Below are 57,671 nucleotides of genomic sequence, written 5' to 3'. Positions count from 1 at the left end.
CGCAGACCAAGCTGATGGGAAGCAGCCACCAATAGCGATTAGGGTTGAGCAGCATGGGGTGCTGTTTCGGTAGGCAATGGCGTGGCAGGTAGCGAGATTTTTGCCTCCGGCCGGAAGATCAGCAGCAGTTGTTGCGCGCGATCCAGTTGTGCATAGGGCTTCACTACTACGCGCAGAAACGAGTCGGCACCGTCGTATTCGATGCGGGTCACTTCTCCTACCGGATAGGCCGGCGGGTAGCGCCCGCCCAAACCGGAGCTGACAATCAAGTCGCCCTGTTTGATATCGGTGGTGGGTACCAAGTTGCGGATGTACAACTCATCCAAGCGCCCACTGCCTTCCGCAATGCCGCGCACCCCGTTGCGGTTGACCTGCACCGGCACGGCGTTGCTGGTATCCGTAATCAATAAAATGCGTGCCGTGTGCTCAGAAAATTCAGTGACAATGCCCACAAGGCCGTGGGCATCCAGCACAGGTTGCCCCTCAAATACGCCATCAGATTTTCCGCGATTCACCACCATTTCCATGCGGCGCGGGTCGGGCGAGATGCCCAGCAGCCCAGATACCAGCACCGAGTCGTCCAAACTTTCTGTGGAGTTCAGCAGCTCTTTCAGGCGCGCGTTATCGGCCTGTAGGGCGGCCATGCGCTGCATATTGCGCTGCAAGATGAGGTTCTCGTGCTCCAGCGCGCGGTTGCGCTCCTCCAGCTGCACGCGACCGGTAAAGGTGTCATCAAACCAGTGCAGGGCGCGCGATGGAAAAGCGGTGAGCGCGTACAGCGGGCGCGCTACATGATCCGCCAGCAGAGACTTTGCGCCAGTCAATAACTCAGGACGCACATAGCCCGCGCCGAGCAGAAGCAGCGCCACACTCGCGGGCAGCAAAAAGCGCGAGAGGGCGGAAGTGCGTTGGGAAAAAATCCGTTTGATGGCCGGCTCCTTATTCGTCGGAGTCAGGCATCAAGCCGGGCAGCGGGCGCGGCGTGAAGGGGAAATGGGTGACATTCGAGCCGGGCTTTACTTCGCTCATGCGCACGGGGCCTTCTTTCTCCACCTCGTCGATGCGCACAATGGCGTGCAGGGGGATGAAGCTGCGTTTCACGCCGTTGAACTCGTTTTTCAGCTTTTCTTCTGCCGGATCGACGATCATCGCCGACTTTTCACCGAAGACATAATCCTCAATCTCGATGAAGCCGTACAGGTCGCTCTGGAAGATCTGGCGCGCGTATAGCTCGAACACTTGGCTCTGATTGACGAAGACGATTTTGTAGAGTGCTTGCTTGGCCATGCTGCTTGCCGAGGGTCTTGCGGAGGGTGCGACAGGATACCAGAGCAGGGGTATCTGTATAATGCCCCACCCCGTCAAACCTAGCGTATTGCCCCGTTTTTACGCGCGAGTTGTTTATGAGCAAACTGTATATCGAAACCCACGGCTGTCAGATGAACGAGTACGACTCCAGTCGCATGGGGCAGTTGTTATCTGACAGTCACGACTTGCAATTGACCGATGATCCAGCCGAAGCCGATGTCATTCTGCTCAACACCTGCTCCATTCGTGAAAAAGCGCAAGAGAAAGTGTTTCACCAACTGGGGCGCTGGAAAAATCTGAAAAAAGATCGGCCGGAATTGATTATCGGTGTCGGCGGTTGCGTGGCGAGCCAAGAAGGAGAGGGCATTGCCAAGCGCGCACCGTTTGTGGATTTGGTTTTTGGTCCGCAAACACTGCATCGCCTGCCAGAGATGATCGATCAGCGCCGCTCTCACGCTGATAGCAAAACTACCGTCGTCGATATCAGTTTTCCTGAAATTGAAAAATTTGACCGCCTGCCATTGCCGGAAGCCGATGGTGTTTCTGCGTTTGTCTCCATCATGGAAGGCTGCAATAAATACTGCACATTTTGTGTCGTGCCTTACACGCGCGGCGAAGAAGTGAGCAGGCCGTTGACCGATGTGTTGGTGGAAATTGCGCACCTCGCTGCGCAAGGCGTGCGCGAAGTGAATTTGTTGGGGCAAAATGTCAACGCGTGGCGCGGCGAAAAACCAGACGGCAGCGCAGCCGATTTTGCCGATATGCTGCTGTGCGTGGCGGCGATAGACGGCATCGACCGCATTCGCTACACCACTTCGCATCCGGTGGAATTTACCGACAGTTTGATCGATGTGTACGCAGAAATTCCAGAATTGGTGAGTCATTTGCACTTGCCGGTACAGCACGGTTCTGATCGCATTTTGGCGGCAATGAAACGCGGCCACACCGCGCTGGAATACAAATCCAAAATTCGCCGCCTGCGTCAGATTCGCCCCGACATCAGCATCTCGTCGGATTTTATTGTCGGCTTCCCCGGCGAAACGGAAGACGATTTTGCCAAAACCATGAAGCTGATTGATGACATCGGCTTCGACACTTCATTCAGTTTTGTCTACAGCGCGCGCCCTGGAACACCGGCCGCCAATTTGCCGGATGACACACCAGAAGCGGTTAAAAAAGAGCGTTTGGCGATTTTGCAGCAGCGCATTTTTAACAACGCGCAAATGATAGGCAGACAGATGGTTGGCACCACGCAGCGCGTCCTCGTCAGCGGCTTTTCCAAGAAAAATCCGGGGCAGTTACAAGGCCGCACAGAAAACAATCGCGTGGTGAACTTCAGCTCAACTGATACTAATTTGATTGGTCAATTTGTGGATGTGCTGATTCAAGAATCGCTGGTCAATTCCATGCGTGGGGAGTTAAAAATTTGACCCTCTCGTCCCTGCGAAATACTCCGCAGGATATTTTTTTGATCACGCCAAACTCATATCCAATCGTTTGCCCAGCGCAGCCGCAGCTTTAGCCAAGGTGTCGATTTTGGTGGTGTGGTGCAGATTCATAATGCGCGTTACTTCTTGCGGTCGCACACCCATGCGGCTGGCTAATTCTGCCGGACGCACGCGCTGTTTAATCTGTGTATTCAGCAACTCAACTTTGATCGCAACGGATAACGGCAACTCAACCAACGCCTCGCCTTTGCGCGGCTGGCTTGGATCGGGAACGGTGCGCTTATCTTCAAAATAGAAATCCATTGCAGTTACCAGTGCATCCACTGCCTGTGTATGGGCTTCTTCTTGTGTTTCACCATAGGTTATAGCTTCTGGCACATCACGAAATGTGACGGTATATCCACCTTCTGGCTCTTTTGTAAAACGGGCTGGATAGAGTTTCATCGCTCTTTTCCTTATCGAAAATTGTAATGATGTGATGCTATGTATTGCTCAAGCCCAGTTGCTTCACTATCGCCCGCTTTGTGCCTTCTGGAATTTCTCCCTTGTGGCGTGGCAGTGTCGATTGTTTGCCTTGATAGTAGAGTTTGTCGTGCTTGCTACCTGCCTTTATCTCCACATCCTGTGACTCAAGCCATTTCCTGAATTGGCTTGCTTTCATCGAATATTGCACTCCTGTGGCGGATTCGATGGGCTTATTGTAATCAATTTTGATTATATATAAGCAATTTTATTTATTTGTACTGGGCGGGCTACAAATGCAGCCCGCACTCGGTTTTGGCCTTGCCCGCCCAACGACCTTTTCTGTCTTCGCCTGGCAGGGTGCAATGTGAGCAGCCGATAGACGAATAGCCCTGCGCCACCAGTGGGTGTACGGGCAGTTGGTGCTCGGCGATGTAGGTGTCCAGTGCTTCGCGCGTCAAATCAATCAGCGGATTGAATTTGATGATGTTGTGGCTCTCTTCGAAGATGCGCAAATCGGCACGAAAATCGTTCTGCCAGCCCATCAGGCTGGAAATCCACACATCGTAATTGCCCTTGATGTTGTCCAGCGGCATGACCTTGTTGATCGAGCAGCAAAAATCGGGGTCAGTTTCGTACAGTTTTTCTTGCTGGCTGTAATTGTGCTGGTATTCATCCGGCAACAGGCTCACCACATTTAGGTGCAGTTTTTCTGCCATCAGATTGCGGTAGGCCAGTGTCTCGGGGAAGTGGTAGCCGGTGTCGATAAAGTGAATCACCTGCTGCGGGCGCACCTGCGAAATCATGTGCAGAAAGTAGGCCGAGGTGGCTGCAAACGAGGAGGTCACCAGGATTTTTTCCGGCGCAAAGTCGGTATACAGCCGCGCAAGGCGTTCAGCCACACTCAGCGGTGCGTAGGCGGTGTTCAGGGCGTCCAATTCCGATGTGGTGAAGCCAGCGCTATTGCCACTGCTGGCGATCAGGGGAGATGTGTTCATTTAACAAGTACCGTGGGCGCCTGAGGAGGAGTTGCAGGGCGCGATGCATTGGGCGCCATTGTAGGCGATTTTGATGCATTCCCATAAATAGGGATAATGCGAAGCCCCGTAGACACTGCCGTTCTGCGCCAAAAACGAGCTCGTTTTGCCCATGCCCTTTACTCTGATTCGAGGCTTACACAACCTGCGCCCGCAGCATCGCGGCTGCGTGGCGACGATAGGCTCGTTTGACGGTGTACATCGCGGGCATCGCGCCATCATCGACCAGTTGTTGGTGCAGGCAAAAGCCTTGTCTCTGCCATCGGTGGTGATGATTTTTGAGCCGCAGCCCTACGAATTTTTTTCCGGTGAAAAAGCGCCGGCGCGTTTAACGCCGATGCGTGAAAAAGTGCGCGCGCTGGCAGCTTGTGGTGTCGATCGCGTGATCTGCTTGCAGTTCAATCAAGCCTTGCGTCAGCTCACGGCGCAGGCCTTTATTGAACAGGTTTTGGTGGAAGGCTTAGGAATAAAAAGTTTGGTCGTGGGTGATGATTTTCGTTTCGGTTGTGATCGCACGGGTGATTTTGCTTTATTGCAGCAAGCAGGAAAACAGCACGGGTTTTCAGTGTATGACACTTGCACCGTGGAAGAGGGCGGTGAGCGCATCAGCAGTACGCGCATTCGTCACGCTTTAGAAACAGAACATTTTGCGGAAGCAGAATGTTTGCTCGGGCATGCGTACACCGTGCGCGGTCGCGTGGAGTACGGCAGGCAGTTGGGGCGCACCATCGGCGTGCCAACCGCCAATGTGCGTTTGCGTCGCTATCGCTCGCCGCTGAATGGCGTGTTTGCGGTGCGCATGCGTTTGGCAGACAGTGAAACATGGATGCCGGGCGTAGCAAATGTCGGCGTGCGCCCCACGGTGGGCCACGAAATACGCCCCATTTTGGAAGTGTATGTGTTGGATTTTTCTGGCGATTTGTACCGCCGCGAAGTAGAAGTGATTTTTTGTAAAAAGTTGCGCGAAGAAAGGAAATTCCCTTCGTTTGATGCGCTGAAAGAACAGATTTACAGCGACATTGCACAAGCCAAACAGTTTTTTGAAATGAATAGTTGAAGTTTTTGGAATAGACGAATGACTGAGCAGAAAAAAGATTACAAGCACACGCTGAATCTCCCGCAAACAGGGTTTGCGATGAAGGCGAATTTGGCGCAGCGCGAGCCGCAAATGCTCAAGCAGTGGCAGCAGGATAAGTTGTACGAAAAAATTCGTGCAGCCCGTGCAGGGCGTGAGCAATTTATTCTGCACGATGGCCCGCCGTATGCGAATGGCGATATTCACATTGGCCACTCGGTCAATAAAATCCTGAAAGACATCATCGTGAAATCCAAAACTTTGTCAGGTTTGGATGCGCCCTATGTGCCGGGTTGGGATTGCCACGGCTTGCCGATTGAACACAATGTCGAGAAGAAGTTTGGTAAAGCGGGCGATAAACTCGATCACAAAGCCTTTCGTGCAAAATGCCGTGAGTACGCGCAAACACAAGTGAACGGACAAAAACAAGATTTTGTGCGTCTCGGTGTATTGGGCGAGTGGGATAATCCGTATTTAACGATGGCGCCGCAATTTGAAGCGGATATCATCCGCGCGCTCGGCCGCATTGCCGCCAATGGCCACTTGGTGCGCGGCTTCAAGCCGGTGTATTGGAGTGTGGTCGGCGCATCGGCGTTGGCGGAAGCGGAAGTGGAGTATCAAGAAAAAACTTCAACCGCATTGGATGTGCGTTTTTCCGTTGTCGATCAAGCAAAAATGCCTAGCTGCATTGCAGGATGCAATAGGCGCAGGAAAAGTGTCTGTTGTGATTTGGACAACGACACCGTGGACGCTGCCTGCTAACCAAGCGGTGAGCCTCGGTGCCGACATTGATTACGCCTTGGTGCAAGTGGATGTAGGTGCCGGTCTTGAGCGCTTGTTAATCGCACAGTCGCGCATTGAAGACGCGATGCAACGCTACGGCACCAAAGATTTTTGTGTTGTTGGCACGGCAAAAGGCGCAGCACTGGAAGGTTTGCAGTTGCAGCATCCGTTTTATGCCAAACAAGTGCCGGTTTTGACCGGCGAGCATGTGTCCTTAGATGCGGGTACTGGTGCAGTGCACACGGCGCCGGATCACGGTATGGATGACTTTGTGGTTGGGCAACAATACGGCATCGGCACGCTCAATATGGTGGATGAGCACGGCGTGTATCGCGCCAATGTCGAGTTATTTGCCGGCGATCATGTTTACAAAGTCGATCAAAAAGTTATCGATGTGCTGCAAGAAAACGGTGCGCTAATTTTGGCGAAGCAATTCACACACAGCTTCCCACATTGCTGGCGCACCAAAACACCGCTGATTTTCCGCGCTACGCCGCAGTGGTTCATCAGCATGACGGAAAAAGGCCTGCAAGATGCCGCGCTAAATGCCGTAAAAGGCGTGCAATGGTTTCCAGCTTGGGGGCAAGCGCGCATTGAAGCGATGCTGCAACAGAGCCCAGATTGGTGTATTTCGCGCCAACGCACTTGGGGTGTGCCGATTGCGCTGTTCGTGCATCGTGAAACACAACAATTGCATCCGCGCACACAAGCATTGATTGAACAAGTCGCGCAGCGCGTAGAAAAAGAAGGTATGGATGCGTGGTTTGATCTCGACCCGAAAGAGTTGTTGGGTGATGAAGCCGAGCAGTATCAAAAAGTCACCGACACTTTGGATGTGTGGTTTGATTCGGGCGTCACACATCTCGCGGTGCTGGAGCGTCGTAGCAATTTGCGTTATCCCGCTGATTTGTATTTGGAAGGTTCCGATCAGCATCGCGGTTGGTTTCAATCATCCTTGAAAGCAGCATTGGCGATGAATGGCACAGCGCCGTATCGCCAAGTATTGACGCACGGCTTCACCGTGGATGCCGATGGCAGAAAAATGTCGAAATCGCTGGGTAATGTGGTATCGCCGCAAAAAGTGGTGAATGATCTCGGTGCGGATATTTTGCGTTTGTGGGTGGCGGCGACAGACTTTTCGGGTGAGATGACCGTTTCTGATGAAATTTTGAAACGCACGGCCGACTCTTATCGCCGCATTCGCAACACTGCGCGCTTTTTGTTATCCAACTTGGCGGGTTTTGATCCTGCGTTGCATGCTGTGTCAGCAGAAAACTTGTTGGCGTTGGATGCGTGGATTGTTAATCGCACGGCTGAATTGCAAAAAGAAATTATCGCCGCGTATGACGGTTATCAATTCCATTTGATCTATCAAAAACTGCACAACTTTTGCGCGGTAGATTTGGGTGGTATCTATTTGGATATCATCAAAGATCGCCAGTACACCATGCAGGAGAACTCGCTCGGTCGCCGCTCTTGTCAAACCGCGCTGTATCACATCATTGAGGCGATGACGCGCTGGCTCACGCCAATTCTGAGTTTTACTGCTGAAGAGCTGTGGAAAGAAATTCCCGGTACGCGCAGCGATACCGTATTTACCGCTGAATGGTATGTGTTGCCGAAAATCACAGAGAGTAGTGCGTTCTCGCATGCAGAATGGCAGCAAATCATGGCGGTGAAAGAGGCGGTGAACAAAGCCTTGGAGGCCTTGCGCGCCAGCGGCGGCATTGGTTCCTCTTTGCAGGCTGAAGTGACGTTGTACTGCTCAGATAGTTGGCAATCGGTATTACAAAAACTGGGCAATGAATTGCGTTTCGTTTTGCTGTCATCGCGCGCAGATATCCAACCTTTATGCGATGCGGGTGATGCGACGGATCTGGACGGCTTGCGAGTGGCGGTAATGGCATCAGCGCATGCCAAGTGTGTACGCTGCTGGCACTACCGTGAGGATGTCGGCGCACATGCAGAAGATCCAGAGTTGTGCGGTCGCTGTGTGGAAAATGTCAACGGCGCTGGTGAGCAGCGTCGCTTCGCTTGAGGTGTATAGTGATTTTTAATCCAAAAAATGCGGCGTGGTTGTTGCTGTCTGTATTCGTGTTTGTGATCGATCAGTGGACAAAACAACTGATTACCGCGCAGTTTGATTATCGCGAAGTGTTACCTGTTTTTGCTGCAGGCAACGGTGGCTTCAATCTCACGCTGGCGCATAATTACGGTGCTTCGTTTAGTTTTCTGGCAGATCAATCCGGTTGGCAGCGCTGGCTGTTTGCTGGTATTGCTTCTGTGGTGGGAGTGGGTTTGGTGGTGTGGTTATTGCGGCTACCTAAGGGCAGTGTGTTGTTGTCATTGGCGCTGACACTGTTGATCGGCGGCGCGTTTGGCAATTTGTACGATCGCGTTGTCCATGGCTATGTTGTCGATTTTTTAGATGTGTTTTACGGCGCATACCACTGGCCGGCGTTCAATGTGGCAGATTCCGCCATTTGTGCGGGTGCCGCGTTGTTGTTGTTCGAGAGTTTTTTTTCGAGCAGCCATCAAGAGGCGGGTAAGTCGCAGGAAAAAAACGCGTGAGTGCCTTGATGGTTTCTGAACAAACGCGCGTGACATTTTTCTTTTCGTTGTCTTTGACTGACGGCCAGCTCGTGGATTCCTGTTTTGGTAAACAGCCTGCACAGTGTGTGCCAGGCGATGGCAATTTACTGTCAGCCTTTGATGCCTGCTTATTGGGTTTAACAGTTGGCGACAAAAAACAATTTACCATCGCCGCAGAAGATGCCTTTGGCGTGCGCCGTGATGACAACCTCAAGCGTGTGCCGCGCAGCCGTTTTGCGAAAGATATTGAGCTGATCGAAGGTTTGGTGCTGTCATTTGGAGCGGCGGAAGGCGGCGAATTGCCTGGCATCGTGCATCGCTTGATGGGCGACATGATTGAGGTAGATTTCAATCATCCGCTGGCGGGGCGTGATATTGTTTTCGATGTGGAAATCGTCGCTGTCGAACCTGTGGCAGAGGTAAATTGAAATGCAAATCAAACTAGCCAACCCGCGCGGTTTTTGTGCCGGTGTGGACCGTGCGATTGAAATTGTCAGTCGTGCGTTGGATGTTTTTGGTGCGCCGATTTATGTGCGGCACGAAGTGGTACACAACCGTTTTGTGGTGGACGGCTTGCGCAATCGCGGCGCTGTGTTTGTGGATGAATTGGATGATGTGCCAGATAACTGCATCGTCATTTTCAGCGCGCACGGCGTGTCGCGCGAAGTGCAAGACGAAGCCGCGCGCCGTGAGCTAAAAGTGTTTGATGCTACATGCCCCTTGGTGACTAAGGTGCATATGGAAGTGTTGCGCTATGGCAAAGACGGTATCGACTGTATTTTGATTGGCCACGAAGGCCACCCCGAAGTGGAAGGCACCATGGGGCAGTACGACAGCAGCCAAGGTGGAACTATTCACCTGGTGGAAGACGAGGATGATGTAGCTAATCTAGCGGTGCGTGATCCGCAAAAATTGGCCTTTGTCACGCAAACCACCTTGTCGATGGACGACACCGCCAAAGTCATTGATGCACTGCGTGCGCGGTTTCCTGCCATTCAAGGCCCGCGCAAAAATGACATCTGCTACGCCACCCAGAATCGGCAAGATGCCGTCAAGCAGTTGGCATTGGAGTGTGATTTGGTGCTGGTGGTAGGTTCACCGAACAGCTCCAATTCCAATCGCTTGCGCGAATTGGCTGAGCGCATTGGCGCAGAGAGCTACCTCATTGATCAAGCAAAAGATATCCAAACAGCCTGGCTGCGTGAGAAACGCGCAGTGGGGGTAACAGCTGGTGCGTCTGCACCAGAAAATCTCGTGATGGATGTGGTGAAGCGTCTGCAACAGCTGGGCGCTACGGCACCGCAGGAACTGGACGGCACCGTGGAGACCATCCACTTCTCCATGCCCAAGGAATTGCGCTGAACCGGTTAATCGCGTTGCGTGCAAAGTGTGAACTGGATCAAGGGGTTATGCCGCTTGCGCCTGTTTGTTTGCCGCCTGTCTCTTGCCTATAGAACTGGCTAAGAACATTGACTACCTTCCATCCTAAGTAAAAGTAGGAGCAGGGTTGTGAAGAATGTCGAGCGAGGCTTTACGCTGATTGAGCTGCTTATCACCGTGTTGATGCTGGCAATTTTGGTGTCTCTGGCTGCGCCATCATTCAATGCCAGCATTCGTGATAACCGTAATCTGGCAACTGCTAATTCACTGGCGACGGCGGTAGCCAATGCGCGCTCCGAGGCCTTGAAGCGCGGACGCTTGGTGTCTATTTGCCCGTCATCTAACGGCACAAGCTGTGGCGCAAATTGGAGTCAAGGCTGGATTGTCTATATTGAAAAAAACACGGTTGTAACGGGTGGCGCGCCGGATGTAGACGAAGTGCTGCTGGTAGAAGGTGCGGCAAACAACATGGCATTGGCACAGTTGGCGGGGAATTCATGGATACGATTCTCGTCGCGCGGTTTGGCTGAAGCCCCTGTCACTGTCACGGTGAAGCCGGATACCTGTAATACGGGTTACAAATACCAAGAAATCGTGTTTGGCATCTCTGGTCGTGCCACGCTGACGAAAAAGACTTGCTGAGGATTGAGTAATGAAAACCAGATTCCGCCAATCTCATCGTCGCAGCCAGCAAGGTGTTGCCCTGCTGGAAGTGCTGATTGCCTTCTTCGTGCTTTCGATCGGTCTGCTCGGTCTTGCAGGCTTACAAATCAAGGCATTGCAGTTCAATCAGTCTGCCTTTCAACAATCGCAGGCAACGGTAGCGGTGTATGACATGCTGGATCGTATGCGCTTGAACCGATCAGCCATTTCGAGTGGCGCTTACAACACCGGTGGTTTCGTGAGCACACACAGCGGTGGCAATTTAGCGGATGCAGATCTCAACACCTGGCTGACAGCCATTAGCGGCAACCTGCCAAATGGTGAAGGGTCGGTGGAATGTGACGGCAACCTAGTTTGTGTAGTGAGCGTGCGCTGGACTAGTCGTTTTAATGTAACAGGTGATCCTGACGAAGATTACGAAACGGTCACACTGTCTAGCCAACTTCCTAGTTCAACCTAATGCAAGGGGTCTCGCAGTGGTGAACAGAATGAACATCTCAAATAAAACGATTCAATCTCTACTGCATAGACAGGCAGGGTTGACGATCGTTGAGCTGCTAGTAGCTATCTCCTTGGGGATTTTTCTCTCCTGGGGAGCTATACAGGCCTTTTTAACGGGTAGGCAGACTTACATTATTCAGCAAGCGCTCTCACGCATTCAAGAAAATGCCCGTATGGCGCAGGAGTTAATTGGGTATGACATCCGCAATGCCGGTGCTTATGGCTGCGCTGTTGGTAGAGGTATGGGCGATGCAGATGATGTGAATTTTTTGCCCGGTTCCAGTCATGCTGTGGGCGATGGCAGTACAAACCCAACGGCGGAACACAACTTCGCCTTTGCCGTGTTTGCTACCAACAATGTAACGGGTGCGCCTAACGCCGATACTACCTTGCTCGCCAACTTGAACCCAGCGCCTCTGGCTGGCACAGATGTGCTGATTGCCCATACCGCCACGGATTTGGGTATCCAAGTTTTGGCGGCACCGGCACCTTCGGCTACTCAATTCGCTGTGCGTAATCGTGGATTGACGACTGCCAGCATTTTGTCTGTGGCAGATTGCTCCGGCAATTTCATTTTTCAACCTACAGCGGCGTCTGTTGGGGTAACACAAACAATCACGCACCCAATGCGTACTTGGCCGGTTCCACCTCCGCCCGTGCCACCACCAGTGCCCCCGCTTCAGCCGCCACCAAATCCACCTGTGGACTCAACCGTAATGCTGTTGAATGCCCCCATTTACTATATTGCTAACAATGCTGCGGGTACGCCTTCACTCTATCGTCGCTTGATTGGTGGCAACTCGGAAGAGCTGTTGAATGGTGTGCAAGATATGCAGATAGAGGTTGGTATTGATACCAATAACGATGGCATTGTGGATGTGTTCAGCACGCCGAATGCTGTAACGGCAAACCAGTGGAATGCTTGGAATGATTCCAATGGCGATGGTGATATTCAAGAGCTCTTGGATGGTGATGGGGCTCCCGTAAACCCAGCGGTACGCGCTGAGCAGAATGTTGTTGCTGTTCGCTATTCACTACTGTTGCGCAGTGACGAGACTAATCTCGTTGAGACGCCTCAGCCTTACACTTTCAATGGGGTGACAACCACACCAACAGATCGCCGCATGCGCCAAGTGGTGACGAGTACGGTGGGCATACGCAGCCGTTTGAATAACAGTAATTAAGAGGGTACGCAGATGAAACCCGTGATGAAATACATGAAAAAACGCAGCCAACAACAAGGCGCTGCGTTAGTTGTCGGTTTGATCATGTTGCTCTTGCTAACACTGATTGGTGTGGCCGGTATGCGCGATACCTTGCTGCAGCAAAAAATGGTCGCCAACGCTAAAGATAGAGAGGTTGCACTACAGGCTGCGGAAGCGGCTTTGCTTGCGGCAGAAAACAGCATCAGTTCGGCGTCTGCTCCAGGGCTGTCGATGACGGGGCCTGGGCTGTATGACCTTGCTAAGTCAAGCGATAAATCTATGTTGGATTCGCAAAGAGCATCAAGTAGCTCTGAGGCGGCGTTTTGGCAAAACTGGGCTTGGACTTCCTCTGCTTCAATTGCCTATAACTTCGCTTTGAATGGCGTGGCAGCGGGTAATCCGCCTCGGTATGTCATAGAAAAATTGAATACCGGAAATATGGGGAGTGCTAACCCACCTGGTGGTGGCGGCGGCAGTGGCGGCGGAAATACTTTTGAATGCCAAAGTTTAAGTGGCTGTCTCGACCCTGTATTAGCGCCAGGCAGCAAAACGGATTACAGAATTACCGCTAGGGCTGTAGGCAGCACCGCAAACGCTGTGGTGATTTTGCAATCCACTATGCGTCGGTTTGAGCCAGCTGGACCTTAAGTTTCACGCCAACTATTTGTAAACCGATAACAACAGAGTTAGACAACAGAATTAACAGAGAGGGTAGTGTCATGAAAAGCATCATGAATACATCGGCCATCAAAACATTCTTTTCCAGCGGCGCAGCGCGGCGGTTAAAGTTCGGCACTTTGGGCTCCTTGATGGGGTTTGCCATGTTGGCACCCACCACGGCATTGGGTTGGAATTACTCCAATGTGCCACTGTTCTGGACGCAGAGCGTCAAGCCCAATGTGGCGTTGATGTTGGATAACTCAGGCAGTATGAATGCCATTGCGGTAAACGAATCATTTCAGAGAGCAAGCCAAGCGGGCACATTGAGTACTCAAGAGTGGTACTGGTGTAACGGTACCTACAATAAAGCCACTAAGAAATGCGCAAGCAAGAACTCTACAGCTATTCGTGGGTTCTCCGTGAGGGATTGGAATCCATCAGCTTCGAATGTCAGCCTTTCCGTAGGACGCTCTTGGGATACCTCCTACGCGACGGCATCAAGCTGTACTAGCGGTGACAACGGGTTTTTTAAGAACTCAGCAGGTAATAACACTGGCACGATTTATCCCGCGCTAGGCATCTGTTTGCCCAACCACGGTATTCCTGACGGTGCGCGGATTGATTTTATATCTAACTCTTCGGGTGGCTCATTTGCACCTGCTGGCCCTTTTTGGGTAGTTAATCGAGCCAATCACGGATTTCAGTTGGCTACTGCGCCAGGTGGGGCGCCGGTGGTTCTCAGTGTTAATGTGGGGACTGGGGGCAGTTTTGGCTTCAGGGGTTATCGGGCAACGCTGCCAACTTATACAAGTGGTGTGGGTACCAACACAATGGCCTTGTGTAATGTCACACAAGTGCCAGGTGCTGCAAAGTTTTATGCGGGTGTTTCCGGTAACACCGTGTGGTTGGATAGCAACACCGCGCCTACGGCTACCAATATCCCAACCAGAGAGACTGTCGGCGTCTTGGTGAGTAATAACTCTACCAATAATGGCGGTACACGCGATTCCTGCGTGCGTTGGAAAATGGCCAATACCAAGCGTTACAGCGGTGATGCGATATATGGGTATGACTATACGCGCTGGGATGACGGCACCCTCTATTGGACACCTACCACAGGTGATGAAGATAATGATAAAACCAACTCGAACACGGTGCTGTACCCTCGGCATTTGCTGAATACGCTGCTGCCTTCTTCAGGTAATGCGAGTGTGAATTTCAGTAATAACGCCATCTATCCTGATACGGATTCTAATCTTGAGGTGTTTACACCGGCCACGGATAACATGGTCATTCCAAGGACATCGCGTATAGAAGCAGCCCGTGAAGCTGCGCAGAAAGTGGTGTTAGATTTCAACGAAAAGTTGAACATTGGCTTGTTCCGGTTGAGTACAAACTATGCATCAGCCCTGTACTCCGCTGTACCCAATGGCTCCAGCCCTGCGACGGTAAAAACAGCTTTGATCGGATCTAATGAAAGTATGTTGCCGGCGGATATGCCGTTGCATGCCTTGGACGGTTTGGTGGGCAACTTTGCCAATGTGCAGTCATCTGGTACGCCTTTGTCGGGCACGCAGCTAAACATCAATACTTACTTCTCAGGCGGCAGCAGTCCTATTCGATTCCGCTGCCAGAAAAACTATGCCGTTGTAATGACGGATGGTGACCCAACTTCTGATGACGGCGGAACGCTGGATGCCAGAACCCAGACGGGTTATGACACAGATGCCAAAACGGGAGGCACTGATGTTGACGGCATTACTTTCGGAAACGAAAGTGGCAAAAGACCTGATCAAGTAACCGCTGAGTGGACACACCAGAACATTATTCCGTACACCATCGGTTTGGGTCTGGAAAACAATTTGCTGAAGCGCGCGCCGCTGGTAAATAGAGTGAGTGTGACCAAATCTGAAATTGCCGGCAATGTCATCAAGTCGCCAAATCATGGTCTAGAAACGGGTGACTATGTTGAAGTAGTAAGCAATGCTGCCACAGGTTTGACGAACGGCAGGTTCTACTATGCTGTGGTTCTGGATGCAGATCGTTTCAAGCTGGCATCTGGTGCTGCTAGCGGCCAAGACTCTTCAGCGTCTACCAACTGGAAGCAAAAAGCTTTTGATTGCGCGGCTACAGGTACAACGAGTGCTACCGGCCCTTGCTTGCCGGTAAGCAATGGCGGTACGGGCGCCACCATGGTGATGAGTATTGGCCCTGGTAAGGCGTTCTTCTCTTTCACGCCAGACCAGTTGGCGCAGGACATGAGTTCTGTGTTTAACAAAATCAACAACTTGACAGCATCTGCCTCGGCAGTATCTACCAACACCAAACAGTTTGGTGGCGCGGGTACGGCTTTGGTGTACCAAGCGCGCTTCAATACGGAAGACTGGGGCGGCGAAGTGGCGGCCTACCAGCTTAATAAGGACGCCAACGGCAAGGTGACTGTGGACACTTCGCCTACCGCAGTGCCTTACTGGTCAACAAAAACCACCTTGGCAACAGCGGCCCAAAGAACGCCTAATGTGTTCACTTGGAAGCCTAGCAACAGCACGGGGCAGCCTTTGCTTTGGGGTAACTTGGATCCGGCACAACAAACTTCATTGATTGATGCCACTACGGGTACCAATGTGATCAACTGGCTAAAAGGAGCCAATGTGGCTGGTATGCGAGCGCATTCCGCCAAATTTGGCTTGATGGGTGATGTGCTCAATTCAGACCCGGCTTTCTTCTCGTATCAGAACTTCGGTTACACCAAACTGCCGACTTCTGGGCCGAATTCAGGTGCGTCCACCTACCAACAATATGTGGATGACGGTAAAAACAATCGCACGCCCATGATTTTTGTGGGCGCTAACGATGGCATGTTGCATGCATTCAATGCCAATACCGGTGCTGAAACCATGGCGTTTGTGCCGTCAGCTGTTTTTAGTGACTTTAAAGATGCCAACAATAATGGCCTTGATGATCAGCCTGCTACGCGTGAAAACAAGCTGCTCAGCCTTACCGATGTTAATTATGACCACCGCTATTTTGTGGATGGTAACACCGCGGTTTGGGATGCCTTTGATGGCAGCAACTGGCACTCATTCTTGGTGGGCGCTTTGGGTAAAGGTGGTCGCAGCGTCTTTGCCATTGATGTGACGGATACTGCTTATACAGCCAGTGACATTAAATGGGAGTTCACCCATCAGCAACTGGGTTACACCTACGGTCAGCCGATGGTGGCGCGTTTGGCAAACAATAAGTGGTATGCCATCTTCCCTAACGGTTTGGATAGCCAGAATGATCAAGCGCGCGTGTTTATGGTGAATATTCATAACGCAGCAGATTTCGTGGTATTGCAGACCAATGAAGGCTCGCCTGCTGTGCCCAACGGCATGATGAGTGTGCAGGTGAAAGTCAATGCACAGCGCACCGTAACCGACATTTATGCTGGCGATATGCGCGGCAATATCTGGAAGTTTGATATGTACGATGAAGGCGCAGGTGCTGCGCAATTCCCTGGTGTTGGTACCAAGTTGTTTACTGCTGGAGATGGCACTACCGGCACACCGCAAGCCATTACGGGCGGTCTTAGCGTGGGCAAACACCCAAGTGGTTTGGGTTCTGTTATCTTCTTTGGTACGGGTAAATACTTTGAGACACAAGACAACGCCTATAGTGGTGCTAGTGTTCCTCAGGTGGACAGCTTCTATGCCGTATTGGATAACGGCTCAGCAACAAACTTGACGCGTGCTCAACTGCATCAACAGTCTTTCACTATGCTTGGCAACAACCGTCAGTCTACTACTGATACCGTCGCCTACGCGGGTTCGGAGAAAGGTTGGTTTATTGACTTGAAGGATGGCCCCACTAAACGCGGTGAGCGCGTGGTGAGCTCACCAGTGCTGTACGGTGATCGCGTCATCTTCGTGAGTATTGTGCCGCTCGCAGGTGCCAGTTGCGGTGGTGAAGGCAGCAGTTATCTCAATGAGTTGAGTGCGTTGAATGGCGGTATGTTGTCTAAACCGGTAGTGGATACAGACGGTGACGGCGATATAGATGCCGATGATGTGCAGGTTTCTTCGCTGAAGTTGAATGGTCTATCCAGTGATGCGTCCATTATTCAAGACGCGGAGATAGACTACAAAATCATTGGTAATACGCAGGTTAATAACTCTATCTCAGCCACTTCTGAGGAAAAACCCGCTGGCGGTGGTGGTGGCGAGTGGGGTAGAGGTCGCTTGTCTTGGCAGCAGTTGCAGTAAGATAGGTGCGGAGGTTGATGTGCTCAAAGGCATCTCAACCTCCGTCTTATCAAACTAAATTTAAGACCTACAACTAGGGGTTGTTATGAAGAAACAGGCACGAGGTTTCACGCTGATCGAGCTGATGATTGTGGTGGCAATTATTGCCATTATTTCAGCCATTGCTTATCCGTCTTATCAGGACAGTGTGCGCCGAGCCAATCGTTCAGATGCAATGGATACGATGCTGGATACCGCACAGCGTTTGGAGCGTTGTTACACCTCATTGGGTTCTTATAACCATGCTAGCTGCTCTGTACCGGCGAGTATCAATTCCACAAAAGCGCATTACACGGTTGCTGTCACCACAACGGCAGCTACTTATAGTTTGGTTGCCACGCCTGTTTCGGCTATACAGCTAAACGATGCAAAGTGTACTTCCTTCACGCTCACCAACACGGGGCAAAAAACTTCAACACCAGTGGGCAATACATGCTGGTGATGTAAAACACGCAATGTAAGGTTTTTTCTACGAAGGGCAGCGCACAGGCTGCCCTTCGGCGTTTTCGGGGATGCCGTCACGGTTGTGGTCATAGCCCAGACGCATGCGCCCCGTGCGATTGAAAATTAAATTGCGCACATCGCGCTCGGTGGCGTGTGCGGGGCAGTAAATAAAACTGCCTGCGGTGTTCTCTAGCATGCCGTTGCTCATGTAGCGCAAATGCTGTTTGTTGAGCGCGGCGCGCATCACCAGTTGGCTGCCTTCTGGTGTAGATGGCAAGGTGGCCAGTACAGGCTCGTGTTGATCAACTCGGCGATTGTTGTTGGGGTCTGCAAACACCACTGCACCCTTCGTCCAGTCGTTGCCGCAAGAGAGCTGATCGGTGCTGGCACAAAACACTACCGATTCTCGTCGTGAAACCGCACTGCTACGCGCAAGTTGTGCAGTGCTAATCAGCGTGTACATCAGTGATTCGCTCTGCGAGCGCCGTACGATGCTGGAAAAACTGGGCAGAGCCAGCGTGCTGAGAATTAAAAGTATGGCGAGTGTAGTCAGCAGTTCCAGCAGCGTGTAGCCGCGCTGCTGTGATGCAGTGAGGGCGGTTGTCATAGGGCAATCCTTTGCCATGGAAAAAAGCGCGCCCATCATGCCATGCAGCGGCGGGATGTGTTGTCAGCTTTCGCGGAGATGTTTGTCAGCCAAAGCGTATTTTTGTGTCAGCCAAATGCTGTTCTTGCGTAAAATACGCACCAGTAAACGGCTGAGAGATGAGGTAAAACCAATGGGCAGGGCGTACCAGAACCGCAAGGAATCCATGGCCAAAACGGCGGGCATAAAAACGCGGATTTACTCCAAGTACGGCAAAGAGATTTATGTGGCAGCCAAGAATGGCGGCGGCGACCCCAATGCCAATCTGGCGCTGCGCCGTTTGATTGAGCGTGCTAAGGGTGACCAAGTGCCTACGCATGTCATCGAAAAAGCCATCGACAAAGCCAGTGGTGCAGGCGGTGAAAATTATTCTTTGGTGCGCTACGAAGGTTTCGGCCCCGGCAACTGTATGGTGATTGTGGATTGCCTCACCAATAACAACAACCGCACCTTTGGCGATGTGCGGCTGTGCTTCACCAAAACCAAAGCGAACATTGGTGTGTCTGGCTCAGTGGCGCACATGTCTGATCATGTCGGCATTTTTGTTTTCAAACACGACAATGAAGAAGCGGTGTTAGAGGCGTTGCTCAATGCCGATGTTGATGTAACCGATGTAGAAAATGAAGAAGGAATGATTTCAGTTTATGTGCCGCCCGCTGAGTTTATAAAAGCACAAAAGGCACTGACTGAAGCAATGCCGGATTTGGTTTTCGAAACCGAAGAAATTACTTTTTTGCCGCAAACAATGACGGCGATTACCGGTGACGATGTGCCGCTGTTCCAAAAATTTCTCGACATGCTCGACGAGCTGGACGATGTGCAAGAGGTGTATCACAACGCCGAGTTGTGAGGTGCTTTATGTGTAGGTCGCGCCAAGGTGGCGCTCCTACATAGAATTGGTTGTGCGTAGTTGGTCGCACCAAAGTGGCGCTCCTACATGGAATTGTGGAATTGGTTATACGTAGGAGCGGCTCTTAGCCGCGACCCCTAGCCGCGTTCATACTTGCGCCACAAAAACATCCGCGCCATTTGGCGGTGTAATTGCAGACATCGGTAAAACTTCGCCTTGTTGCCAGCACAGCAAGGCGTTTTTTTTGTTTGCGCCACTCACCAAATACCATAAGCGCTGTGTTTGACTTAAACGCCGCGCGCTGAGTGTGATGCGCTGTGCCGGTGGAAAAGGCGCGTTGCTCACGGCAAGTACGGGCGCTGCATTTTTTTCTGCGCCCCATTCATGGTTGGGAAACAGACTGGCGGTATGGCCGTCTTCGCCGATACCGAGCAAAACCAAATCAAATTGCGCAATATTTTTTATGGCGGAGGTGTATTGAGCGACAGCTTCTGGTTGTGGGTATTCGCTGGGGATGTTGTGTATTTGCGTAGCGGGAATCGCGACATGCGACAGCCACGCATCAACAGCCATTTTGTCATTGCGGCCTTCAGTGTTGGCCGGCAGGCAGCGTTCGTCACCAAAATAAATATGCCAGTGCGACCAATCGGTTTTTATATCACGCAACAAAATATAGAGATTGCGCGGCGTGTTGCCGCCAGATAACACAATGGAAAATTGTTTTTTTTGCGTGATACATTCATGCGCCAGCACCGCAATGCGTTCGGCTAATTCGCAATTCATGGTGCTTTCGTCGCGGTAATAATGAAAGCGCATATCAGTTGTTGCGCCACTGCTGGTCTTCGCGATCAAACAAGCGGCTGGATTCTTCCGGCCCCCAACTGCCGGCTGGGTAGGTGTGAATAAACTCTTGCGTGGCTGCCCACTGCCGCAAGATAGGGTCTACCACACGCCATGCCATTTCCACCTCGTCAAAACGAATAAATAAACTGCGATCGTTTTGGATTACATCCAGCAACAGTGTTTCGTAAGCCTCTAGTGCGGGCTCGTTTGGCTGGCGATACGGTGCTTGCAATTCAGCGATACGCGTCACCATTTCTAAGCCAGGCTGCTTGGCGTGAATTTCCATGCGCATCACTTCATTGGGATAGAGGGAAAAAATAATCCAGTTGGGTTCTATCCATTCCAATGCGGTTTCACGGAACAGTTGTTGCGGTGGTTGTTTGAAGCGTATGGCAATGGATGACATTTTTTCTGCCATGCGTTTGCCGGTGCGCAAATAAAAAGGCACGCCTTTCCAGCGCCAATTGTCGACATAAAACTTGGCCGCGACAAAAGTTTCTGTGGTGGAGTGCGATGCCACATTCGGTTCTTCGCGATAACTCGGTACGGGCTGCCTGTTGATGCTGCCCGCTGCGTACTGCGCGCGAAACGCCATAGCTTGCACAGATTGTTGCGGAATAGGGCGTATGGAGCGCAGCACTTTTACTTTTTCATCGCGCAGTGCATCTGCATTCAAGGTGGCGGGTGGTTCCATCGCGGTTACTGTTAGCAGTTGCAGTAAATGGTTTTGCAGCATGTCGCGCAGCGTGCCGGCGTTATCAAAATAACTGGCACGATTCTCCACGCCATACTGTTCCGCCACGGTAATTTGCACATGGTCGATATAGTTTCTGTTCCATATCGGCTCTATTAATGTGTTGGCAAAGCGAAACACCAGCATGTTCTGTACGGTTTCTTTGCCCAGGTAATGATCGATACGGAAAATCTGATTTTCGTCAAAATATTGATGGAGATGTTGGTTGAGTATTTGCGCGCTGTCTAAGTTTTCGCCAAAAGGTTTTTCAATCACGATGCGGTGTTTGAGTGCGCCACCGGTAAAGCCTGCTTCGTCCAGTTGTGTGGCAACAGCAAGGTAATCAGTAGGGCGGATGGCGAGATAGAACGCCAGGTTTTCACAAGTGCTGCCAGCAGGAAGATTGCGTGGCGCGGCAAGGCAGTTTTTTAATTCTTGGTAGGTGCTGGCTTGCGTGTAATCGCCATCTATAAAATCAAAACGCTGCGATAGTTTTTGTGCAATATCGGGGTTGCATGGCGTTTTTTTAAGATGATCATTCAGTGATTGCAGTAAGTAATGTTGCCATTGATCTTGTGACCAGTCGCGACGAGCAATAGCAACAAAGCGCAGAACGGGTGGTAGTCGTTGTGCGGCTTCCAGTGCATACAGAGCCGGAAATAATTTTTCGGCAGCGAGGTTGCCAGTGGCGCCAAAGATAATAAAAAAACAGGGCGTGTGCTGAGTGAGTGAAGGGCTTTGTTTGCCGAGCATATTGTGCTCCTGAATGTAGCCATGTTGTCTTATGGTACTACTGAAATTACAGTGGCTACAGGGTGATACAAAAAGACAGGCAATGCATGAACGATATTGAATATATTTTGCGTAGTTTGGAGCAGTTGGCTGAGGTCGATATTGATGTGGTTCCTTGTGTTTATGAGCGATTTTTTGCAGCGTGCCCAGAGGCAAGGCCTTTGTTTGCCACGCGCGAAGCGCAGGCCGTGCAAGGCAAGATGGTGAATGAGCTCATGCAAACGGTTGTTGATCGTTTGGAAGGAAAACCTTATAGCGCTGTTATGGTGCAGACCATGGTGAGTGATCACGATGGCTGGGGTGTGCGCATCGCTATGTACGATGCTTTTTTGGATGCTTTTGTCACAGCGGTGCGTGATGCCCTGCAGTGCACGGAAACTTCGCCAGAAATCATTGCGTGGCGGCGACAGCTATCCATGTTGCGGCAGGATATTGCCGCGCAGTTGGCAACATCGACAGCGCCGGTTTAAAAGCGGTCGATAGGTAAATCCATGATGGCATCAGGACCACTGCGCACCGCAGCATCCAAGGCGCGAATTTGTGGCAGAAGGCGTGAAAATAAAAACGCCCGACCACGCGGCGATTGGAATCAGATGGATTGGCGGAAATCATTTTGAGCCACAACCACGCATAAATCGTGTGGCCGACTACATGTAAATAATCGCAGGCGGCGCTGCTGCACAAATCGGCATCGCGTTTATCTTGTTTCACTAACCACAAAGTTAATTCGCGCAAAGTAGAACAGGCTTCCAACACGGCATCTTCTTCGGTGGCGAAAATGGGCGGCGTGTCCATCGTGTCTTGTTCCATTTCCAAAATAAAATCGCGCATGGCTTTGCCGTTATTGGGTAGCGCTTTGCGTTTGAGCAAATCAAGCGCCTGAATACCATTTGTGCCTTCGTAAATTTGCGCGATACGCACATCGCGCACCAGTTGCTCCTGCTCATTGTCGCGAATATAACCGTGACCACCAAACACCTGCTGACCGAGTACACAGGCTTCAAAACCTTTGTCGGTAAAAAACGCTTTGGCAACAGGTGTGAGCAGAGCAACGCGCTGTGCGGCGCGTTCGGCGATGGTTTTGTCTGGATGATGACTGGCTTGATCGAGTTGCAAGCCGATATAAACCGCGAGAGCGCGGCTGCCGCTGTTGTAAGCGCGCTGTGTGAGCAACATGCGCCGCACATCGGCGTGATGAATAATCGGATCTGCCACGGCCTGCGGGTTGGCAGCGCCGTGCGCCGCGCGACCTTGTAAACGCTCTTTCGCGTAGCGCACCGCATTTTGGTACGACATAGCGCCGCAACCCAAACCTTGCAGACCAATCGATAAACGCTCGTAGTTCATCATGGTGAACATGGCGGCTAGCCCTTGGTGCGGCTCACCCACTAACCATCCCGTTGCACCGTCAAAATTCATCACGCAAGTGGATGAGGCTTTGATGCCCATTTTGTGTTCCAGCGCGCTGGCAGTGACGGCATTGCGTTGTGCCGGTTTTTCATTGGCACCCAGCAAAAACTTCGGCACTAAAAATAGCGAAATGCCTTTTGCGCCTGCAGGTGCATCCGGCAATTTCGCCAACACCAAATGCACGATGTTTTCCGTGAGATCGTGATCGCCGCCGGTGATAAAAATTTTCGTGCCGGTAATTTTATAAGTGTTGTCACTTTGCGGTACTGCGCGTGTCGTCATGATGCCGAGATCAGAACCGGCGTGCGCTTCGGTCATGCACATTGCGCCCGTCCATTCGCCGCTGTACATTTTGGGCAACCAGGTTTTTTTCAGTGCTTCGCTGGCGTGCGCGTGAATGGCTAGCGCCGCGCCGCTGGTTAATGCAGGGTACAAAGTAAACGCACTGTTGGCGCTAAACAGCATTTCCTCAAACAAAACGGTGAGCATTTTGGGTAGACCTTGCCCACCGTAGGCGGGGTCGCCAGTTAATCCCACCCAGCCGCCTTCTGCCAATTGGCGATAAGCAGCGGGGAAGCCTTGCGGTGTGCGCACCACGCCATCTATCAGTTGCGCGCCTTCTTCATCGCCGCTGCGATTGAGCGGCGCAATCACTTCACTGCACAGTTTGGCGCCTTCATCGAGAATGGCATCCACCGTGCTGCTGTCAATTTGTGCAAAGGCGGGCATCTGTGCCCAGTGTTCCTGCGCTTTGAAGACATCGTTCAACAAATAGCGCATATGGTCGAGTGGGGCGCGGTATGCCATGGCAGTCTCCTTGTCGGCGGTGGTCTTTGCAGGGTAATCCACGGATAATCGCACGCCGTTGCTCATCATCCGTATTCGCCACTCCATGATATTCAGCTCCTACATTTTTGTCCTCGCTTTTTTGCCGATCACCGTTCTTGGCTATTGGCTGCTGCAGCGTAAGAAAGGCTTGGAGTGGTCAATGGCCTGGCTCACTGGCTGCTCGCTGTTCTATTACGGTTGGTGGAATCCGATTTATTTATTGCTGATCGGTACGCTGATGCTGGTCAACTACGGCTTGGGTTTGGCGATTTATCAGCGCCGTTTTGCGCCGCGACTTTTGATGATAGCGGGCGTGACATTTAACTTGGCGGTGTTGGGTTATTTCAAATACATGGATTTTTTTATCAGCACCATCAATGGCGTAGCGGATACCAACTATCACTTGCTGCATATTATTTTGCCGCTGGGTATTTCCTTTTTTACATTTCAAAAAATTGCTTTTTTGGTAGACAGCTATCATCGAAAAATTGAGCAGTACAGCTTTTTGCACTACTGCTTATTCGTGACTTTTTTCCCGCAATTGATTGCAGGACCTATCGTGCACTACCGTGAGTTGATGCCAGAGTTTTTGCGCATTCGCCTGAACGGTCTGACATTTCGCCACTTGGCGGTGGGGCTGTCTATTTTTGCGATAGGCTTATTCAAGAAGTCGGTCATTGCTGACAATGTGTCCGCGCCTGTGGGGCCGGTGTTTAATGCCGCCGCGCAGGGCGTGCAGGTGAGCTTCTTTGAAGCTTGGGGTGGCTTGCTGGCCTATACCGCGCAGTTGTATTTTGATTTTTCGGGTTATTCCGATATGGCGATAGGCTTGGCGCTGCTGTTTGGCGTGCGTTTGCCGCTCAATTTTTTCTCGCCATATAAGTCGCGCAATATCATTGAGTTTTGGCAGCGTTGGCACATCACACTCAGCAGCTTTTTGCGTGACTATCTCTATATTACCTTGGGCGGAAATCGCCACGGAAAAGCGAAGCGCTATCGCAATTTATTTCTCACGATGCTGATTGGCGGTTTGTGGCACGGCGCAGCATGGACCTTTGTGGTGTGGGGCGCATTGCATGGCTTGTATCTGATTGTTTGCCACGGCTGGAACGCGCTGGTGGATGGCTACAAACGCTGCCCGCGTTTTGGTCTGTTTATGAAGCCGTTTGCGTATGTCATTACCTTTTTATGTATTGCTGTTTCCATGGTTTTATTTCGCGCCGATAGCTTGTCGGCAGTTTGGCTGATATTCAAAGGCTTGTGCGGCGTGCACGGAATTTTTATTGACCCAGAAGAGCACAGTTTTTATGCGTGGTTGACTGCGTTGGGTCTGCCTGTGGAGTACTCGCCTTACGCGATTCGTTTTGTGGATAAAGATGTATTGCATCACCTGTTGCTGGTGTACGGCATTATCTGGCTGATGCCGAATGTGGCGCAGATATTTGCGGCGCAGCATCCGTCTATCACCGGCGGCGATATGGCGCGAGCGCATCCCACGCGCATTCAATGGCAAGCTAATTTGCGTTGGAGCATTCTTGTTGCTTGTTTATTGTTGGTGTCGCTGATGAGTTTGAATAATGTCAGTGAATTTCTCTACTTTCGGTTTTGATTTATGCGTCACCGTACTTATTTTTCTGTGCTGCTAATTACTTTGTTGGCGTTGATCGCAGCAGTCGTGGCGATGAACGCGCTGGTCGATCCGCTGGATGTGTATCGCATTGTGCGCAAAGAGGGATTTAACAGTGTAAAAAGTTCTTATATTCCTTTTGCGCGCTTGGCAAAACCTTCGCAAATTGAACGCGGGCAGTATGAGCGGTTAGGGATTGGCTCCTCGCGCATGTTGATGGGAGTTCCGGTTGAAAACGCTGCTTGGGCGCAGTACGGCAAGGGATTTAATGCGGGTATTCAAGGTGCAGATCTCGTGCAAATTCGCGATTTGTTTGAACATGCCGTGGTAGTGAGCCGAGTAAAAAGCGTGCTGATTGATCTCGATCTGTTTATGTTCAACGCATGGATGCCTTCGGGAGAATACCCGTACCCTGTAGCGCATTTGGATGAAACACCGCGTGTGCGTTTTGTGCGTGAGCGCGATACGGCATCGCTGTTGCTATTTAGCCCGAGTATTGCATGGGCCAGTATTGAAACACTGCGCAAGCAAGACAAAAAGAAAGACAAGGTGATGATTGATGGCACCACCAACCCTGCAAAAGAGCTGCAGCAAGTATTAAAAGATGGGTATGAAGTGCGTTTTCGCCAGTTTGAAGATCGCATGGTGCGTACAGGCTGGAGTATCTGCAAAGACAATCGCTATGCGTTTGAACGCGGAAGCGTTAATAAACTGCAGGTATTCCGCGCTATTTTGCAAACAGCCAAAGATCATCAAGTTGATGTGAAATTTTTTATTCCACCTGTGCATGTGCGTTTGCTAGAAATGATGCAGGAAGCAGGTTTGGATCCGTATGCCGATGAAATGAAGCGAAAGTTATTGGCTGAAATTTCTGCTGTGTATGGCAGTGATACAAAAAATGTAGCCCTGTGGGATTTTAGTGGCTATCACCACTATGCGCAGGAAGCTGTGCCGCAGCAGCTGGGTGTGGCGATGCAGTGGTATCTGGATGCATCCCATTTTTCGCAAGCGCTTGGTCAAAAAATGTTGGATGTGATGTTTGCTGCGCCGCATGCAGAGAAAGACTTTGGCGTGCAGCTCAGTGCAGGGAATCTTGACTCAGTATTAGCAGCACAGCATGCCGAGCAGCGTGCTTTTCAACAAACGCATCCAATTATGTCGCGCGATTTGCACGAGCGAGCCGCAGCAATTTTGCGCGATAAAAAAATAAACGGTACCGCTTGTGGTAAAACAGAATAAATATTGGAGGAAGAGGTTATGACGGAACACGCACTGCCTATAAATGCCATGATTGACGGTGATGCTGATCGCGTAGCAGCAGCTTTGCGCCGCTTGAATCACACGCTGGTGCAAAAACAATTGCCAGAAGAATTGGTGAACCGTTTTGCGGCGGCGTTGGAATTGCTCGCTGATGATATGGAGAGCATAGAAGCGCCATTGCGTACGCGCCCTTTCGGTACGGTGGAATCGGGTGAGAGTGATTCCGGCAGCGCTTACGATTACGGTGCAGAAAATTCGCTCTCGTATCGCCCGATCAGCGGCAACTGCAATGCCTTGGCCGCACCAGCAAAATATTTCAAAGGCAAAGATTATTTAAGTGCCGTTGTTACTTTTGGGCCGGCGTTTGAAGGGCCGCCAGGTTTAGTACACGGTGGTTATATCGCAGCCTATATGGATGAGGCTTTTGGTATTGGTATCGCGCACAGTGGTTTGAGTGTGCCCGCGATGACGGGCACTTTGAAAACGATTTATCGCTTGCCGGTGCCACTGAATCGCGAGTTGGTTTACCAAGTGCGAATGACAGGCGAGGAGCGCCGCAAAGTGTTTATGCAATGTACGGTGAAAGATCATGACGGCACTTTGTACGCAGAAGGCGAGGCAATTTTTTTGAAAATTGATCCAGAGCTGTACGCCAAGATGGGTGGATAAATGCGGCAGAACGCGGCGAATACGAAGCAAAAAAAGCACCGCGAGCGGTGCTTTTTTTGTAGCTAGAGTGTAGCTGTGTAATCAGTCGTAGTAGGCGCGTTCGCCGTGTGAGCTGACATCCAAACCGATCACTTCTTGCTCGTCGCTGACGCGTAAGCCGATCAACAAATCTACCAGTTTGAAAGCAATCACCGAGACAATGCTGGAGATCACTACAGTTACCAGTACGCCTTGTGCTTGTATCCACACTTGTGTGCCGATGGAGTATTCCGCAGCAACACCGTTGGCAACATAATCCCAAATGCCGGTGCCACCCAGTGACGGTGCAGCGAACACGCCGGTCATCAAGGCGCCGAAGATACCGCCCACGCCGTGTACGCCGAATACATCCAACGCATCGTCAGCGCCCAACAGTTTTTTCAGGCCAGTGACACCCCACAGGCAGAGCAAACCAGCCAGTAAGCCAATCACTAACGCGCCGCCGACACCGACGAAACCGCAAGCCGGTGTGATGGCAACCAAGCCGCCGACCGCACCAGAGGCAGCACCCAGCAGCGATGGGTGTTTTTTCAGTACCCATTCAGCCAGCAACCAAGACATGGCAGCAGCGGCAGTAGCCAACCAAGTGTTGATAAAGGCCAAACCTGCTACACCGTTGGCTTCCAACGCAGAGCCTGCATTGAAACCAAACCAGCCAAACCACAGCAGGGAAGCGCCGATCATGGTCATGGTCAAGCTGTGTGGGTACATGGCTTCTTTGCCAAAGCCGCGGCGTTTGCCGATGAAGTAAGCGCCGATCAAGCCAGCAATAGCTGCATTGATGTGCACCACGGTGCCGCCAGCAAAGTCCAGTGCGCCTTTTTGGAACATGAAGCCCGCTTTGGCGGTGGCTACTGCCGCAGCATCGGCATCGGTGTAGCCGTTGGGGCCGTCCCAGTACCACACGATGTGCGCGATAGGCAGATAAGCAAAGGTGAACCAGATGATGCTGAACAACAGCACGGCTGAGAACTTCACGCGCTCAGCAAAGGCGCCAATGATCAAGCAGCAAGTGATTGCGGCAAACGCACCTTGGAAAGCCACATAAATAAACTCGTGGATGAAAACGCCTTTGCTCCAAGTGGCAGCGAGCGAATCGGATGTTACGCCGTGCAATAACACTTTAGAGAAAGAACCAATAAAAGCGTTACCTTCGGTGAATGCCAAGCTGTAGCCGTATACCACCCACAGCACAGTGATCAGCGAGAAAATCGTGAACACTTGCATCAATACAGACAGCATATTTTTCTTGCGCACCAAGCCGCCGTAGAACAGCGCAAGACCTGGCAGCGACATCAAAATAACAAAAGCGGCAGACATCATCAGAAACGCATCGTCACCTTTGTTGGCGGCGGGAGCGGCATCCTGAGCCCAAGCGGGCAGTGCCAGCATTGCGCCAGCGGTACCCAGAGTCATCAGTAGTTTTTTCACAGTAAACCTCCAGTAATGATTAGGTAGTGGCGATCAAACGGCAGCGTTGCCGGTTTCACCGGTACGAATGCGAATGACTTGTTCCAGCGCGGTGACAAAGATTTTTCCGTCGCCAATTTTGCCGGTGTTAGCGGCGTGAGAAACCGCTTCAATGACGGCATCTACTTGCTCATCGGCAACGGCAATTTCCAGTTTTACTTTAGGCAGGAAATCGACCACATATTCTGCGCCGCGATACAACTCGGTGTGGCCTTTTTGTCGACCGAAACCTTTGACTTCGCTAGCTGTAATGCCTTGTACGCCGATGTCAGACAGTGCTTCGCGCACATCGTCCAGTTTGAAGGGCTTGATAATGGCAGTAACCAGTTTCATAAAATACCTCCGGTTGAGAATGCGTTATTTGAAAGTTTTCACAGCAGACAACACCAAGGCGCCGCCGCAGTAGCTGTCACCGCCGGCAAACACGCTGCAGTTGCTTTCGTCGATGTTGGTGTCGGTGTATGCCAAACCAACATTGATGCCGTAAAACTCTTTCGCTACGCCGATGTTGTAGTACGAATATTGAGAATCGGTACCGCCGACCCAGCCAGCGTCTTTGAAGTCGTAGCGGCCAAGGGTGGCGGTCAAACCGATTTCCATCGGCAACGAATAGGTGTACGAGCCGTAGTAGTGTAGGGCGCTGTCGGGTTGGCAATTGGCGTGTCACTGGAGTAGTCCGCGCCGATAGCAAAAGTTCCGAGATCGTCCGTTGCATAGCTCACTTGCGCGTGGGTTTCGCCAAAGTCGAGCGCGTTGGCATTGTCATAAATGTATTGCGTGCGTTTGAAGTCAAATGCGAAATCGCCAACGGCAAAGCCGTAACCTACATAAATGTCTTGCTCGGTATGCGCTTTGGGCGCAAGTTTGAAATTCACATTAGACATCCAAGTGCCGGCGTAGAAACCGGAGGAGTGCGTGATGTCCACGCCACCTTTGTAGTGCTACGCCGTTGCGCGTTTGGCTTACGCCGCGCCACATGTAGTTGCTGAACAGGCCGATATTGGCGCTGCCTTCAAAGCCTGCGCCCAATTCCAGCGACATGACTTGTGAACCGGTCAGCATGAGCGCGCTAGCGGCGACTGCTTTGACTGCGTTGTTGATCTTCATAGGGCACACTCCAAAGTGAGGGTTGGAACAGATACTTGTTCACTTATCTCACTATCAATAACCGTGCCAATTCGTTTTTTTCTTTTATAAACAGATAGTTAATGTATGTGTGTTCACAAAAGATCAAGAAAATGTGAAACGCCAACTCGGTGAATGCACTCAATTTGTGCGGGTGTGCTTCGTGATGGGGCGGCCTGATGAGTGGGCGAGGGTTTCTGGTGCGTGTCTGCACCTTTATAGTGAGCGCCCCTTCCGTATGGTGAGTGCTCAACCATGGCTTTCAACATCCCTGTCGATCTACTCAATAAATTGGCTGCCCAGCTGAACGGGCAGTTGGCGGGTGGGCCGCTGCCGCCGCCGGAAGAATTGGAAAAGATTTTGCACGCGCTGTTGCAATCGGCGCTGTCGCGTTTGGATTTAGTGAATCGCGCGGAATTTGATGCGCAGTGCAAAGTGCTGGCGCGCACGCGCGAGCGTTTGGAGCAGGCCGAGCAACAACTGGCGGCTTTGCAATAAATCAGGAAAACACAAAATGAAAGTGCACGTATTGCAACACGTTGCCAATGAAGGTTTGGGCAGCATTGCGCCGTGGTTGGTGACACAAAAAGCGGCGGTGACATTCACCTATTTCTACGATCAAACCCCGGTGCTGCCATCGCCTGAGGGTTTTGATTTGGTGATTGCCCTCGGTGGGCCGATGAGCGTGAACGACGAAGCGCAACTGCCGTGGTTGATTGCAGAAAAACAATTTTTGCGCGCGGTGATGCAGCGTGGCGCGGCAGTGTTGGGGATTTGTCTTGGCGCACAGTTGATTGCCAGTGCGCTAGGCGCGCGGGTGTATCCCAATACTGAAAAAGAAATTGGTTGGTTTCCCGTGCAGGGCATTCCACAGGCTGAAACTGTTTTTCAATTTCCTGGGCAAACGGATGTGTTTCACTGGCACGGCGAAACTTTTGCGCTGCCGCAGGGCGCAGTGCATTTGGCGCGCAGTGCGGCCTGTGAAAACCAAGCATTTCAGCTCGAAAAAAATATTATTGGCTTGCAATTTCATCTGGAAACAGATGCAGAGAGCGCAAAAGCTTTTGTGGATGCCGATAACGCAGAGGCGCAGGAAAAACGCGAGTTGGTGAGCGGCAAACCGTATATCCAATCCGCAGAAAGTATTTTGCATGCGCCGGCTAAAAAATACGCCGACATCAATGTCTTGATGGAATCTGTGCTGCGTTTTTTGTTGCGAGTTTGAGTGCTCAGTGTGGAATTAACGCAACGGCTTTTACTTGTGCATGCACGATCATATTTGGTGTGAGTTGCAGTTGATCGACGGCGCGGCGCGTGATGCGCGCCAGCAGTACCGCATCGGCTGCGGCCAAACGCACCAGTGCGTAGGGTGCATCGTTTTGCATTTGAATATCCAGCACGCGCGCTGGTAAATCATTTTGAATACTGCTGTGCTGCGGTGATTCCAGCGCGAGGCTGACATCGCGCGCCAAAATGCGTATGCGTGTGCGGCTGCCCACCGGCAGGGCGGACAACGGCACGCGCAAGGAAGCATCGCCCACGGTGAGCTGCGTGAGTTGGTAGTGCGTATCGTGCGCGGCGATAACGGCATCCAGCACAGCGGCGGCTTCCTGGTGCTGCGCGAGCGGCAAGCTGGCATTGGTCAGCACTTCATTCAACGCGCCCTGTGCCAGCACGCGACCGCTGTCCAGCAGCACCAGATGATCCGCGAGGCGACTCATTTCATCCGGCGCGTGGGTGACATAGATGACAGGGATGCCCAAATGCGAGCGCAGGCGTTCGAGGTAGGGCAGGATGTCGAGCTTGCTGTCGATGTCGAGGCTGGCCAGCGGCTCATCCATCAACAGCAGTTCGGGGTTTGCCAGCAGGGCGCGCGTCACGGCCACGCGCTGTTGCTGCCCGCCAGACAAGGCTGCCGGTTTGCGCTCCAGTAAATCCTCCAAGCCCAGCCAATTCACCGCATCGTCAAATTGGATACGGCGCGCAGCGGGCGGCACGCGCTTGAATGCAAACAGCAGATTGCCGCGCACGGTGAGATGCGGGAACAGCGTCGGCTGCTGGAATACATAGGCGACGGGGCGCTGCCAAGGGGGGAGATGAAGCGCAGCATCCTGCCAGCGGGTGCCGCGAAACCGTACGCTTCCGCTATTCGGCGCAAGCCCCGCGATGCAGCGCAGCAGCGTGGTTTTGCCGCAGCCTGAACGCCCACAGATCACGGTAAAGCCGCTGGTGGGCAGGTTTAGCTGGCATTGCAGGGAGAAGGTGCCCAGCGCGAGTTGGATATCCAGTTGCAGCAAATGCTCAGCATCAGACACGCAAGCCACCACTTTTGCGCAGGCCGTACAGCGCAGACAGCACTGCGAAGCTGAACAGCATCAAACCACCGGCTAGCCAGTGCGCGTGACCGTATTGCAGGGCTTCCACATGGTTGTAGATCTGCACCGACAGTACTTGTGTCGCGCCCGGAATATTGCCGCCCAGCATCAACACCACGCCGAATTCGCCCACCGTATGGGCAAAACCGAGGATGGCGGCTGTGACATAAGCGGGAGCCGAGAGCGGCAGCACGATGTGCAAAAAACAGTCGAGTGGGCGCGCGCGCAGCAGGGCGGCGGCATCGAGTAAGGATGCATCCAGCGACTCAAAAGCGTTGTGCAAGGGCTGCACCACGAAGGGCATGGAGTACAGCACCGAGGCCACCACCAAGCCGGTAAAGCTAAAAGGCAAGAGACCGATGCCCAGTATTTGCGTCAGTTGCCCCACAAAACCGTGCGGCCCCATCAACAGCAGCAAGTAGAAGCCGATCACCGTGGGCGGCAGCACCAAGGGCATCGCCACCAAGACATGCACCACCCCCGCCAGCCGCCAGCGGGTTCGCGCCAGCCACCATGCCAGCGGCGTGCCGATCAACAGCAGCAAGAGCGTGGTGAGGGTGGCCAGTTTTAGCGTCAGCCAGATGGCGGCGAGATCAGCGGGGTTCACGGGTTCAGATGTCGTAACCGTAGCGGCGAATAATTTGCTTCGCTGCATCGCCTTTTAGAAAATCGAACAGTGCTTTGGCGGCGGGTTTGCTGCTGCCTTTGTGCAACAGCACAGCGTCTTGGTGCAGCGGTTCGTACAGCGCAGGCGTTACTATCCACGCTGAGCCGCTGGTGATTTTTCCGTCTTTGTACACTTGCGATAAAGCCACAAAACCCAATTCAGCATTGCCGGTGCTGACGAATTGAAATGTCTGCGTGATGTTGTCGCCCTGCACCAATTTAGCTTGTACAGCCGTCAACAAATTCAGTTTTTTTAGCGTTTCGATGGCTGCAACGCCGTAGGGTGCAGTTGCAGGGTTGGCGATGGCTAAATGCGAAAACTGCCCGTTTTTGAGTGCGGTTGCTTGCTCATCCACAAAATTAGGTTTGGCAGACCACAGCACCAATTTCCCAGTGGCATAGGTGAAGTGGCTGTCAATCACCGCTTGCCCTTCTTTTTCTAACAGGAGGGTTGTTGTGTCATCGGCGCTGAGAAAAATTTCAAATGGCGCGCCGTTTTTGATTTGTGAGTAGAGTTTGCCGGTGGATGTAGGCGATAGCTGTACTTTATGCCCCGTGTTTTTCTCAAAGACGGTGGCGATTTCCTGCATGGGTTCAGCAAAGTTGGAGGCAACAGCGACGGCTATGTTGTCTGCCATCGCCAACGGCGCGCTCAAGCTGAGGCACAGACTAACTAGCAGCTTGCGGTAAATGTGGGTTGATAGCTTCACTCATCATTCCTGAAAAAAGACATGTCATGGTGGAGGATTTTGACAGCTTTGGTGGCTCGCCCGCTACAATGCGCGCCTCGGAGCAGTACATTCACCAAGGAAGGAGTTTGCCATGTCATTGGCTGTGGTTCGTTCGCGTGCGCAATTGGGTGTGCACGCACCCCTCGTCACCGTAGAAACGCATCTGTCGAATGGCATGCCGCAGTTGTCGATTGTCGGTCTGCCGGAAACGGCGGTGAAAGAGAGCAAAGACCGCGTGCGCAGCGCGCTGCTCAATGCCGGTTTTGATTTTCCGCCCAAGCGTATCACCATCAATCTCGCACCGGCTGATTTGCCCAAAGAAGGCGGGCGTTACGATTTGGCGATTGCGCTCGGTATTCTCGCCGCGTCTGGTCAAATTCCTGCAGAGGCGCTGGAAAATTTGGAGTGCATCGGTGAATTGGCGTTATCGGGTGAATTGCGCGCCGTGAGCGGCGCATTGACGGCGGCGATGGCTTGCGCAAAAGACCAACGCACTTTGCTGCTGCCGCACGCCAACAGCGAAGAAGCCGCGCAATACAGCGGTTGCACCATGCATGTCGCCAAACATTTGTTGGAAGTGTGCGCGCATTTGCACGATCAAGAAAAGTTGCCACTGTTGTCGCGCAAAAAATCAGAAATTGTTACGGCACATGCGCAGTGGGATCTCGCCGATGTGCGCGGTCAAATCGCCGCCAAGCGCGCTCTGGAAGTGGCCGCTGCCGGCGGGCATAACTTGCTGTTTTGCGGGCCGCCCGGCACCGGAAAAACCATGTTGGCGCAGCGCTTACCCGCCTTGTTGCCGCCGCTGCGCGATGAAGAAATGCTGGAAATTGCGTCGATTTATTCGGTGGCGGGTCGCGGTCAGTCGCTGTTGCGCGGGCGGCCATTCCGCCAACCACATCACACCGCTTCTGCCGTGGCATTGGTGGGTGGCGGCAGTCAGCCGCGTCCGGGTGAAATTTCGCTGGCGCACCACGGCGTGCTGTTTCTCGATGAACTGCCGGAGTTTTCTCGCACGGTATTGGAAGTGCTGCGAGAGCCGCTGGAGTACGGCGAAATTTTGATCGCGCGCGCCAACGCACAAGTGCAGTACCCCGCGCGCTTTCAGTTGGTGGCGGCGATGAACCCCTGTCCCTGTGGTCACGCGGGCGATACGCGCGTGCAGTGCCGCTGCAAGCCGGAGCAAATTCGGCGCTACCGCGATCGTTTGTCGGGGCCGCTGTTAGATCGCATCGACATGCATGTAATAGTGCCGGCGCTGCCGCAAGGCGAAGTGCTGTCGCCCATGGCGGCGGGCGAGAGCTCGCAGACTGTGCGCGAGCGGGTGTGTGCGGCGCGTGAACGCCAATGGCAGCGGCAAGCTAAAAACAATACAGCCTTGGGCACGCGAGAAATCGAACAACACTGCACATTGAATGAGGAACAGCGCGAACTGATGGCGCGCGCGATGGAGAAGCTGGGGCTGTCAGCGCGGGCGTATCACCGCGTGTTGAAAGTGGCGCGCACGATTGCCGACTTGGCGAGTAGCGAGAGTATTCAAACTGGTCATCTGCGCGAGGCGCTGAGTTACCGCAATATGGATCGTGGTGGCATTTAGTGCAGTCAGCTTGTTTGCGCTATTTTGCTCTGGCATAGTGGATCCAATAAATAAAATATTGAATCCCACTGTAAAAATCATGGTTATAGCGACTGATGCTGCGGCTGCTGTGCCGTTTGTGCCGACACATCCTGTCAACGAGGTGGGTTCTCTGCGTCGTTTGAATGTCTTGTTATTAAAACCGTATCAAAAGTGGTGGCAGCGATTCAATCGCCACCACTGGGTTTGTTGTATCTCACCTCTTCGCTGCGTGAACGCTTCGGTGACGACATCACCATTAAAATGATCGACATGAAAGTGGCTGAAATGTCAGTGGAAGATTTGTTGCCGCTACTGCGTGAGTTTCAGCCGGATGTGATCGGTTTTTCTGCACTCAATTTTGAGGCGCAAGCCAGTTACAGCGTGGCGAGAGCCGCTAAACGCATCAACCCTAATATCATTACGGTGATGGGCGGCCCTTACGCACTCAATAATTCCGTCGCTGTGTTGGAAGAAGCCTCGATGGATTGGGTGTTTGAAGGGCCGGCAGATCGCACCTTTCCTGAAGCGCTGTATCGCTTGGCATGCAACACAGAATTGAACGATGACATTGCCGGTTTTTCTCGCCGCTTGCCGGATGGTTCGCTGCATCTCAGCAAAAAACAAGATTTCATTCCTGATATTGATGTGCTGTCCATGCCAGCATGGGATTTGGTGGATTTTGCGCTGTACGCAGGTAAACCCAATCATGCGGCCAACTTGAAAGGCAAACGCTATGCGCCTTTGTTTACCTCGCGTGGCTGCCCGTATTTGTGTAATTACTGTCACGATATTTTTAGTAAAAAATTCGTGTATCACAGCGTAGAGCGCGTGATTGCGGATATAGAACATCTATACACAAATTACGGTGTGGATGAGTTTCATATTGAAGATGATATTTTTAATCTGCATAAACCGCGTGTGCGCGAATTGATGCGCGAAGTGCAGCGGCGCTGGCCTGGCAAAATGAAGTTTGCTTTCCCCAATGGTTTGCGCGCCGATATTTTAGACAAAGAAACCGTGGATGCGATGTGTAATGGCGGTACCTATGCTGTGTGCATAGCCATTGAAACGGTCACTCCGCGTTTGCAAACTCTGATTGAAAAGCATCTCGATATTGCTAAAGCCAAGCATGCGCTGGAATTGTTTAATGCACGCGGTATTCAGGTGACTTGTTTTTTTATGTTGGGTTTTCCGACGGAAACAGCCAAAGAAGTGGAAGCGACTATCAACTTTGCGCTGACTACACCGATGACTTTGGCGTATTTCTTTACCGTAATTCCGCAGCCCAATACGCCACTGTTTACCTTGGCTCTTAAAGAAAATGAAGCCATCACGCTGGATGCAGCCAAGGTGGACAGCGGCAGTTATCGTGATTACACCTCGTGGTATGAGCGTGTTTACGGTTATCCACTGGGCAGGGCAATTCGCCGCGCCAATTTGCGTTTTTACTTTACGCCGCGCCGCGTGTTTTACGCCTTGAAACACTGGAGCTTGCGCTCGTTGTGGGTCACTTTCCGCGTGTTTTTGCAGGTGGTATTTAATCGCAGTGCCGTTGCACCGCCGCAGCCTTCTGGCGACTAGGCATTAGATGGCTTTCCGCTACAATGCAGAGCTGATTTGTAGGTGGGCAGGCAAGTGGATATCCAGCAATACATGAACGATGTGGGGCAGCGCGCGCGCGCAGCGGCGCGGCAAGTGGCGCGTGCCTCCACGGGTGAAAAAAACGCAGCATTGTTGGCTATTGCCGAGGTTTTGCAGAGTCGGCGCGCACAAGTGTTGCAGGCCAATGCAGAAGATGTGGCGGCGGGGCGTGCAAGCGGTTTGGACGCGGCGCTGTTGGATCGTTTGAGCATCAATGACAAAACTTTTGACGGCATGCTGGAGGGCTTGCGGCAAGTGACCGCGCTGCCAGACCCCATCGGCACCATCACGGACATGAGCTACCGCCCCTCTGGTATTCAGGTGGGCAAGATGCGCGCGCCATTGGGTGTGGTGGGCATCATTTATGAATCGCGCCCCAATGTGACGGTGGAAGCGGCGAGCCTGTGTCTGAAAAGCGGCAATGCCTGCATTTTGCGCGGCGGCTCGGAGGCGATTCGCGCCAATCGCGTGATTGCCCAGTGCGTGCGTGAAGGTTTAAAACAAGCGGGATTGCCAGAAGATGCGGTGCAGGTGATCGACACTACTGATCGCGCTGCGGTGGGTTTGCTAGTGGCAATGCCTGAGTTTGTGGATGTGATTGTGCCGCGCGGTGGCAAGGGTTTGATTGAGCGCGTAGCAGCAGAAGCCAAAGTGCCAGTGATTAAGCACTTGGACGGCATTTGTCATGTGTATGTGGATGACGAAGCGGATTTGCAAAAAGCCGAAGCGATTGCTTTCAACGCCAAATGCCATCGCTACGGCGTGTGCAACGCCATGGAAACGCTGTTGGTACATGAAAAAGTGGCGGCCATATTTTTGCCTGCGGTCAAAAAGCGTTATGACGAGCAGCAAGTGGAGCTGCGCGGCTGTGAGAAAACACAAAAAATTCTCACGAATATTGCGACCGCTACGGTGGAAGATTGGTCTACAGAATATCTAGCGCCAGTGTTGGCGATAAAAATTGTGCAGAATCTTGATGAAGCCATGACGCATATCAATGACTATGGCTCGCATCACACCGACAGTATCGTGACAGAGAATTTCACCAAAGCGCGCCGCTTTATCAACGAAGTGGATTCCAGCAGTGTGATGGTGAACGCGTCCACCCGTTTTGCGGATGGTTTTGAATACGGTTTGGGTGCGGAAATTGGCATTTCTACTGATAAGTTTCACGCGCGCGGTCCCGTCGGTTTAGAAGGGCTGACCTCGCAGAAATATGTGGTGTTGGGTGACGGGCATATTCGTCAATAAAATTTTTCATCGGGTTGTTTTTTAAGGAGAGCAGGGCATGAGCAAAATTAAATCTTTGGGTTATTTGGGTTTCGGTGCGCCAGATCCTTCGCAGTGGATGAAGTTCGGCGCAGAAATTATCGGCGCCATGCCGGCGCGCGCGCTGCCAGGTGAATCGTTTGGTGTGCCAATGGATCCGACTTCTGGGCCAGCCAGCAAAGGCTCGGGTGTCGGTCCCGACGGCTCTGTGTATTTAAAATTGGATCATCGCCAATGGCGTATTGCCGTGCATCCACATCAAACCAATGCCGGTATTTTGTATATCGGTTTGGAAGTGGCGAGCCAAGAAGATTTGGAAACGGTAGTAGCAAGATTGCAAGCCGAAGGCGTGGAAGCGCGCATGGGTACGGCAGAAGAAGCGCGCGCGCGTTCTGTCAGTGGTATTGCACACAGCAAAGATCCTGCAGGCAATGCCATCGAGTTTTTCTGGGGCGCAGTGGAAGATTTCAAATTTGTCTCACCACAGGGCATGCAATTCAAAACCGGACAACTGGGCATGGGCCACATGAATTTGTTCGTGTCAGATTTGCAAGCGTCGATTGATTTTTACTCGCGCGTGCTGGAATTCCGCATGAGCGATTACATTGAGTTCGGTCCTGAAATGTCCGCTAACTTTTTCTATTGCAACCCCCGTCACCACACGATTGGCTTGACACGCGTCGGCCCTATCAATGGCTTGCACCATTTGATGCTGGAATGCGAAACCATCGACGATGTTTTGAAATGCTATGACCGCGTCAACGATGCTGGCATTCGTGTGACTTCAACGCTGGGTCGCCACACCAACGACAACATGTTGTCGTTCTACATGAGCAGCCCCTTCGGTTTTGAAATTGAAATCGGTTGGGATGGTTTGTGTGTGGGCGAGGATTGGCTGCCGCGTCAGTTCTGCGAGGGTGATTTCTGGGGGCACCGTGGTTTAGATCCAGAAACCATCACGCAATCGGCCGAGCAAATTAAACAGAAATAATCTCGCGAAAATCATCAATCAACCAGTCGGGGTTTGTCGCAGCGACAGTCCCGCCGTGGTTGTAGCCATAAGACACACAGCACTTTCATCCCCGCATTTCTCGCGCTTTTCACATCGGTTTCTGAATCGCCAATCATCAGTGTGCGCTCAATAGGTGTGGTGAGTTTTTCACAGCAATACAGCAGCGCAACTGGATCTGGTTTGCGCTGCGGAAACGAATCGCCGCCAATCACAATAGAGAAATATTCTGCTAGGTCAATGTGTTTGAGCAGGGCATTGGCGAGATGTATGGGTTTGTTGGTTACACAAGCCATTTTTTTATTGAGTTGTTGGCAATGTAAAAGAAATTCTTGCACGCCAGAAAAAATTCGCGTTTCTGGTCCGTTATGTTGTGCATAGTGCACCAAAAAATCCTCGTGCACCGCGTTGAGAAGTTCAATGTCAGCGCAGTTCGCGGCAAACAGTACGGCGCGTTCAATCAGTTTGCGCGAGCCATTGCCCACCCAGCTGCGCACACGCTCCAAACCGGCGGCTGACCAGCCTCTGGCGGTCAGCGTTTCATCAATAGCAGCGGTGATGTCTGGCGCGCTATCGACCAGTGTGCCGTCGAGATCGAACAGCAGTAAATCAAATGCGGCCAAATCAAATGTAGATAGATCGAACGGATGGTTTGGCATTGCTTAATCGTCATTCGCTGCGTGTATGCAGCAGTTTTTGTATTTTTTTCCGCTGCCGCAGAAGCAGGGATCGTTGCGCCCAATTTTGGGTTGCTCGCGGCGGTAGGGTTCTTGCGGCTCTTGCAACATGTCTGATAACAGGCAGCCGCACTCGGCGTAATTCATCATGACCCAAGGCAGTTGCTCGGCAATTTCTGCCATAGACGCGAGAAAAACTTCGGCGGATTCTTCGCTGTCTTCCAACGCGCCGGCAATATCGGCAAACAGCGCAGCGATGCTCAGTGTGCTGTCGACTTCTTCCACAATATCAAATATGCCGTCTTCGGTTTTCACTGGTTCGGTTTCTTCTAGCAAGGTATTCCACGCTTCTTCTTGCCAGTAGTGCGCTTTTAACAAACCGTTGCACCACGCGGTTAATGGCCAGCGTTGCTCTTCGTTTTCGTGCCAGTTGTATTCGCTAGTGGATAATTCTGAATCATCGTCACCGATGCGTTCGTATTGCTCTTCTAATAAAGCCAATAACAAGCCGGTAATTTTGTCGCCTTCTGCATCGTCGGCGTAATTTGCATCATCACCTTCAAACACGAAGGGCAGCCAGTCTTCATCTTCAATGTCAGCAGGTGTGCTGGCGATGCCCCACAAAAATCCGCGCACTTCGGGCAGTGTCATGGTGTTGGTGGGGCGGGCAGATGCTTCAAGAAAATCGCTGAGGGTTTTGAGTTGTGCGGTAGTGAGGTAAGCCATAAAAACTCGCTATTAAAAAATCTGGATTAAATTAAAGATGCCCAAAGGTCGTATTCGTCGGCTTCATCGACACGCGCACGCACAATTTGCCCCGCCTGCAAGTGCGTAGCGTCATTGAGGTATACCGCACCGTCTATTTCTGGTGCGTCGGCCTTGCTGCGACCAATTGCGCCATCTGCATCCACTTCATCAATCAACACATCAATTTCGCAGCCAATTTTTTGCTGCATTTTTGCTGCAGAAATTTTTTGCGCGGTGGCCATAAACCGTTCCCAACGATCCTGCTTGATGTCATCCGGCACGGCGTTGGGCAGTGCATTCGCTGTGGCGCCTTCCACGGGCGAATATTGAAAGCAGCCGACGCGATCTAATTGCGCGACTTCCAGCCATTGCAGCAGTTGCTGGAAATCGTCTTCAGTTTCGCCGGGGAAGCCGACAATAAAGGTAGAGCGCAGGGTGAGATCAGGGCAGATGCTGCGCCAGCGTTGAATGCGCTCCAGTGTTTTTTCGCCGTGCGCGGGGCGCTTCATGGCTTTTAACACCGAGGGTGAGGCATGCTGAAACGGAATATCGAGATAGGGCAGGATTTTTCCTTGCGCCATCAAGGGAATTACATCGTCGACATGCGGATACGGGTAGACATAGTGCAAGCGCGTCCATACGCCGAGTGAGCCGAGTGCTTCGCACAATTCCAGCATGCGCGTTTTGATCGGCTGTCCCTGCCAGAAGCCGGTGCGGTATTTCACATCCACGCCGTAGGCGGAAGTGTCTTGTGAAATCACCAGCAACTCTTTCACGCCGGCTTGCACCAGTCGCTCGGCTTCGTTCATCACATCGCCTATCGGACGGCTGACTAAATCACCGCGCATGGAAGGGATGATGCAAAAAGTGCAGCGATGGTTGCAGCCTTCGGAAATTTTTAGGTAGGCGTAGTGGCGCGGCGTGAGCTTGATGCCTTGTGGCGGCACTAAATCTATCAGTGGATTGTGCGTTTTTGGCGGCGGCACATATTCATGCACGGCGGCCATCACTGGCTCGTATTGCGCCGCGCCGGAGATGGACAAAATGTTGGGGTGTGCCTGCTTGATGCGCTCGGCATCTGCGCCGTTGCCCATGCAGCCGGTGACAATCACGCGGCCATTGGCGTTCATGGCTTCGCTGATGGCATCCAGCGATTCCTGTTTGGCGCTGTCGATAAAGCCGCAGGTATTCACCACCACCACATCAGCGGCCTCGTAGGTGGGCACTACATCGTAGCCTTCGAGTTTTAGTTGCGTGAGGATGCGCTCGGAGTCCACCAATGCCTTGGGGCAGCCGAGACTGACGAAACCGACTGTGGGGTTGGACATGGAGAATACCGGCGTGGGGCGGGCGGGCAGTTTAACCGATGCGTCTGCATGACCTGAAACGAAAACACCCCAGCGAGCTGGGGTGTCTGTAGAGCGACCAATAAGTCAGCAACTTATGATTTTTTCTTCTCACAAGTCTCTTTGATGTATTTTTCCAGCTCCAACACTTTGGCAGCTTGTTCTTCTGGGGTCAGCACGCGCTCCTTGCCGTCTTTATCCACCATGCGCACACGGCCGCGTTCTTTCAGGGTTTTGAGCTGTGTTTCAACCTTGCCGCACTTCTCCTGCTCCTGCTTTTCCAGCTTCTTGGTTTGGTCTTCTATTTCTTTTTTGTGCGCCTGCTCTTTTTTGCCTTCTTCAGTGTCGGCGATGGCGGCATTGGGGTCATAGACCGTGCTGCTGCCGCCGTAAGTGCTGACCTTTTCAGCTTTTACGCCAACAGGCGGTTGTTCAGCATATTGCGTTAGGCCATTTTCGTCCGTCCATTTGTAATAGTCCTTGGCGAAGGCTTGGCTCGCCATAAAGCTGAGGGCTAGACCGGCGATGATGAGTGCGCGTTTCATGTGAGGATGGACTCCTTGCGTCGATAAGGTATTGATTCGTTCAGGATAATACGCTGTGACCTGCGAAAGTTAAAGCCAGCGCATCAGCGTGCCAACATCTGTTTCAAGGCGAGGCGTATCAGCTCCTCGCTGCTATCCACCGTTTGCGACTTGAGTATCGCCTGCACCATTTTCTCGGCTTCCTGTGGTTTGTAGCCCAACGCCAGCAGCGCACTCTCTGCATCTTCACGCACGGAGGGTGCTGCTGTGCTTGCGGCCGCGCGCGTGTTGGTGAGTGATTCGGTGTTGTTGTTACTGTGATGGTGACTGATACGGTCGCGCATCTCTACCAGCAGCCGTTCGGCGGTTTTGCGGCCTATGCCAGGCACTTTGGTGAGTGTGTTGATCTGATTGTTTTGGATGCAAAGCACCAGCTCGCTGGCGTCCAGCGCCGACAAAATCGCCAATGCCATTTTGGGGCCAAGACCGTTGATACGAATCAGTTCGCGAAATAATTCACGCGTAGATTTATCGATAAAGCCGTACAGCAATTGTGCGTCTTCGCGCACCACAAAATGGGTGTGCAGATGAATATCACTGCCCAATGCCGGTAATTGATAAAAAGTGGTCATCGGCGCGTGCACTTCGTAACCCACGCCTTGCACATCCACAAGCAGTAGAGGTGGGTGTTTTTCCAATAGCGTGCCGCGCAGTGAGCCAATCATTTATTTTTTCCTTGTGCGAAACAGATGTCTATTCATCGTATGCGACCGCGCCGAAATTTCCCCGCCGATTCCGCTGCGTGGATGAGTGTTTTTTGCGTGTGCGCGTGACATAGAGCCACGGCCAAGGCATCGGCGGCGTCTTCTTGCGGATCGCCTGCAAGTGACAGCAGTGTTTTTACCATGTGCTGCACTTGCAGTTTGGTGGCCGCGCCTGTGCCCACCACCGACTGTTTCACTTTGCGCGCTTCGTATTCCGCCACGGGCAAATGATGGCTTACGGCGGCGACAATCGCCGCGCCGCGCGCCTGCCCCAGTTTTAAAGCAGAGCCAGCACTTTTGGCCATGAATACATTTTCCACCGCGACTTCTTGCGGTTGAAATTGCTGAATGATTTCGTTGAGCGATACAAAAATCGTTTTCAGTCGTTCAGGCAGTGCAGTGTCGGGAATGCGAATCACGCCGCTACTGATGTAATGCGTGCGCGAACCATCCAAGCGAATGATCCCAAACCCTGTTTTGCGCGAGCCGGGATCAATGCCGAGGATGATGGTCATGCGTAGTTCGCGCCATCAAAAAAGTATCAGGCTTTTTCGTCGGCTTTGGGTTTTTCGCGCAGACGAATATGCAGCTCGCGCAACTGGGCGTTGTCTACCGTGCCCGGCGCATCGGTCATTACGCACGCAGCCGTTTGTGTTTTCGGGAAGGCGATCACTTCGCGAATGGATTGCGCGCCCAACATCAACATAATCAAACGATCCAAACCGAAGGCCAAACCACCGTGTGGAGGGCAGCCGTATTTCAACGCGTCGAGTAAGAAGCCAAACTTTTGACGCTGTTCGTCTTCGCTGATGCCGAGTATGCGGAACACATTTTGCTGCATGTCTTGATCGTGAATACGAATCGAACCGCCGCCGAGTTCAGTGCCGTTTAACACCATGTCGTAAGCGCGCGACAGTGCTGTTGCAGGGTTGGCGGCGAGTTCTGCGGTGCTGCAAGAGGGCTGCGTGAAGGGGTGGTGCAGCGCAGCGAGGCGACCTTCGTCAGCTTCAAACATTGGGAAATCTACTACCCACAGCGGTGCCCACTGGCAGGTGTACAAGTTCAAATCTGCACCGAGTTTGCAGCGCAGCGCGCCGAGGGCATCGCACACAATTTTGGTTTTGTCGGCACCGAAGAAAATCACATCGCCGTTTTGTGCGCCGAGACGCTCAATCACACCCTGCAGGGCTTCATTGGACAAGTTTTTCACGATGGGCGATTGCAAGCCGCTGCCTTCGCCGTTGTGAATATTGCTCACATCGTTGACTTTGATCCACGCCAAACCTTTCGCACCGTAAATCGAAACAAAATTGCCGTATTCGTCAATTTGCTTGCGCGTCAGTTTTTCACCGCCGCTTGGCACTTTCAGTGCCGCCACGCGGCTGCCGGCATCGTTAGCGGGGCCGGAAAATACTTTGAACGCGACATCTTTCATTAAATCGGCAACATCGACGATTTCCAGCGGGATACGCATATCCGGTTTATCGCTGCCGTATCTGCTCATCGCCACGCTGTAGGGCATGGAAGGGAAATCGCCCAAATCCACCAACAACACTTCGCGGAATAAATCGCGGATCATGGTTTCTGCAATGTGCATGATGTCTTTTTCGTCGATGAAAGACGCTTCAATATCAATTTGCGTAAATTCGGGTTGGCGATCGGCGCGCAAATCTTCATCGCGGAAACATTTAGCAATTTGGTAGTAGCGATCCATGCCCGCCACCATCAACAACTGCTTGAACAACTGCGGCGATTGCGGCAGCGCGAAAAACTTGCCGTCGTGTGTGCGGCTAGGCACGAGATAATCGCGTGCGCCTTCGGGAGTGGCGCGCGTGAGTATCGGTGTTTCAATGTCGAGAAAGCCCTGCTTTTCTAGGCTCTGGCGCACGATGGATGTGACCTTGGCACGAAATTGCAGGTTGCGCGCCATGTCGGGGCGGCGCAGGTCGAGATAGCGATAGCGCAGGCGCACATCTTCGCCAACTTGAGTGTAGGTATCGAGTTGGAACGGCGGTGTTTCGGCGCTGTTCAAAATTTCCAGCGCGGTGGCATAGATTTCGATTTCACCCGTGGGCATGTTGGGATTGATCGTGCCAGCAGAGCGTTCACGCACTTTGCCGGTAACTTTCAGTACAAACTCGCCGCGCACACGGTCGGCTAAGTGGAAGTATTCGCCAGCATCGGGATCAAACACCACTTGCACAATACCGGCGCGGTCGCGCAGATCGACAAAAATCACACCACCGTGATCGCGGCGGCGATCCGCCCAGCCGCACAGAGTGATGGTTTGGCCGACATGAGCCTTGTTGATATCGCCGCAATAGTGGCTACGCATGGTGCAAATTCTCCGCTGGATGAGGCACTGCTGTCTGCTCGGCAGTGGGGCAAAAATTATACCTGAGAAATTCCGATGCTCGTGCTGTGTATGGGTGAGTGCAGCGCAGTGAATGGCGGCTGCTTGCTGTCAAAAGTAGCGGTAAAACAGTGTTATTTTGGTCGAGAGGATTTAAAAAGCCTGTTTTTTGCGGTTTTTTTGCAAAATGCGCGGCTGATATCTTGCTAGGTTTAGGGGAATCTTATATATATACGAGCCATCGTAAATGTCTGCTCTGTTTTTTTGAGGCGTTTTCGATAGGTAGAGCAGTTAGAAGTATAAAAAACTAAACGAGTGAAACATCCAACCATACATCAACTTCTGTTGAGAGGAACTGAACATGGCCGCTAAAAAAGCCCCTGCCAAGAAAGCCGCTGCTAAACCAGCTGCTAAAAAAGCTCCAGCCAAGAAAGCTGCAGTGAAGCCCGCTGCTAAAAAAGTTGTCGCTAAAAAAGCGCCAGCCAAGAAAGTGGTAGCGAAGAAAGTTGCCGCACCAAAAGTAGCCGCTAAACCCGCTGGTCCAGTTAAAGCGCGTTACAACAAGAGCCAGATCGTGCAAGAGATTGCAGACTTCACCGAAGTAGCTCGTAAAGAAGTGGGCAAGGTGTTGGCGCATCTGGAAGATATCATCGCGCGTCATGTGTCACCTAAAGGCCCAGGTGAGTTCGTGTTGCCAGGTATCTTGAAGATCAATGCTGTTAAAAAGCCTGCCAAAAAAGCGCGTAAAGGCGTCAATCCATTCACTGGCGAAGAAGTGATGTTCAAAGCCAAGCCAGCGAGCACCGCTGTTAAAGTGCGTCCGCTGAAAAAACTGAAGGAAATGGCTGCTAAGTAACAGCTAGCCTTCAAAACAAAAGCCGGAATAGCTAAGCTGTTCCGGCTTTTTTATTGCCCTCTCTGCCCCTCGGATTTTGATTATGCGCGCCAGCCAGTATTTGCTCCCTACCTTGAAAGAAACGCCTGCCGATGCCTCGGTGGTCAGCCATCAACTGATGTTGCGCGCAGGCATGATCCGCAGATTGGCTTCTGGCTTGTATACATGGCTGCCGCTGGGTCTGCGTGTACTGCGCAAAGTAGAGCGCATTGTGCGCGAGGAAATGGATAAAAGTGGCGCGCAGGAAGTGTTGATGCCAGTGGTGCAGCCCGCCGAGCTGTGGCAAGAATCCAAGCGTTGGGAACAGTACGGACCGGAGTTGCTGCGCGTGCGTGATCGCCACGACAACGCGTTTTGCCTCGGCCCTACACACGAAGAAGTCATCACCGATTTAATTCGCAATGAGATCAGCAGTTACAAACAACTGCCTGCCAATTTTTATCAAATCCAAACCAAATTTCGCGATGAAATCCGTCCGCGTTTTGGCTTGATGCGTGCGCGTGAATTTCTGATGAAAGATGCCTACTCTTTTCACAGCTCACAAGATTCCCTGCAAGCGACTTACGATGTGATGCACGCCACTTACTCCGCTATTTTTACGCGTTTGGGTTTGGATTTCCGCCCTGTGTTGGCAGACACCGGCTCTATCGGCGGCAACAGCTCACACGAATTTCATGTGTTGGCAGAATCGGGTGAAGACGCCATCGCGTTTAGTGATAGCAGCGATTACGCCGCCAATATCGAAAAAGCAGAAGCTTTGGCACCTTCAGGTCAGCGCGCAGCACCCGCGCAGACTTTGCAAAAAATTGCCACACCCAATCAGCACAGCATTGCAGAAGTCAGCGCATTTTTGAAAGTAGACACCGCGCAAACGGTCAAAACACTGCTGGTGTTGGCCGATACAGAAGAAGGCAAACCTACACAATTAGTGGCATTGGTATTGCGCGGCGATCATGCACTGAATGAAATCAAAGCAGAGAAATTATCTGGCGTAAAAGCGCCTTTGACGATGGCAAGCGATGCGCAAATTGTGGCGGCAGTGGGCTGCAAAGCAGGTTCCATTGGCCCTGTGGGTTTGTCGCTTCCTGTAGTTGTGGATCGCAGTGCTGCGCAGTTAGCTGATTTTGTGTGCGGTGCGAATGAAGACGGTTTTCATCTCACAGGTGTGAATTGGGAGCGCGATTTGCCATTAGTGCGTGTGGAAGACCTGCGCAATGTGGTGGCGGGCGATGCCAGCCCAGACGGCAAAGGCAGCTTGGTGATTAAGCGCGGCATTGAAGTTGGGCATATTTTTCAGTTGGGTACAAAATATTCTGAGGCTTTGAAAGCGACTTATCTCGACGATCAAGGCAAAGAACAGATCATGACCATGGGTTGCTACGGCATCGGTGTGTCGCGCGTGGTGGCATCAGCGATCGAACAAAACAACGACGAGCGCGGCATTATTTGGCCGGAAGCGATTGCGCCGTTTCAAATTGCGCTGATTCCGATCAACAAACACAAATCACCAGAAGTTAGCGATGCTTGTGAAAAGTTGTATGTGGATTTGCAAGCCGCTGGCTTTGATGTGCTGTACATGGATGAAGACAAAGCACGCTTGGGTGTGATGCTGGCTGATGTGGAGTTGATCGGTATTCCACATCGCCTCGTGGTGGGCGATCGCGGTTTGCAAGATGGGCAAGTGGAATATCGTCATCGCCGCGCCAGCGATAATGAAATGCTGGAACTGGCAAGCGTGGTGGAGACGCTCAAGCAGCGTAGTGCTGCTTGAAGTTAAGAAATATCTACCGCGTTCACCAATTGTGGTCGCGCTGCACTGCGATCCAGTAATAAATCGGCAAAGTTAAACAGTGTGGTGTCGCCCAGTTGTGAAGGGGCAACATTGCAAATCGCTGAAAAAATGGATTCCACGCGCCCCGGAAATTTTTTATCCCAGCCGCGCAGCATTTCTTTGATCGCCTGTCGTTGCATGTTTTCTTGCGAGCCGCACAAATTGCAAGGAATGATAGGGAAGGCTTTGATGGTGGCGAATTCTTCAATGTCCTCTTCGCTGCAATAGGCGAGCGGGCGTATCACGATATTGCGTTTATCGTCTGACAATAGTTTTGGCGGCATGGCTTTCAATTTGCCGCCGTAAAACAAATTGAGGAACAGGGTTTCAATAATGTCATCGCGGTGGTGGCCGAGTGCAATTTTTGTCGCGCCAATTTCTTCAGCAAAACCGTACAGCGAGCCACGGCGCAAACGCGAACACAAACCGCAGTAGGTTTTTCCTTCCGGCACGATGTCAGTGACGATGCTGTAAGTGTCTTTTTCCAGAATGTGGAACGGCACACCGATAGACGATAAATAAGTGGGCAGCACATCTTCAGGAAAGCCCGGCTGTTTTTGGTCGAGATTGACGGCGATTACTTCAAATTTTACCGGCGCAGTTTTTTGCAAATTGAGCAAAATATCGAGCAGGGTGTAGGAATCTTTGCCGCCAGACAAGCACACCATGATGCGGTCGCCGTCTTCGATCATGTTGTAATCGGCAATGGCTTGCCCCACCTGAAGGCGTAGGCGTTTTTGCAACTTGTTGAATTCGACGCGATGGGGGCGTGGATCCGCTGTCATGGCTACCTCCGCAGGGGCGTCCATTTTACGGGCTGGCCAGCGCATTTCCATTACAATCGCGCCCAAATTCCCGCATTCAATAGACTCATGGCCCACATCAGCATCACTCTGGCTCAAATTAACCCCGTGGTGGGGGATATCCCTGGCAACACACGCCGCGTGCTGGACGGCATTGCGGCGGCGCGCGAGCAAGGTGCGCGTGCGATTGTGTTTCCGGAATTGGTGCTGACCGGTTATCCGCCGGAGGATTTATTGCTGCGCCCCAGTTTGCAGCTGCGCATAGAAAAAGCTTTAGCGGAAGTCGCGCAAGCAGCGACAGATGTGTATGTCATCGTCGGTTATCCGCTCGCAAAAGATGGACAGTTATTCAACGCCGCAGGCGTGTTTTTTAATGGCAAACAACTGACTGAATATTGCAAACAAGAGCTGCCGAATTATCGCGTATTTGATGAAAAGCGTTATTTCACAGCAGGCGAGAAAATCTGCGTGTTTGATCTCGACGGCGTGCCAACCGCACTGTTGATTTGTGAGGATATTTGGCAAGAAAAACCTGCGCAGGCAGCGCGTGATGCGGGTGCAGAATATTTGCTGGTGCTGAATGCATCGCCGTTTCATATAGATAAGCAGCATGAACGCGAAGCGATGTTAGCAGCGCGCGCACGAGCAGTATCTCTGCCGATTTTGTATTGCAATGCAGTCGGCGGCCAAGACGAATTGGTGTTTGATGGCGGCTCCTGTGCGGTGTCGACTCAAGGCGAAGTGATTGCGCGAGCAGCTTTGTTTTCAGAAACACATTTGTCTGTTGTCATCGACAAAAAAACAGAGGGCGTGCAGTTGTCTGCATCAGCGCCGCTGGCAACGATTCCAGACATCGATGCCGCAATTTACAGCGCGCTGGTGTGTGGCGTGCGCGACTATGTGAATAAAAATGGCTTTCGCAGTGTGTTGCTCGGTTTGTCGGGCGGCATAGATTCTGCATTGACGCTGGCGATAGCGGTGGATGCACTCGGTGCAGAGCGCGTGGAGGCGGTGATGATGCCGTATCACTACACTGCCTCTATCAGTGTGGAAGATGCAGAAGCAGAAGCACGCACACTCGGCGTGAAATATTCGGTGATGCCGATAGAAGCAGCCGTGAATGCGTTTACGACTATGTTGGCGAGTAGTTTTGCGGAACTGCCAGCCGCAGCGCATGACACCACAGAGCAAAACTTGCAGGCGCGTTGTCGCGGTGTAACGCTGATGGCACTTTCAAATCGCAAAGGCAGTTTGGTACTGACCACCGGCAATAAAAGTGAAGTTGCAGTTGGATATTGCACGCTGTACGGCGATATGGCGGGCGGTTTTGATGTGCTGAAAGATGTGTTGAAAACGCGTGTGTACGCCTTGTGCCGCTATCGCAACAGCATTGCACCGGCAATTCCGCAGCGCGTGATTGATCGCCCACCTTCAGCAGAATTAGCGCCCGATCAAACCGATCAAGACAATTTGCCGGCGTATGAAATACTGGATGCTATTTTGCAGCGCTATGTTGAGCGCGATGAAAGCGCGGAGCAAATTATTGCGGCAGGATTTTCAGAGCAGGATGTGAATCGCGTCGTGCGTTTGGTGGATCTCAACGAGTACAAACGCCGCCAAGCGGCGATAGGGCCGCGTATTACCGAGAGAGGTTTCGGTCGCGATCGACGCTATCCGATCACAAACAGTTGGACGCTGACAGATTGAGTCGCGCCGAGGCGGCGCTCCTACAAAAATGACATATTGGTTGTTGTAGGAGCGGCACCTTGCCGCGACGGATGGATCAATCGCCGCGATAGCTGAGCGTTTCGTTGTTGTAGAACTTGCGGGTGTCGAAACCAATAGGCGCTTGGCTGCCCAGCAAACCGGCAGTGGCAACATTTAGCCAAGAGCGGCGTTCGTTTTCCATATTGGTTTGATACTGGAACGAACCGTCTTTGTTGAGGTGTGGGTAGTCAGGGTAATTGGCTTTTAACACAGTCAGTGTTTTGTCTGACAAGTCATCCAATTCCATCAAGTAGTAGCCTTGTACCATCACAGCGAGTGCATCGGGCATGGCTGGAGCTCCTTGGAAGTTTTCCACCACATAGCGACCGCGGTTGGCGGCAGCCAACCATGCGCCGCGTTTGAATAAATAATTGGCGACATGGATTTCGTAGCGTGCTAACAAGTTGCGCAAAAACACCATGCGTTTGCGTGCATCCGGCGCGTACTGACTGTTGGGAAAACGCGTCAGCAAGTCGTTAAATTCAGCGAAGGATTTACGCGCAGCACCGGGGTCGCGGTGTGTCATGTCGGTGGGCATAAAGCGTTCAAGCACGCCTTGATTTTCAACAAACGAAGACAATCCGCGCATGTAGTAGGCGTAATCTACTTGCGGATGTTGTGGGTGCAGGCGCACAAAGCGATCGGCTGCTGCTCCTGCTGCTTCATGTTCGCCGCTTTCGTAGTAGGCGTAGATGATGTTCAGCTGCGCTTGATCGGAGTAAGAGCCAAACGGGTAGCGCGCTTCGAGAGCTTGATAGAACTCCACTGACTTGTCGTAGCGACCGTCCTGCGCATTGCTCTGGGCTTTTTGATACAGCTCGGCCTCGGTCAAATTGGGATCGATCTCGGCCTTGTTACCAGAACAGGCGGTTAACAACAGGGCGAGCAGTAGGGTGGTGGCGATCTTGTACATAGTGTCGTCAAGGAGGTCTTTTCAGGAAGCGGCTATTTAACCACACAGCCGCTATTGGGGAGTACGGTTCATGTGTGTCTGCTGCAGGCGGTTGAGGTAGGCATCCAGCCAGTGATCGTAGCTGCCGAAGTGAAAAGCAACGATGCTGAAGAGTCTTTCGCGGGAAAACAACGGCTCCGATGCCGTGATCAGTTTAAGTTTGTCGTAGTAGCGCGCCAAATCGGCATCAGTAATTTTGTTCTCGCCAGATGCAACAGATTCCAGGTAGCCCTCCGGCATTACGCGATTCACGCCGCCAGATGACCAAACGCCGCCGGGATTTTTCGGCATGCGTGCCAGCAGTGGGTCGGTGAGGGCTTTGATATCGACGGCAATTTTGTTGATGCCCATGCAGTAACCGATGATGCCATCTAGTGCGATGATGGCCACTGGCGGCTGCGACGCACCCTCATGACACCACGGATGATCGGGGAAGGGTTTTTGGATATCGCGATGCAGCCACGCATACAACGAAGTCCAGTGATAAATAAAATAGCGTTCGCGCGACACATTGTTTAGATTCCACCACATATCAAAGTCAGAATTTTTCCCCCAGTTTTTATAGTTGGTTTGCCAAGGGCTGTCGAATTGTTGCGTGGATAGCAGCAACACGCTAACTAAAATTGCACGACTGATTTTTTGCGTGATGTTTTTTGTGGCAAGGCTGAGGGCGAATAGCAGAAAACCCAGTACGACAATAGCAAGATAAAAAACGGTAGGAGAAGGTGCCTGCCATTGCAGCGCTTTAAAGAGTGTATCTAAAGGTTGCAGGCTGAGCAGCAGAAGGTAATACACCAGATAGGCCAAACACAGACCCATGGCTATACGCATGGGTAGTACAAGTTTTTGCGTTTGCCAAGGCTGCTGCACAAATTGCGCAGCAGCAACTAAATAGAGCGGCGCGTAAAAACGCCCCAACATGTAATCGCCACCTGCCCAAAAAATATACGCTGTGGCGAGTACGAGTCCTGTGCTAAGGGTGCGTTGTACTGTATCGCGCATACAAAAGCCGCGTACGGCAGTGAGAAAAATCAGCATCGGTGTGATGGGGTCTAACTGCAAGCTTTTGCTGAGGTAAATCCAGCCGCGCGTCAACCTATCTGCATATGTCACGCCATCAATATTGAGTTTGCCGTAGGCAGTATTGGGCAGCGGCATGCCGTAGTACAGCAGTGAAAACAGTGTCCACAGCGTCAACGGTGCTGCCAATAACATGAGTGCGATAATTTTTTGGCGCAGGGGTAATTGCCTGTGAAATTGCCAAGCCAAATGCGCAAGTATGGGCGCGATCAACAGCAGCGTGTCGTGACGGGTAATCAGCAACAAACCAGCGCTGAGTGCCAACGCGTATTTGTCTTGCGAATGTTGATCGCGCAAATAGAGCAGTACAAAAACGCTCAATAAAAAATAAATGAGCGGATATTCCAGGCCGGAGGCAGTGAAATCAAAAAACGCTTGCGAAAATGTGAGCAGCAAAACAAACACTATCCATTGCTGAATGTTTTTCAACAGCATTGCGCTTGCCCATAGTAGCAGCGTGTGTAAAGCCAGTGATAGTCCAATCAGATTGAGATAAAGCGTTTTGCAAAACACAGTACTGGCGATAATCAGCAAGTACCACAATGGGCTGGTAAATACTTGCACGCGTTCGTGTGGGTTCCAGCGAAAACCGTGACCGGCAAGAAACTGCTCGACGCTGCGCAAAATAATGAAAGCATCTTCCGCTGCCCAAGCGTTTTTTAGAAACAAACTCAGCGAGAAAGTGCTCACCAGCACATACAGCGCCCAGCGCGCGTGTTTGTTTTGTAACAGAGAGGCGATCATCAGTGATAAGAGCTTGTTAGACTAGGCACAGGAACGCCGCATTTAAGCACACAGCCTTCGATCATCAAACATGAGTGAACCCATTCAACAATCAGCAGCCGTGCGCAACGAGCAATCCGGCTTGCGCGTGGATCAAGTGGCGGCAGAATTATTTGCCGAGTTTTCGCGTGCGCGTTTGCAGGCGTGGATTAAATCGGGCGAGCTGCTGGTGGATGGCGCGAGTGTGCGCGCCAAAGACAAAGTGCTGTATGGCAGCGTGATGACGCTGAATGCCGAAGTGCCGATCAGTGAAAATTGGTCGGCACAGGCGATTGTACTGGATATTGTTTACGAGGACGAGGCGCTGCTGGTCATCAACAAACCCGCTGGTTTGGTGGTGCATCCAGGGGCGGGTTCACCGGATGGCACGCTGCTGAATGCGCTGCTGTTTCACGATCCGCAACTGGCAGCGGTGCCGCGCGCGGGCATTGTGCATCGCTTGGACAAAGACACCACGGGCTTGCTGGTGGTGGCGCGCACCCTGCAAGCGCACACGGAGCTGGTGCGACAGTTGCAGGCTCGCAGCATGAAGCGCGAGTACGAGGCCGTGTTGTGCGGCGTGTTGACGGCGGGCGGCACGGTGGATGCGCCTATCGGCCGCCATCCGCGCGACCGCGTAAAAATGGCGGTGGTGGCCACGGGCAAACCAGCAGTGACGCACTACCGCGTGCTGCAACGCTTTGAAACCCTGAGCCATGTGCGCTGCCAGCTGGAGAGCGGTCGCACGCATCAAATTCGCGTACACATGGCGCATATCGGCCACCCGCTGTTGGGTGATGTGGTTTACGGCGCGCGCTTGCGCTTGCCCAAACAGGCGACTGAATCCACACGCAAGCTATTGCAGCAATTCCCCCGCCAAGCCCTGCACGCGGAGCAACTGGGCTTGGTGCATCCGGTTACAGGTGAAAACATGCAGTGGCAGGCGCCCTTACCTGAAGATATGCAAGAACTGCTGCAAGCTCTGCGCGAGGAGACGCTGGCATGAGCGCCATCACCTGCCTCACCCCTGATTGGCCGGCGCCGGCGAATATCCGCGCAGCCGTGACCACGCGCGCTGGCGGCATTTCACAAGCGCCGTATGACGGTTTTAATTTAGCGAGCCATGTGGGCGATGACGCGCAAGCCGTGACAAAAAACCGCGCGTTGTTGCAGCGGCATTTGTCGCTGCCGGAACAACCGCCGTGGTTGACGCAAGTGCATGGCACCGATGTGTTGCGGCGCGATGGAACAAGTTGGGTTGATCTCTCAAAACCTTACGACGCCTGCTACAGCAATCAGCCCAATACCGTGTGTGCCGTGTTAACAGCGGATTGCTTGCCGGTGTTGTTTTGCAGTCGCGACGGCCGTGAAATTGCGGCGGCGCATGCCGGTTGGCGTGGTTTAGTGGCTGGTGTGTTGGAGGCAACCGTGGCGCAATTTTCCTGCCCGTCAGCGGAAATACTCGCGTGGTTGGGTCCCGCAATAGGGCCGCAAAGTTTTGAAGTGGGTGCGGAAGTGCGCGAGCAGTTTCTTGAACGGCATCACAATTGCAATGAGAGCGCGTTAGTAGATTGTTTTGTGAAAGGCGCAGACGATACACATTGGCTGTGTGATATTTACGCGCTGGCGCGTTGGCAACTACTGGTCTTGGGAGTTGTGGCGGTGTACGGCGGTGGCGAAGATACCTTGGCGGATGCGCGGCGTTTTTATTCCTACCGCCGCGAGGGGAATACGGGGCGCATGGCCTCGTTGGTTTGGCGGATGCCTACCTACCTACCTACCTAGGTAGTATTATCGCCGCCGCCGGGCTAAGAGAGATGGACGAGCAAGAGGGATCGTGCATGAAAGGAATTATTTGTTTGCTAGTGCAGGGATTTCTAGTTGTTTGTGCTATGACGCTACAGGCTGCCACGGTAGATCCAGTTGTTGTAAGTGAGTCGACGCAATTCCAGCATTTGTCGCTGCGCCCCTATATCACTCACTATGTTGGTTCGATGACATCAGATTCAGTTCAGCAGATGGCTCATGTGTCTGATGCAGAATATGAAGCGCTGACCTCGGCATCACCCTTGCTGCCATTTAGCACACAATGGTTTAGGTTTTCGGTTCGCAATGATTCAAATGTGTCGCGCACATTTATTTTTAATTTAGATCAAACTTTATTTAGTCAAATAAATTTGCAGGCTGGCATCGAAGGAGTTGCGGTCAAGCAAGTGTTAACTGGGCAAAATTATCCCTATGCGAGTCGTGATCTAAAATACGACTACTATGCGTTTGAGCTGGAAATTCCTGCTGGAAAAACCATGCAGGTGGATTTTTCTCTTGCGACACAGTTCTCTGCGCTTTTCATTCCGGTGCTGGTTGATTTGGATCTGTTTCCCCAGCAGGTGGTATCGACTGGGCGGTTCACTGGGACTGTCGTCGGGATAATTTATTCGGTTGTTTTGTTTCTTTTGATCTACATGTTGCGTGTGCGTCGAGTGGGTCTTGAGTTTCAGATGTGGGTATTTGCGGTTACAAATTTATTGTCTGTGCTATACATTGCTGGGGTGGTGCAGAGGGTAATTCCAGATGTGTACTTGGAGTGGAGGAATATCTCGTTTTTGTTAATTCATGGAGTGCAGGGCTTTTCCTTTGTGCAGGTGTTGCGCGGTTGCTACCAAACGTCGGTTAAGTTTCCTGTCTTTGATAAGTTGTTGTGGTTTTTTGGCGTAGTGATTGCGTTAACTATGCTGCTCTTGCCATTATCGGTGAATGCATATTTATATGCTGCGCTAATGTTTTTAAATTCAATAGTTTTATTGTTGGCAGTTGCTCTGGCGTTGCTTACGTTGTTTTTTTCTTTGGCTGAATATTGGTTGTTTAGTAGTGGATTGTTGTTGTTTGTTTTATTCATGTTTTCTTCTTCTTTGCCTGCGTTTACGTTGTTGCCAAACTCTCAGTTGGCTCATCATGGTTATGAGGTTGGGTTGACTTTACAGGTTACTTTCCTCTTCATTGTAATTGCATCTAAGATTTTTACAGAGGAAAAAGCCAAGTTATTTGCTCAGGGGCAGGTGCTGAAACTCAATGCTGACATGGAAGCGCGCAGTGAGTTTGTCGATAGAGTCACGCACGATGTGAAATCGCCATTGTCGGCGGTGATGGGGGCAGTGCATTTACTGCGTGAGCCTGTGTCGCTAGAGCAGAAGAAGAAATATTTGGATGTGATTCAACAATCTTGCAACACGGTAATCACTATCGTGGACGGCATTCTCAGCTACTCGCGCCTTAAATCTGGGCATGTCGTGTTGCATAAACAATCGTTCAGCATTGCCGCATTGTTGTCTGAAGTGGAAAATGCAATGCAGGTGACTTATCGCCAGAAAAATATCGCGTTTTCCGTGGCGAGCGATGGCATGTTGCCACTATTGATGATTGGCGATAGAAACCGCTTGCAGCAACTGCTGAATAATTTGCTGACCAATGCGTTTAAATTTACCGATGAAGGCAGCGTCAAATTGCTGGTGTCGGTTGTTGCGCGCAGTGTCGATAAAGTGACGCTGCGGTTTGAAGTGCATGACACCGGTATCGGCATGTCGCCAGAATTTGTCGGCCGCGCTTTTGAGCCGTATGCGCGCGAAGAAAACAGCGCAGGGTATCGGCAAGGCTTTGGTCTGGGGCTGCCGATTTGTAAGCAGTTGGTAGAGATGATGCACGGCACGATTCAAATATCGAGCTCCTTGGGT

53 protein-coding genes and 3 pseudogenes (2 of these 56 cut by a window edge) are annotated in these 57,671 nt (G+C 52.0%); 29 read left to right on the top strand and 27 right to left on the bottom strand.

Going from position 1 to position 57,671, the window contains the following annotated elements; translation table 11 throughout:
• The 3 genes in view from mreD to IPK30_01910 are tightly spaced (each overlapping or abutting the next) and all read right to left on the bottom strand, a layout consistent with a single transcriptional unit that may run on beyond the window.
• Positions 1-55, bottom strand: the start of a protein-coding gene (mreD, locus tag IPK30_01920) for a rod shape-determining protein MreD (protein MBK8102078.1). 443 nt of this gene lie to the left of the window's left edge; only the first 55 of its 498 coding nucleotides appear in the window; it begins with the start codon at positions 53-55; its stop codon lies off the left edge, out of view.
• A complete protein-coding gene (gene mreC / locus IPK30_01915) occupies positions 39-956 on the bottom strand; it encodes a rod shape-determining protein MreC (GenBank protein MBK8102077.1) in 918 nt (305 codons plus the stop codon). Before mreC ends, mreD begins: the two co-directional genes overlap by 17 nt.
• Positions 940-1,287 carry a DUF1820 family protein gene (locus tag IPK30_01910; protein MBK8102076.1) on the bottom strand — a complete coding sequence of 116 codons (348 nt, stop codon included), beginning with the start codon at positions 1,285-1,287 and terminating at the stop codon, positions 940-942. Before IPK30_01910 ends, mreC begins: the two co-directional genes overlap by 17 nt.
• Positions 1,288-1,403: 116 nt before the next feature.
• On the opposite strand from IPK30_01910, the gene miaB reads away from it, so the two are divergent.
• A complete protein-coding gene (gene miaB / locus IPK30_01905; GenBank protein ID MBK8102075.1) occupies positions 1,404-2,738 on the top strand; it encodes a tRNA (N6-isopentenyl adenosine(37)-C2)-methylthiotransferase MiaB in 1,335 nt (444 codons plus the stop codon).
• 42 nt (positions 2,739-2,780) lie between these two features.
• On the opposite strand, the gene IPK30_01900 is transcribed toward miaB, so the two are convergent.
• From IPK30_01900 to IPK30_01890, 3 genes are all read right to left on the bottom strand, one after another.
• Positions 2,781-3,200: a type II toxin-antitoxin system HicB family antitoxin gene (locus IPK30_01900; GenBank protein ID MBK8102074.1), complete on the bottom strand. Its 420-nt coding sequence runs from the start codon at positions 3,198-3,200 to the stop codon at positions 2,781-2,783.
• Positions 3,201-3,237: 37 nt separating this feature from the next.
• Positions 3,238-3,417: a type II toxin-antitoxin system HicA family toxin gene (locus IPK30_01895; protein MBK8102073.1), complete on the bottom strand. Its 180-nt coding sequence runs from the start codon at positions 3,415-3,417 to the stop codon at positions 3,238-3,240.
• Positions 3,418-3,508: 91 nt separating this feature from the next.
• Positions 3,509-4,216, bottom strand: a complete 708-nt coding sequence (locus IPK30_01890) for a phosphoadenylyl-sulfate reductase (protein ID MBK8102072.1) — start codon at positions 4,214-4,216, stop codon at positions 3,509-3,511.
• A gap of 151 nt (positions 4,217-4,367) precedes the next feature.
• Between IPK30_01890 and ribF the strand changes: the two genes are divergently transcribed.
• The 11 genes and pseudogenes from ribF to IPK30_01835 all read left to right on the top strand — a co-directional run bounded on the left by ribF (position 4,368) and on the right by IPK30_01835 (position 17,839).
• Positions 4,368-5,312, top strand: a complete 945-nt coding sequence (ribF, locus tag IPK30_01885; protein ID MBK8102071.1) for a bifunctional riboflavin kinase/FAD synthetase — start codon at positions 4,368-4,370, stop codon at positions 5,310-5,312.
• 18 nt (positions 5,313-5,330) lie between these two features.
• A pseudogene (gene ileS / locus IPK30_01880) lies at positions 5,331-8,151 on the top strand (isoleucine--tRNA ligase).
• Positions 8,148-8,684 (top strand): signal peptidase II, encoded by a 537-nt coding sequence (lspA, locus tag IPK30_01875; protein ID MBK8102070.1) that lies wholly within the window; start codon positions 8,148-8,150, stop codon positions 8,682-8,684. Before ileS ends, lspA begins: the two are co-directional and overlap by 4 nt.
• The gene (locus IPK30_01870) at positions 8,681-9,133 is read left to right on the top strand and encodes an FKBP-type peptidyl-prolyl cis-trans isomerase (GenBank protein ID MBK8102069.1); all 453 of its coding nucleotides are present in this window, start codon (positions 8,681-8,683) and stop codon (positions 9,131-9,133) included. The genes lspA and IPK30_01870 overlap by 4 nt, the downstream gene beginning before the upstream one ends.
• A 1-nt stretch (position 9,134) precedes the next feature.
• Positions 9,135-10,067 (top strand): 4-hydroxy-3-methylbut-2-enyl diphosphate reductase, encoded by a 933-nt coding sequence (ispH, locus tag IPK30_01865; GenBank protein MBK8102068.1) that lies wholly within the window; start codon positions 9,135-9,137, stop codon positions 10,065-10,067.
• A gap of 147 nt (positions 10,068-10,214) precedes the next feature.
• Positions 10,215-10,727, top strand: a complete 513-nt coding sequence (locus tag IPK30_01860; GenBank protein ID MBK8102067.1) for a GspH/FimT family pseudopilin — start codon at positions 10,215-10,217, stop codon at positions 10,725-10,727.
• Positions 10,728-10,737: 10 nt separating this feature from the next.
• Positions 10,738-11,208 (top strand): type IV pilus modification protein PilV, encoded by a 471-nt coding sequence (pilV, locus tag IPK30_01855; protein ID MBK8102066.1) that lies wholly within the window; start codon positions 10,738-10,740, stop codon positions 11,206-11,208.
• Positions 11,209-11,236: 28 nt separating this feature from the next.
• Positions 11,237-12,433, top strand: coding sequence for a PilW family protein (locus IPK30_01850; protein ID MBK8102065.1), 1,197 nt, complete (start codon positions 11,237-11,239; stop codon positions 12,431-12,433).
• A 12-nt stretch (positions 12,434-12,445) separates the two neighbouring features.
• A complete protein-coding gene (locus IPK30_01845; protein MBK8102064.1) occupies positions 12,446-13,102 on the top strand; it encodes a pilus assembly protein in 657 nt (218 codons plus the stop codon).
• Positions 13,103-13,185: 83 nt separating this feature from the next.
• The gene (locus IPK30_01840) at positions 13,186-17,358 is read left to right on the top strand and encodes a hypothetical protein (GenBank protein MBK8102063.1); all 4,173 of its coding nucleotides are present in this window, start codon (positions 13,186-13,188) and stop codon (positions 17,356-17,358) included.
• An 85-nt stretch (positions 17,359-17,443) separates the two neighbouring features.
• A complete protein-coding gene (locus IPK30_01835) occupies positions 17,444-17,839 on the top strand; it encodes a prepilin-type N-terminal cleavage/methylation domain-containing protein (protein MBK8102062.1) in 396 nt (131 codons plus the stop codon).
• A gap of 27 nt (positions 17,840-17,866) precedes the next feature.
• Here IPK30_01835 and IPK30_01830 read toward each other — a convergent pair whose 3' ends face one another.
• Positions 17,867-18,448, bottom strand: a complete 582-nt coding sequence (locus IPK30_01830; protein ID MBK8102061.1) for a GspH/FimT family protein — start codon at positions 18,446-18,448, stop codon at positions 17,867-17,869.
• A 172-nt stretch (positions 18,449-18,620) separates the two neighbouring features.
• Here IPK30_01830 and IPK30_01825 point away from each other — a divergent pair, with 172 nt between their 5' ends.
• Entirely contained in the window at positions 18,621-19,337 is a 717-nt protein-coding gene (locus IPK30_01825; GenBank protein MBK8102060.1) for a YebC/PmpR family DNA-binding transcriptional regulator, read from the top strand.
• Positions 19,338-19,484: 147 nt separating this feature from the next.
• On the opposite strand, the gene pgl is transcribed toward IPK30_01825, so the two are convergent.
• Positions 19,485-20,120, bottom strand: a complete 636-nt coding sequence (pgl, locus tag IPK30_01820; protein MBK8102059.1) for a 6-phosphogluconolactonase — start codon at positions 20,118-20,120, stop codon at positions 19,485-19,487.
• Between the two features lie 34 nt (positions 20,121-20,154).
• On the bottom strand, positions 20,155-21,666 hold the full coding sequence (locus tag IPK30_01815) for a glucose-6-phosphate dehydrogenase (GenBank protein MBK8102058.1): 1,512 nt from the start codon (positions 21,664-21,666) through the stop codon (positions 20,155-20,157).
• 86 nt (positions 21,667-21,752) lie between these two features.
• Here IPK30_01815 and IPK30_01810 point away from each other — a divergent pair, with 86 nt between their 5' ends.
• A complete protein-coding gene (locus IPK30_01810; GenBank protein ID MBK8102057.1) occupies positions 21,753-22,175 on the top strand; it encodes a globin in 423 nt (140 codons plus the stop codon).
• Here IPK30_01810 and IPK30_01805 read toward each other — a convergent pair.
• Positions 22,172-23,922, bottom strand: a pseudogene (locus IPK30_01805) (acyl-CoA dehydrogenase). The gene IPK30_01810 and the pseudogene IPK30_01805 sit on opposite strands and share 4 nt — an antisense overlap.
• Before the next feature lie 85 nt (positions 23,923-24,007).
• On the opposite strand from IPK30_01805, the gene IPK30_01800 reads away from it, so the two are divergent.
• From IPK30_01800 to IPK30_01790, 3 genes are read left to right on the top strand one after another with little or no spacing between them, the layout of a single operon-like run.
• Positions 24,008-25,552, top strand: coding sequence for an MBOAT family protein (locus IPK30_01800; GenBank protein ID MBK8102056.1), 1,545 nt, complete (start codon positions 24,008-24,010; stop codon positions 25,550-25,552).
• Between the two features lie 3 nt (positions 25,553-25,555).
• Entirely contained in the window at positions 25,556-26,809 is a 1,254-nt protein-coding gene (locus IPK30_01795) for a hypothetical protein (protein ID MBK8102055.1), read from the top strand.
• Between the two features lie 18 nt (positions 26,810-26,827).
• Positions 26,828-27,499 (top strand): PaaI family thioesterase, encoded by a 672-nt coding sequence (locus IPK30_01790; protein ID MBK8102054.1) that lies wholly within the window; start codon positions 26,828-26,830, stop codon positions 27,497-27,499.
• An 81-nt stretch (positions 27,500-27,580) separates the two neighbouring features.
• On the opposite strand, the gene amt is transcribed toward IPK30_01790, so the two are convergent.
• The 4 genes and pseudogenes from amt to IPK30_01770 form a co-directional block, all read right to left on the bottom strand.
• Positions 27,581-28,954, bottom strand: a complete 1,374-nt coding sequence (amt, locus tag IPK30_01785) for an ammonium transporter (GenBank protein ID MBK8102053.1) — start codon at positions 28,952-28,954, stop codon at positions 27,581-27,583.
• Between the two features lie 48 nt (positions 28,955-29,002).
• Complete coding sequence (gene glnK / locus IPK30_01780) at positions 29,003-29,341, bottom strand: P-II family nitrogen regulator (GenBank protein MBK8102052.1); 339 nt, start codon at positions 29,339-29,341, stop codon at positions 29,003-29,005.
• A gap of 24 nt (positions 29,342-29,365) precedes the next feature.
• The gene (locus IPK30_01775) at positions 29,366-29,596 is read right to left on the bottom strand and encodes a hypothetical protein (GenBank protein MBK8102051.1); all 231 of its coding nucleotides are present in this window, start codon (positions 29,594-29,596) and stop codon (positions 29,366-29,368) included.
• A pseudogene (locus IPK30_01770) lies at positions 29,593-30,070 on the bottom strand (hypothetical protein). Before IPK30_01770 ends, IPK30_01775 begins: the two are co-directional and overlap by 4 nt.
• A gap of 318 nt (positions 30,071-30,388) precedes the next feature.
• Here IPK30_01770 and IPK30_01765 point away from each other — a divergent pair.
• On the top strand, positions 30,389-30,631 hold the full coding sequence (locus tag IPK30_01765) for an accessory factor UbiK family protein (protein ID MBK8102050.1): 243 nt from the start codon (positions 30,389-30,391) through the stop codon (positions 30,629-30,631).
• A gap of 16 nt (positions 30,632-30,647) precedes the next feature.
• Positions 30,648-31,358: a type 1 glutamine amidotransferase gene (locus tag IPK30_01760; protein ID MBK8102049.1), complete on the top strand. Its 711-nt coding sequence runs from the start codon at positions 30,648-30,650 to the stop codon at positions 31,356-31,358.
• Positions 31,359-31,362: 4 nt separating this feature from the next.
• On the opposite strand, the gene modC is transcribed toward IPK30_01760, so the two are convergent.
• From modC to modA, 3 genes are read right to left on the bottom strand one after another with little or no spacing between them, the layout of a single operon-like run.
• Complete coding sequence (modC, locus tag IPK30_01755; protein MBK8102048.1) at positions 31,363-32,430, bottom strand: molybdenum ABC transporter ATP-binding protein; 1,068 nt, start codon at positions 32,428-32,430, stop codon at positions 31,363-31,365.
• A gap of 10 nt (positions 32,431-32,440) precedes the next feature.
• Positions 32,441-33,163, bottom strand: a complete 723-nt coding sequence (gene modB / locus IPK30_01750) for a molybdate ABC transporter permease subunit (protein MBK8102047.1) — start codon at positions 33,161-33,163, stop codon at positions 32,441-32,443.
• Positions 33,120-33,812 (bottom strand): molybdate ABC transporter substrate-binding protein, encoded by a 693-nt coding sequence (modA, locus tag IPK30_01745; GenBank protein ID MBK8102046.1) that lies wholly within the window; start codon positions 33,810-33,812, stop codon positions 33,120-33,122. Before modA ends, modB begins: the two co-directional genes overlap by 44 nt.
• A 184-nt stretch (positions 33,813-33,996) precedes the next feature.
• Between modA and IPK30_01740 the strand changes: the two genes are divergently transcribed.
• The 4 genes from IPK30_01740 to IPK30_01725 all read left to right on the top strand — a co-directional run bounded on the left by IPK30_01740 (position 33,997) and on the right by IPK30_01725 (position 39,424).
• A complete protein-coding gene (locus tag IPK30_01740; GenBank protein MBK8102045.1) occupies positions 33,997-35,502 on the top strand; it encodes a YifB family Mg chelatase-like AAA ATPase in 1,506 nt (501 codons plus the stop codon).
• Between the two features lie 195 nt (positions 35,503-35,697).
• Positions 35,698-37,104 carry a B12-binding domain-containing radical SAM protein gene (locus IPK30_01735; GenBank protein MBK8102044.1) on the top strand — a complete coding sequence of 469 codons (1,407 nt, stop codon included), beginning with the start codon at positions 35,698-35,700 and terminating at the stop codon, positions 37,102-37,104.
• 54 nt (positions 37,105-37,158) lie between these two features.
• A complete protein-coding gene (locus IPK30_01730; GenBank protein ID MBK8102043.1) occupies positions 37,159-38,415 on the top strand; it encodes a glutamate-5-semialdehyde dehydrogenase in 1,257 nt (418 codons plus the stop codon).
• Positions 38,416-38,452: 37 nt separating this feature from the next.
• Positions 38,453-39,424 carry a VOC family protein gene (locus tag IPK30_01725; GenBank protein ID MBK8102042.1) on the top strand — a complete coding sequence of 324 codons (972 nt, stop codon included), beginning with the start codon at positions 38,453-38,455 and terminating at the stop codon, positions 39,422-39,424.
• A gap of 14 nt (positions 39,425-39,438) precedes the next feature.
• Here IPK30_01725 and gph read toward each other — a convergent pair whose 3' ends face one another.
• The 7 genes from gph to aspS form a co-directional block, all read right to left on the bottom strand.
• Entirely contained in the window at positions 39,439-40,101 is a 663-nt protein-coding gene (gph, locus tag IPK30_01720; GenBank protein ID MBK8102041.1) for a phosphoglycolate phosphatase, read from the bottom strand.
• A 3-nt stretch (positions 40,102-40,104) separates the two neighbouring features.
• A complete protein-coding gene (locus IPK30_01715) occupies positions 40,105-40,845 on the bottom strand; it encodes a UPF0149 family protein (protein MBK8102040.1) in 741 nt (246 codons plus the stop codon).
• Positions 40,846-40,871: 26 nt separating this feature from the next.
• The gene (gene rimO, locus IPK30_01710) at positions 40,872-42,194 is read right to left on the bottom strand and encodes a 30S ribosomal protein S12 methylthiotransferase RimO (protein ID MBK8102039.1); all 1,323 of its coding nucleotides are present in this window, start codon (positions 42,192-42,194) and stop codon (positions 40,872-40,874) included.
• A gap of 113 nt (positions 42,195-42,307) precedes the next feature.
• On the bottom strand, positions 42,308-42,757 hold the full coding sequence (locus IPK30_01705; protein ID MBK8102038.1) for a DUF4124 domain-containing protein: 450 nt from the start codon (positions 42,755-42,757) through the stop codon (positions 42,308-42,310).
• 83 nt (positions 42,758-42,840) lie between these two features.
• Positions 42,841-43,461, bottom strand: coding sequence for a Holliday junction branch migration protein RuvA (ruvA, locus tag IPK30_01700; GenBank protein ID MBK8102037.1), 621 nt, complete (start codon positions 43,459-43,461; stop codon positions 42,841-42,843).
• Positions 43,462-43,493: 32 nt separating this feature from the next.
• Entirely contained in the window at positions 43,494-44,015 is a 522-nt protein-coding gene (gene ruvC / locus IPK30_01695) for a crossover junction endodeoxyribonuclease RuvC (GenBank protein ID MBK8102036.1), read from the bottom strand.
• A 26-nt stretch (positions 44,016-44,041) separates the two neighbouring features.
• Complete coding sequence (gene aspS, locus IPK30_01690) at positions 44,042-45,835, bottom strand: aspartate--tRNA ligase (protein MBK8102035.1); 1,794 nt, start codon at positions 45,833-45,835, stop codon at positions 44,042-44,044.
• Positions 45,836-46,214: 379 nt separating this feature from the next.
• Between aspS and IPK30_01685 the strand changes: the two genes are divergently transcribed.
• Both IPK30_01685 and IPK30_01680 read left to right on the top strand, forming a co-directional pair.
• The gene (locus IPK30_01685; protein MBK8102034.1) at positions 46,215-46,709 is read left to right on the top strand and encodes an HU family DNA-binding protein; all 495 of its coding nucleotides are present in this window, start codon (positions 46,215-46,217) and stop codon (positions 46,707-46,709) included.
• 82 nt (positions 46,710-46,791) lie between these two features.
• Complete coding sequence (locus IPK30_01680) at positions 46,792-48,519, top strand: proline--tRNA ligase (protein ID MBK8102033.1); 1,728 nt, start codon at positions 46,792-46,794, stop codon at positions 48,517-48,519.
• A 2-nt stretch (positions 48,520-48,521) separates the two neighbouring features.
• Here IPK30_01680 and ttcA read toward each other — a convergent pair whose 3' ends face one another.
• Complete coding sequence (ttcA, locus tag IPK30_01675; protein MBK8102032.1) at positions 48,522-49,364, bottom strand: tRNA 2-thiocytidine(32) synthetase TtcA; 843 nt, start codon at positions 49,362-49,364, stop codon at positions 48,522-48,524.
• A gap of 87 nt (positions 49,365-49,451) precedes the next feature.
• Between ttcA and IPK30_01670 the strand changes: the two genes are divergently transcribed.
• The gene (locus IPK30_01670) at positions 49,452-51,089 is read left to right on the top strand and encodes an NAD+ synthase (protein ID MBK8102031.1); all 1,638 of its coding nucleotides are present in this window, start codon (positions 49,452-49,454) and stop codon (positions 51,087-51,089) included.
• Positions 51,090-51,165: 76 nt separating this feature from the next.
• Here IPK30_01670 and IPK30_01665 read toward each other — a convergent pair whose 3' ends face one another.
• Both IPK30_01665 and IPK30_01660 read right to left on the bottom strand, forming a co-directional pair.
• Positions 51,166-52,062: an outer membrane protein assembly factor BamD gene (locus IPK30_01665; GenBank protein ID MBK8102030.1), complete on the bottom strand. Its 897-nt coding sequence runs from the start codon at positions 52,060-52,062 to the stop codon at positions 51,166-51,168.
• A gap of 51 nt (positions 52,063-52,113) precedes the next feature.
• Complete coding sequence (locus IPK30_01660) at positions 52,114-53,925, bottom strand: hypothetical protein (GenBank protein MBK8102029.1); 1,812 nt, start codon at positions 53,923-53,925, stop codon at positions 52,114-52,116.
• Between the two features lie 70 nt (positions 53,926-53,995).
• Between IPK30_01660 and rluD the strand changes: the two genes are divergently transcribed.
• The 3 genes in view from rluD to IPK30_01645 are tightly spaced (at most 56 nt apart) and all read left to right on the top strand, a layout consistent with a single transcriptional unit that may run on beyond the window.
• Positions 53,996-54,949: a 23S rRNA pseudouridine(1911/1915/1917) synthase RluD gene (gene rluD, locus IPK30_01655; GenBank protein MBK8102028.1), complete on the top strand. Its 954-nt coding sequence runs from the start codon at positions 53,996-53,998 to the stop codon at positions 54,947-54,949.
• The gene (pgeF, locus tag IPK30_01650) at positions 54,946-55,728 is read left to right on the top strand and encodes a peptidoglycan editing factor PgeF (GenBank protein MBK8102027.1); all 783 of its coding nucleotides are present in this window, start codon (positions 54,946-54,948) and stop codon (positions 55,726-55,728) included. Before rluD ends, pgeF begins: the two co-directional genes overlap by 4 nt.
• A gap of 56 nt (positions 55,729-55,784) precedes the next feature.
• Positions 55,785-57,671, top strand: the 5' portion of a protein-coding gene (locus tag IPK30_01645) for a hypothetical protein (GenBank protein ID MBK8102026.1). Its footprint extends 48 nt past the window's final position; the window shows 1,887 of its 1,935 coding nt (coding positions 1-1,887); its start codon is at positions 55,785-55,787; its stop codon lies off the right edge, out of view.

The sequence above is a fragment of the Cellvibrionales bacterium genome (assembly GCA_016713115.1).
Lineage (GTDB): Bacteria > Pseudomonadota > Gammaproteobacteria > Pseudomonadales > UBA7239 > UBA7239.
This window is presented reverse-complemented; position numbering and strand designations above follow the sequence as displayed.

Coding starts and splice junctions, on each gene's coding strand:
- IPK30_01910 (MBK8102076.1), bottom strand. CDS start 1,287: ATGGCCAAGCAAGCACTCTACAAAATCGTCTTCGTCAATCAGAGCCAA.
- miaB (MBK8102075.1), top strand. CDS start 1,404: ATGAGCAAACTGTATATCGAAACCCACGGCTGTCAGATGAACGAGTAC.
- IPK30_01900 (MBK8102074.1), bottom strand. CDS start 3,200: ATGAAACTCTATCCAGCCCGTTTTACAAAAGAGCCAGAAGGTGGATAT.
- IPK30_01895 (MBK8102073.1), bottom strand. CDS start 3,417: ATGAAAGCAAGCCAATTCAGGAAATGGCTTGAGTCACAGGATGTGGAG.
- IPK30_01890 (MBK8102072.1), bottom strand. CDS start 4,216: ATGAACACATCTCCCCTGATCGCCAGCAGTGGCAATAGCGCTGGCTTC.
- ribF (MBK8102071.1), top strand. CDS start 4,368: ATGCCCTTTACTCTGATTCGAGGCTTACACAACCTGCGCCCGCAGCAT.
- ispH (MBK8102068.1), top strand. CDS start 9,135: ATGCAAATCAAACTAGCCAACCCGCGCGGTTTTTGTGCCGGTGTGGAC.
- pilV (MBK8102066.1), top strand. CDS start 10,738: ATGAAAACCAGATTCCGCCAATCTCATCGTCGCAGCCAGCAAGGTGTT.
- IPK30_01850 (MBK8102065.1), top strand. CDS start 11,237: ATGAACATCTCAAATAAAACGATTCAATCTCTACTGCATAGACAGGCA.
- IPK30_01845 (MBK8102064.1), top strand. CDS start 12,446: ATGAAACCCGTGATGAAATACATGAAAAAACGCAGCCAACAACAAGGC.
- IPK30_01840 (MBK8102063.1), top strand. CDS start 13,186: ATGAATACATCGGCCATCAAAACATTCTTTTCCAGCGGCGCAGCGCGG.
- IPK30_01835 (MBK8102062.1), top strand. CDS start 17,444: ATGAAGAAACAGGCACGAGGTTTCACGCTGATCGAGCTGATGATTGTG.
- IPK30_01830 (MBK8102061.1), bottom strand. CDS start 18,448: ATGACAACCGCCCTCACTGCATCACAGCAGCGCGGCTACACGCTGCTG.
- IPK30_01825 (MBK8102060.1), top strand. CDS start 18,621: ATGGGCAGGGCGTACCAGAACCGCAAGGAATCCATGGCCAAAACGGCG.
- pgl (MBK8102059.1), bottom strand. CDS start 20,120: ATGAATTGCGAATTAGCCGAACGCATTGCGGTGCTGGCGCATGAATGT.
- IPK30_01815 (MBK8102058.1), bottom strand. CDS start 21,666: ATGCTCGGCAAACAAAGCCCTTCACTCACTCAGCACACGCCCTGTTTT.
- IPK30_01810 (MBK8102057.1), top strand. CDS start 21,753: ATGAACGATATTGAATATATTTTGCGTAGTTTGGAGCAGTTGGCTGAG.
- IPK30_01800 (MBK8102056.1), top strand. CDS start 24,008: ATGATATTCAGCTCCTACATTTTTGTCCTCGCTTTTTTGCCGATCACC.
- IPK30_01795 (MBK8102055.1), top strand. CDS start 25,556: ATGCGTCACCGTACTTATTTTTCTGTGCTGCTAATTACTTTGTTGGCG.
- IPK30_01790 (MBK8102054.1), top strand. CDS start 26,828: ATGACGGAACACGCACTGCCTATAAATGCCATGATTGACGGTGATGCT.
- amt (MBK8102053.1), bottom strand. CDS start 28,954: ATGACTCTGGGTACCGCTGGCGCAATGCTGGCACTGCCCGCTTGGGCT.
- glnK (MBK8102052.1), bottom strand. CDS start 29,341: ATGAAACTGGTTACTGCCATTATCAAGCCCTTCAAACTGGACGATGTG.
- IPK30_01765 (MBK8102050.1), top strand. CDS start 30,389: ATGGCTTTCAACATCCCTGTCGATCTACTCAATAAATTGGCTGCCCAG.
- IPK30_01760 (MBK8102049.1), top strand. CDS start 30,648: ATGAAAGTGCACGTATTGCAACACGTTGCCAATGAAGGTTTGGGCAGC.
- modB (MBK8102047.1), bottom strand. CDS start 33,163: ATGCAGCGAAGCAAATTATTCGCCGCTACGGTTACGACATCTGAACCC.
- modA (MBK8102046.1), bottom strand. CDS start 33,812: ATGGCAGACAACATAGCCGTCGCTGTTGCCTCCAACTTTGCTGAACCC.
- IPK30_01740 (MBK8102045.1), top strand. CDS start 33,997: ATGTCATTGGCTGTGGTTCGTTCGCGTGCGCAATTGGGTGTGCACGCA.
- IPK30_01725 (MBK8102042.1), top strand. CDS start 38,453: ATGAGCAAAATTAAATCTTTGGGTTATTTGGGTTTCGGTGCGCCAGAT.
- gph (MBK8102041.1), bottom strand. CDS start 40,101: ATGCCAAACCATCCGTTCGATCTATCTACATTTGATTTGGCCGCATTT.
- IPK30_01715 (MBK8102040.1), bottom strand. CDS start 40,845: ATGGCTTACCTCACTACCGCACAACTCAAAACCCTCAGCGATTTTCTT.
- rimO (MBK8102039.1), bottom strand. CDS start 42,194: ATGTCCAACCCCACAGTCGGTTTCGTCAGTCTCGGCTGCCCCAAGGCA.
- IPK30_01705 (MBK8102038.1), bottom strand. CDS start 42,757: ATGAAACGCGCACTCATCATCGCCGGTCTAGCCCTCAGCTTTATGGCG.
- ruvA (MBK8102037.1), bottom strand. CDS start 43,461: ATGATTGGCTCACTGCGCGGCACGCTATTGGAAAAACACCCACCTCTA.
- ruvC (MBK8102036.1), bottom strand. CDS start 44,015: ATGACCATCATCCTCGGCATTGATCCCGGCTCGCGCAAAACAGGGTTT.
- aspS (MBK8102035.1), bottom strand. CDS start 45,835: ATGCGTAGCCACTATTGCGGCGATATCAACAAGGCTCATGTCGGCCAA.
- IPK30_01685 (MBK8102034.1), top strand. CDS start 46,215: ATGGCCGCTAAAAAAGCCCCTGCCAAGAAAGCCGCTGCTAAACCAGCT.
- IPK30_01680 (MBK8102033.1), top strand. CDS start 46,792: ATGCGCGCCAGCCAGTATTTGCTCCCTACCTTGAAAGAAACGCCTGCC.
- ttcA (MBK8102032.1), bottom strand. CDS start 49,364: ATGACAGCGGATCCACGCCCCCATCGCGTCGAATTCAACAAGTTGCAA.
- IPK30_01670 (MBK8102031.1), top strand. CDS start 49,452: ATGGCCCACATCAGCATCACTCTGGCTCAAATTAACCCCGTGGTGGGG.
- IPK30_01665 (MBK8102030.1), bottom strand. CDS start 52,062: ATGTACAAGATCGCCACCACCCTACTGCTCGCCCTGTTGTTAACCGCC.
- IPK30_01660 (MBK8102029.1), bottom strand. CDS start 53,925: ATGATCGCCTCTCTGTTACAAAACAAACACGCGCGCTGGGCGCTGTAT.
- rluD (MBK8102028.1), top strand. CDS start 53,996: ATGAGTGAACCCATTCAACAATCAGCAGCCGTGCGCAACGAGCAATCC.
- pgeF (MBK8102027.1), top strand. CDS start 54,946: ATGAGCGCCATCACCTGCCTCACCCCTGATTGGCCGGCGCCGGCGAAT.